The sequence below is a fragment of the Corynebacterium sp. HMSC059E07 genome (assembly GCF_001814395.1).
Taxonomy (GTDB): Bacteria; Actinomycetota; Actinomycetes; order Mycobacteriales; family Mycobacteriaceae; genus Corynebacterium; species Corynebacterium hesseae.
The window spans coordinates 1-56,861 of the sequence record NZ_KV816284.1; the positions used below are offsets into that span (position 1 = coordinate 1).

General features: G+C 59.4%; 52 protein-coding genes (1 of these 52 running past the window's edge). 13 read left to right on the forward strand and 39 right to left on the reverse strand.

The window, feature by feature from the left end; genetic code table 11:
• Window positions 1-101: 101 nt before the first annotated feature.
• Entirely contained in the window at window positions 102-1,559 is a 1,458-nt protein-coding gene (gene gndA / locus HMPREF2967_RS02810; RefSeq protein ID WP_070684912.1) for an NADP-dependent phosphogluconate dehydrogenase, read from the reverse strand.
• A gap of 43 nt (window positions 1,560-1,602) precedes the next feature.
• On the opposite strand from gndA, the gene HMPREF2967_RS02815 reads away from it, so the two are divergent.
• Entirely contained in the window at window positions 1,603-2,049 is a 447-nt protein-coding gene (locus HMPREF2967_RS02815) for a PaaI family thioesterase (protein WP_070520420.1), read from the forward strand.
• Window positions 2,050-2,053: 4 nt separating this feature from the next.
• On the opposite strand, the gene corA is transcribed toward HMPREF2967_RS02815, so the two are convergent.
• Window positions 2,054-3,127, reverse strand: coding sequence for a magnesium/cobalt transporter CorA (gene corA, locus HMPREF2967_RS02820; protein ID WP_070532752.1), 1,074 nt, complete (start codon window positions 3,125-3,127; stop codon window positions 2,054-2,056).
• An 83-nt stretch (window positions 3,128-3,210) separates the two neighbouring features.
• Between corA and HMPREF2967_RS02825 the strand changes: the two genes are divergently transcribed.
• Window positions 3,211-3,813: a class I SAM-dependent methyltransferase gene (locus HMPREF2967_RS02825; RefSeq protein ID WP_070684914.1), complete on the forward strand. Its 603-nt coding sequence runs from the start codon at window positions 3,211-3,213 to the stop codon at window positions 3,811-3,813.
• On the opposite strand, the gene thiD is transcribed toward HMPREF2967_RS02825, so the two are convergent.
• Together thiD and HMPREF2967_RS02835 are read right to left on the reverse strand one after the other, a co-directional pair.
• A complete protein-coding gene (thiD, locus tag HMPREF2967_RS02830; protein ID WP_070684916.1) occupies window positions 3,810-4,646 on the reverse strand; it encodes a bifunctional hydroxymethylpyrimidine kinase/phosphomethylpyrimidine kinase in 837 nt (278 codons plus the stop codon). The two genes, HMPREF2967_RS02825 and thiD, sit on opposite strands and share 4 nt — an antisense overlap.
• A 99-nt stretch (window positions 4,647-4,745) precedes the next feature.
• Complete coding sequence (locus tag HMPREF2967_RS02835; RefSeq protein ID WP_070564637.1) at window positions 4,746-6,089, reverse strand: NAD(P)/FAD-dependent oxidoreductase; 1,344 nt, start codon at window positions 6,087-6,089, stop codon at window positions 4,746-4,748.
• Between the two features lie 186 nt (window positions 6,090-6,275).
• Here HMPREF2967_RS02835 and HMPREF2967_RS02840 point away from each other — a divergent pair, with 186 nt between their 5' ends.
• The 6 genes from HMPREF2967_RS02840 to HMPREF2967_RS02865 all read left to right on the forward strand — a co-directional run bounded on the left by HMPREF2967_RS02840 (window position 6,276) and on the right by HMPREF2967_RS02865 (window position 13,074).
• Window positions 6,276-7,568 (forward strand): class I SAM-dependent methyltransferase, encoded by a 1,293-nt coding sequence (locus tag HMPREF2967_RS02840; RefSeq protein WP_070564634.1) that lies wholly within the window; start codon window positions 6,276-6,278, stop codon window positions 7,566-7,568.
• Between the two features lie 60 nt (window positions 7,569-7,628).
• On the forward strand, window positions 7,629-8,348 hold the full coding sequence (locus tag HMPREF2967_RS02845; RefSeq protein ID WP_070564633.1) for a glycerophosphodiester phosphodiesterase: 720 nt from the start codon (window positions 7,629-7,631) through the stop codon (window positions 8,346-8,348).
• Window positions 8,349-8,586: 238 nt separating this feature from the next.
• A complete protein-coding gene (locus HMPREF2967_RS02850; protein WP_070684917.1) occupies window positions 8,587-9,561 on the forward strand; it encodes a carbohydrate ABC transporter permease in 975 nt (324 codons plus the stop codon).
• The gene (locus HMPREF2967_RS02855) at window positions 9,562-10,533 is read left to right on the forward strand and encodes a carbohydrate ABC transporter permease (protein ID WP_070564630.1); all 972 of its coding nucleotides are present in this window, start codon (window positions 9,562-9,564) and stop codon (window positions 10,531-10,533) included.
• Window positions 10,534-10,606: 73 nt separating this feature from the next.
• Complete coding sequence (locus HMPREF2967_RS02860) at window positions 10,607-11,917, forward strand: ABC transporter substrate-binding protein (RefSeq protein WP_070684920.1); 1,311 nt, start codon at window positions 10,607-10,609, stop codon at window positions 11,915-11,917.
• Window positions 11,918-11,943: 26 nt separating this feature from the next.
• Entirely contained in the window at window positions 11,944-13,074 is a 1,131-nt protein-coding gene (locus tag HMPREF2967_RS02865) for an ABC transporter ATP-binding protein (protein ID WP_070564625.1), read from the forward strand.
• Window positions 13,075-13,142: 68 nt separating this feature from the next.
• Here the strand turns inward: HMPREF2967_RS02865 and HMPREF2967_RS02870 are convergent, their stop codons facing one another.
• Window positions 13,143-16,064, reverse strand: coding sequence for an FAD-binding and (Fe-S)-binding domain-containing protein (locus HMPREF2967_RS02870; protein ID WP_070684922.1), 2,922 nt, complete (start codon window positions 16,062-16,064; stop codon window positions 13,143-13,145).
• Window positions 16,065-16,173: 109 nt separating this feature from the next.
• On the opposite strand from HMPREF2967_RS02870, the gene HMPREF2967_RS02875 reads away from it, so the two are divergent.
• Window positions 16,174-17,151 carry a bile acid:sodium symporter family protein gene (locus HMPREF2967_RS02875; protein WP_070564620.1) on the forward strand — a complete coding sequence of 326 codons (978 nt, stop codon included), beginning with the start codon at window positions 16,174-16,176 and terminating at the stop codon, window positions 17,149-17,151.
• A gap of 338 nt (window positions 17,152-17,489) precedes the next feature.
• Here HMPREF2967_RS02875 and HMPREF2967_RS02880 read toward each other — a convergent pair whose 3' ends face one another.
• The 4 genes from HMPREF2967_RS02880 to HMPREF2967_RS02890 all read right to left on the reverse strand — a co-directional run bounded on the left by HMPREF2967_RS02880 (window position 17,490) and on the right by HMPREF2967_RS02890 (window position 20,706).
• Window positions 17,490-18,860: an MFS transporter gene (locus HMPREF2967_RS02880; protein WP_070564617.1), complete on the reverse strand. Its 1,371-nt coding sequence runs from the start codon at window positions 18,858-18,860 to the stop codon at window positions 17,490-17,492.
• Between the two features lie 604 nt (window positions 18,861-19,464).
• Entirely contained in the window at window positions 19,465-19,629 is a 165-nt protein-coding gene (locus HMPREF2967_RS13205) for a hypothetical protein (RefSeq protein ID WP_168164030.1), read from the reverse strand.
• 15 nt (window positions 19,630-19,644) lie between these two features.
• Window positions 19,645-20,343: a YceI family protein gene (locus HMPREF2967_RS02885; RefSeq protein ID WP_070564614.1), complete on the reverse strand. Its 699-nt coding sequence runs from the start codon at window positions 20,341-20,343 to the stop codon at window positions 19,645-19,647.
• Between the two features lie 3 nt (window positions 20,344-20,346).
• Window positions 20,347-20,706: a hypothetical protein gene (locus tag HMPREF2967_RS02890; RefSeq protein WP_070564611.1), complete on the reverse strand. Its 360-nt coding sequence runs from the start codon at window positions 20,704-20,706 to the stop codon at window positions 20,347-20,349.
• A gap of 135 nt (window positions 20,707-20,841) precedes the next feature.
• Between HMPREF2967_RS02890 and HMPREF2967_RS02895 the strand changes: the two genes are divergently transcribed.
• Entirely contained in the window at window positions 20,842-21,225 is a 384-nt protein-coding gene (locus HMPREF2967_RS02895) for an RNA polymerase-binding protein RbpA (RefSeq protein ID WP_010186588.1), read from the forward strand.
• A gap of 103 nt (window positions 21,226-21,328) precedes the next feature.
• On the opposite strand, the gene musI is transcribed toward HMPREF2967_RS02895, so the two are convergent.
• From musI to HMPREF2967_RS02940, 9 genes are all read right to left on the reverse strand, one after another.
• A complete protein-coding gene (gene musI, locus HMPREF2967_RS02900; RefSeq protein ID WP_070532792.1) occupies window positions 21,329-21,970 on the reverse strand; it encodes an ABC transport system MusEFGK2I component MusI in 642 nt (213 codons plus the stop codon).
• A gap of 26 nt (window positions 21,971-21,996) precedes the next feature.
• Window positions 21,997-22,911, reverse strand: a complete 915-nt coding sequence (locus HMPREF2967_RS02905) for a carbohydrate ABC transporter permease (protein WP_070532795.1) — start codon at window positions 22,909-22,911, stop codon at window positions 21,997-21,999.
• Between the two features lie 3 nt (window positions 22,912-22,914).
• Window positions 22,915-23,760, reverse strand: coding sequence for a carbohydrate ABC transporter permease (locus HMPREF2967_RS02910; RefSeq protein WP_070520471.1), 846 nt, complete (start codon window positions 23,758-23,760; stop codon window positions 22,915-22,917).
• A gap of 171 nt (window positions 23,761-23,931) precedes the next feature.
• Complete coding sequence (locus tag HMPREF2967_RS02915; protein ID WP_070564681.1) at window positions 23,932-25,263, reverse strand: ABC transporter substrate-binding protein; 1,332 nt, start codon at window positions 25,261-25,263, stop codon at window positions 23,932-23,934.
• Window positions 25,264-25,628: 365 nt separating this feature from the next.
• Window positions 25,629-26,873 (reverse strand): DUF4032 domain-containing protein, encoded by a 1,245-nt coding sequence (locus HMPREF2967_RS02920; protein WP_070564607.1) that lies wholly within the window; start codon window positions 26,871-26,873, stop codon window positions 25,629-25,631.
• A gap of 99 nt (window positions 26,874-26,972) precedes the next feature.
• The gene (locus HMPREF2967_RS02925) at window positions 26,973-28,103 is read right to left on the reverse strand and encodes an ABC transporter ATP-binding protein (RefSeq protein WP_070520478.1); all 1,131 of its coding nucleotides are present in this window, start codon (window positions 28,101-28,103) and stop codon (window positions 26,973-26,975) included.
• Between the two features lie 218 nt (window positions 28,104-28,321).
• Window positions 28,322-29,197 carry a polyprenol monophosphomannose synthase gene (locus HMPREF2967_RS02930; protein ID WP_070684923.1) on the reverse strand — a complete coding sequence of 292 codons (876 nt, stop codon included), beginning with the start codon at window positions 29,195-29,197 and terminating at the stop codon, window positions 28,322-28,324.
• A 28-nt stretch (window positions 29,198-29,225) separates the two neighbouring features.
• Complete coding sequence (gene lnt, locus HMPREF2967_RS02935; RefSeq protein ID WP_070684924.1) at window positions 29,226-30,713, reverse strand: apolipoprotein N-acyltransferase; 1,488 nt, start codon at window positions 30,711-30,713, stop codon at window positions 29,226-29,228.
• Window positions 30,713-31,285, reverse strand: coding sequence for an FxsA family protein (locus HMPREF2967_RS02940; protein WP_070684926.1), 573 nt, complete (start codon window positions 31,283-31,285; stop codon window positions 30,713-30,715). Before HMPREF2967_RS02940 ends, lnt begins: the two co-directional genes overlap by 1 nt.
• Before the next feature lie 70 nt (window positions 31,286-31,355).
• On the opposite strand from HMPREF2967_RS02940, the gene HMPREF2967_RS02945 reads away from it, so the two are divergent.
• Window positions 31,356-32,195, forward strand: a complete 840-nt coding sequence (locus tag HMPREF2967_RS02945; RefSeq protein ID WP_070684928.1) for a cobalamin biosynthesis protein — start codon at window positions 31,356-31,358, stop codon at window positions 32,193-32,195.
• Here the strand turns inward: HMPREF2967_RS02945 and HMPREF2967_RS02950 are convergent.
• The gene (locus tag HMPREF2967_RS02950; RefSeq protein ID WP_070684930.1) at window positions 32,192-32,938 is read right to left on the reverse strand and encodes an SDR family oxidoreductase; all 747 of its coding nucleotides are present in this window, start codon (window positions 32,936-32,938) and stop codon (window positions 32,192-32,194) included. The two genes, HMPREF2967_RS02945 and HMPREF2967_RS02950, sit on opposite strands and share 4 nt — an antisense overlap.
• Entirely contained in the window at window positions 32,938-34,062 is a 1,125-nt protein-coding gene (locus HMPREF2967_RS02955) for a M24 family metallopeptidase (protein WP_070684932.1), read from the reverse strand. Before HMPREF2967_RS02955 ends, HMPREF2967_RS02950 begins: the two co-directional genes overlap by 1 nt.
• A 45-nt stretch (window positions 34,063-34,107) precedes the next feature.
• Here HMPREF2967_RS02955 and HMPREF2967_RS02960 point away from each other — a divergent pair, with 45 nt between their 5' ends.
• Window positions 34,108-34,737, forward strand: coding sequence for a serine protease family protein (locus HMPREF2967_RS02960; protein WP_232770614.1), 630 nt, complete (start codon window positions 34,108-34,110; stop codon window positions 34,735-34,737).
• On the opposite strand, the gene HMPREF2967_RS02965 is transcribed toward HMPREF2967_RS02960, so the two are convergent.
• From HMPREF2967_RS02965 to HMPREF2967_RS03015, 11 genes are all read right to left on the reverse strand, one after another.
• Window positions 34,734-37,547, reverse strand: a complete 2,814-nt coding sequence (locus HMPREF2967_RS02965) for a DEAD/DEAH box helicase (protein ID WP_070684937.1) — start codon at window positions 37,545-37,547, stop codon at window positions 34,734-34,736. The two genes, HMPREF2967_RS02960 and HMPREF2967_RS02965, sit on opposite strands and share 4 nt — an antisense overlap.
• Window positions 37,548-37,643: 96 nt before the next feature.
• Window positions 37,644-38,732: a twin-arginine translocase subunit TatC gene (tatC, locus tag HMPREF2967_RS02970; RefSeq protein ID WP_232770616.1), complete on the reverse strand. Its 1,089-nt coding sequence runs from the start codon at window positions 38,730-38,732 to the stop codon at window positions 37,644-37,646.
• Window positions 38,733-38,820: 88 nt separating this feature from the next.
• Window positions 38,821-39,084: a Sec-independent protein translocase subunit TatA gene (gene tatA / locus HMPREF2967_RS02975; protein WP_070520503.1), complete on the reverse strand. Its 264-nt coding sequence runs from the start codon at window positions 39,082-39,084 to the stop codon at window positions 38,821-38,823.
• Between the two features lie 81 nt (window positions 39,085-39,165).
• Window positions 39,166-40,131, reverse strand: coding sequence for a helix-turn-helix transcriptional regulator (locus tag HMPREF2967_RS02980; protein ID WP_070684939.1), 966 nt, complete (start codon window positions 40,129-40,131; stop codon window positions 39,166-39,168).
• Complete coding sequence (locus tag HMPREF2967_RS02985; protein ID WP_070685020.1) at window positions 40,124-41,113, reverse strand: helix-turn-helix transcriptional regulator; 990 nt, start codon at window positions 41,111-41,113, stop codon at window positions 40,124-40,126. The genes HMPREF2967_RS02980 and HMPREF2967_RS02985 overlap by 8 nt, the downstream gene beginning before the upstream one ends.
• Before the next feature lie 31 nt (window positions 41,114-41,144).
• Window positions 41,145-42,527 carry a Pup--protein ligase gene (pafA, locus tag HMPREF2967_RS02990; protein ID WP_070685022.1) on the reverse strand — a complete coding sequence of 461 codons (1,383 nt, stop codon included), beginning with the start codon at window positions 42,525-42,527 and terminating at the stop codon, window positions 41,145-41,147.
• 47 nt (window positions 42,528-42,574) lie between these two features.
• Window positions 42,575-42,766, reverse strand: a complete 192-nt coding sequence (locus tag HMPREF2967_RS02995) for a ubiquitin-like protein Pup (protein ID WP_070520514.1) — start codon at window positions 42,764-42,766, stop codon at window positions 42,575-42,577.
• Window positions 42,767-42,802: 36 nt separating this feature from the next.
• The gene (gene dop / locus HMPREF2967_RS03000) at window positions 42,803-44,347 is read right to left on the reverse strand and encodes a depupylase/deamidase Dop (protein WP_070684941.1); all 1,545 of its coding nucleotides are present in this window, start codon (window positions 44,345-44,347) and stop codon (window positions 42,803-42,805) included.
• On the reverse strand, window positions 44,344-45,918 hold the full coding sequence (arc, locus tag HMPREF2967_RS03005; RefSeq protein ID WP_070684943.1) for a proteasome ATPase: 1,575 nt from the start codon (window positions 45,916-45,918) through the stop codon (window positions 44,344-44,346). The genes dop and arc overlap by 4 nt, the downstream gene beginning before the upstream one ends.
• Before the next feature lie 44 nt (window positions 45,919-45,962).
• On the reverse strand, window positions 45,963-46,799 hold the full coding sequence (locus HMPREF2967_RS03010; RefSeq protein WP_070684945.1) for a tRNA (adenine-N1)-methyltransferase: 837 nt from the start codon (window positions 46,797-46,799) through the stop codon (window positions 45,963-45,965).
• A 36-nt stretch (window positions 46,800-46,835) separates the two neighbouring features.
• Window positions 46,836-48,098, reverse strand: a complete 1,263-nt coding sequence (locus HMPREF2967_RS03015) for a M18 family aminopeptidase (protein ID WP_070685024.1) — start codon at window positions 48,096-48,098, stop codon at window positions 46,836-46,838.
• Window positions 48,099-48,174: 76 nt separating this feature from the next.
• Between HMPREF2967_RS03015 and HMPREF2967_RS03020 the strand changes: the two genes are divergently transcribed.
• A complete protein-coding gene (locus HMPREF2967_RS03020) occupies window positions 48,175-48,978 on the forward strand; it encodes a RecB family exonuclease (RefSeq protein ID WP_070684947.1) in 804 nt (267 codons plus the stop codon).
• A 27-nt stretch (window positions 48,979-49,005) separates the two neighbouring features.
• On the opposite strand, the gene HMPREF2967_RS03025 is transcribed toward HMPREF2967_RS03020, so the two are convergent.
• The 8 genes from HMPREF2967_RS03025 to mshC form a co-directional block, all read right to left on the reverse strand.
• Window positions 49,006-50,673, reverse strand: coding sequence for a formate--tetrahydrofolate ligase (locus tag HMPREF2967_RS03025; RefSeq protein ID WP_070684949.1), 1,668 nt, complete (start codon window positions 50,671-50,673; stop codon window positions 49,006-49,008).
• 72 nt (window positions 50,674-50,745) lie between these two features.
• Complete coding sequence (locus tag HMPREF2967_RS03030) at window positions 50,746-52,053, reverse strand: anaerobic C4-dicarboxylate transporter (RefSeq protein ID WP_070520532.1); 1,308 nt, start codon at window positions 52,051-52,053, stop codon at window positions 50,746-50,748.
• Window positions 52,054-52,362: 309 nt separating this feature from the next.
• Entirely contained in the window at window positions 52,363-53,895 is a 1,533-nt protein-coding gene (gene aspA, locus HMPREF2967_RS03035; RefSeq protein WP_070520535.1) for an aspartate ammonia-lyase, read from the reverse strand.
• Window positions 53,896-53,986: 91 nt separating this feature from the next.
• A complete protein-coding gene (gene hisG, locus HMPREF2967_RS03040; RefSeq protein WP_070684951.1) occupies window positions 53,987-54,832 on the reverse strand; it encodes an ATP phosphoribosyltransferase in 846 nt (281 codons plus the stop codon).
• A gap of 58 nt (window positions 54,833-54,890) precedes the next feature.
• A complete protein-coding gene (locus HMPREF2967_RS03045; RefSeq protein ID WP_070520541.1) occupies window positions 54,891-55,154 on the reverse strand; it encodes a phosphoribosyl-ATP diphosphatase in 264 nt (87 codons plus the stop codon).
• 103 nt (window positions 55,155-55,257) lie between these two features.
• A complete protein-coding gene (locus HMPREF2967_RS03050) occupies window positions 55,258-55,983 on the reverse strand; it encodes an HAD family hydrolase (RefSeq protein WP_070684953.1) in 726 nt (241 codons plus the stop codon).
• Window positions 55,984-56,367, reverse strand: coding sequence for a hypothetical protein (locus tag HMPREF2967_RS03055; RefSeq protein ID WP_070520547.1), 384 nt, complete (start codon window positions 56,365-56,367; stop codon window positions 55,984-55,986).
• 24 nt (window positions 56,368-56,391) lie between these two features.
• On the reverse strand, window positions 56,392-56,861 hold the final stretch of the coding sequence (mshC, locus tag HMPREF2967_RS03060; RefSeq protein WP_070520550.1) for a cysteine--1-D-myo-inosityl 2-amino-2-deoxy-alpha-D-glucopyranoside ligase. The gene runs 775 nt beyond the window's last position; the window shows 470 of its 1,245 coding nt (coding positions 776-1,245); its start codon lies beyond the right edge, outside the window; it ends in the stop codon at window positions 56,392-56,394.

The window sequence follows — 56,861 nt, forward strand, 5'->3', positions numbered from 1 at the left end:
AGACTAAAACAGCACCGTGGGCCCCGCAACCGGAAGAAGAAAAATTCTGGTCGCGGGTAGCGGAGGGATAAGAAAAGCCCCTCAGGGGAGGGGCTTAGCAGCTACATCTCGGTAAGCGAGCGGTCACCTGACCATTCGATATGGAACGTGCCCTCGCGGTCCACACGCTTGAAGGTGTGGGCGCCGAAGAAATCGCGCTGGCCCTGAATCAGAGCAGCTGGGAGGCGCTCGGCGCGCAAGCTGTCGTAGTAGGACAGGGAAGAGGCAAACACCGGAACCGGCAGGCCCAGCTGCGTTGCAGCAACCACGACGCGACGCCAGGGGTCGATGAGGTTCTCCAGCTCGCCCTTGAAGTACGGGTCCAGAATCAAGGCAGGCAGGTCGGCATTGTTGTCGTAGGCCTCACGGATGCGATCGAGGAACTTCGCGCGAATGATGCATCCACCGCGCCAGATGGTGGCCAAATCGCGTGGGTCCACGTTCCAGCCGAACTCCTCGGAGCCAGCCTTGATCTCATCGAAGCCCTGGGAGTAGGCAATGAGCTTCGCGGCATACAGTGCACGGCGAACGTCTTCGACGAACTCAGCCTTGTCCACATTGAGCTCGGCAATGGTTCCGGAAGGCAGCTGGCCTTCCTGGGCAGCTGCACGTTGAGCAGTGGCAGAAGAGAGCGCACGCGCGAAAACGGATTCCGCAATGCCGGTGATCGGCACGCCCAGCTCGAGACCATTAATGGCGGTCCAGCGGCCGGTGCCCTTCTGACCGGCGGCGTCCACGATGACGTCGACAAGCGGGGCACCTGTCTCCGGATCTTTCTGTGCTAGTACTTCGGCGGTGATCTCAATGAGGTAGGAGTCTAGGTCTCCGGCGTTCCATTCGCGGAAGACTTCGGCGATTTCAGCCGGTTCCATGCCCGCACCATAACGAAGCAACTGGTAAGCCTCACCGATAACCTGCATGTCGGCGTATTCGATGCCGTTATGCACCATCTTGACGAAGTGGCCAGCGCCATCGGGGCCGATGTGGGTCACGCACGGAGTACCGTCGACATTAGCGGCGATGGACTCGAGGATTGGTCCCAAGGTCTCCCAAGACTCAGCTGGGCCACCAGGCATGATGGACGGGCCATTGAGCGCGCCTTCCTCACCACCGGAAATGCCTGCGCCGACGAAGTGACGCCCCTTAGCGGCCACCTCCTTCTCGCGGCGAATGGTGTCCGTGAACAGTGCATTGCCGCCATCGATGATGATGTCACCCTCATCCATGGCCTCGGTGAGTTGCTCGATGACGGCGTCAGTAGCCGCGCCGGCCTTAACCATGATGATCGCCTTACGCGGGCGCTCGAGGGAGGCAACGAAGTCCTCGACGGTCTCGGAGGCAATGAACGCTCCTTCATCGCCGTGCTCGCTGATGAGCGCGCGAGTCTTTTCCGGGCTGCGGTTGTACACCGCGACCGTGTTGCCGTTGCGAGCAAAGTTTCGCGCAAGGTTGGAGCCCATCACAGCAAGCCCCACAACGCCAATCTGAGCGAGATCTGTCTTTTCAGCACTTTGAGTCATGTTCACCATCCTACGTCACCGAATTCCACTAACCTGTTGTGGCATGAACCACTCTGAAATCTTTGAAAAGCTCTTGGCCGTTTCCCAGTCGCGTCCGCTCAACGCGGAAGAACTCGAATTGATCAACTCCAACCCGCAGGGGCTCGCAGGGCTTATTGGCCTGCGCTACACGCACATTTCTGCAGACGAGGTTCGATCTGAGGTGGAAGTCGTCCCAGATCACCACCAGCCTTGGGGCGTTGCAAATGGGGGTCTGTACTGCACAATTACGGAATCGACTGCATCCGTCGGCAGCCTAATCCTCGCAGGCAAGCCCGTTGTCGGTGTCAACAACAACACGGATTTCCTCAAGCCGGTGGCTTCGGGCACGGTGACCGCCGTTGCTACACCGCTGTACAAGGGGCGCCGCACGCAGCTGTGGGAGGTTAAGATCAGCCAGGGGGATGTGCTCCTCGCCGCGTCCACGCTGCGCACGATGGTGGTGCAGTAGCCTCTTACAACCAGTTGTTGCGGCGGAACCACCACCACATTCCGGCCACAACTAACACCATGAGGCCGATTGCGCCGTAATAGCCCCAAGGAAAATGTAGCTCCGGCATGACATCGAAGTTCATGCCGTAGATACCCGCGACGAGCGTTGGTGCGGCCCACATGCCAACCACCGCGGAAATCGTGCGCATGTCAGAGTTTTGCTGCATGCTGATCTTGGCCACGGAGGCGTCGATAAGCGAGGTCAAGCGCTCATCGAACCCCGACACGTGGTCTTGGACCACCAGCTGGTGATCGTTGACGTCCCTGATGTAGGAGCGAATCGCCTTCGGAATGAGGTCCTTGTGGTCAGAGACCATCGAGCGCAAAGCAGGCGAAAGCGGCACGATGGCGTGCTTCATCTCCAGAATCTCGCGCTTGAACATATAGATGCGATCGATGTTCGGCAGCGAATTCGGAGTGAAGATTTCTTCCTCGAGCTCGTCGACCTCGATGGCGATGAGGCGGCAGATCTCCGAATAGCGGTCCACCATCATGTCTAGGATCTTCCACGCTAGGGACACGGGGCCCTGTTCGACGAGGTCCTGCTCATCCTCGATCACGTAGGCCAAGTTGGGTAGCTTAGCCGAGTGACGCACCGTGATGATGAATGTGTCACCGATGATCATTTGCATCTCACCAGTGGAAATAATCTGGCGCTTATCGGCTACCTCGTCGTGATCCCGGTAGTTCACCGACCGCGCCACCACGAACAGCTGGTCATCGTAGCGTTCCAGCTTCGGGCGCTGGTGTGCTTGGACGACGTCCTCGACGATGAGCTCGTGGATACGAAACTCAGCCGCCACCTTCGTCATCTGTGATTCGAGCGGCTCGTAGAGGCCTACCCACACGAAGCCGCGGCCGTACTCTTCTACGGTTTGCAGCGCGCTGTGCGGCGAAAACTCGCCGGGAAGAGCCTCGCCATCGACGAACACGCGGCAGTGTTCAATGGCACGTTCGACGGGAACGGAAAAACTCGGAGCACTGTCGTCAGAAGTATTTTTCTTGCGTGGCTTGAATGGTGACGGTACAGATGGCATCGTGTCTCAGCCTCCTTCGTTTCGTATAGGCGTTTTGTAATGGCGGCTAAAGCTTACACCTGTAAGGGCATATAATCGTTGTCATGCCTACCTGGAAAGAAGTTACTGTAGCGAATCCCGCCCATTCCCATAACTTTGCGCGGAAGTGGAAGACACTTCGGGCCCAGGGCAAGGACATCGATGGGGAAGCCCGGCTTATCGACGCCATGAGTGAACGCCACTCCCGCGTCCTCGACGCCGGCTGCGGTTCCGGGCGCCTCGGCGGTGAATTGGCAAAGCGCGGCCACACGGTGTTGGGCGTGGACGTCGATCCCATCCTGATCGAGCATGCGGTCAATGATTATCCGGAGGCCCGTTGGGAAGTGGGGGACCTTTCGGAAGAGGAAATCCCGGAGGGCAACTTTGACATCGCTGTGGCTGCGGGCAACGTGATGACCTTCATTGCCATCGAAGGACGTGAGGCCGCACTGTGCAACATCTTTAACGCTTTGCGCCCGGGTGGTCGGTTCGTCGTTGGTTTTGGTGAAGGTCGTGGTTGGGGCTTCGATGAATTCCTCGACCTCGCCCGCGCGGTGGGCTACCGAGTCGACTTCATCTTCGCATCCTGGGACATGAAGGTCTTCAAGGAGAACTCCACCTTCATGGTGGCCGTGCTTACCCGCCCCGGCGCCGACCTATTGGGTTAGCGCTGCGCTCCTGCGGCGAGGCGCCGCAGTCGGTGACCATGGTCAACGGGGCCGCGCCCGCGACCGACGTGAAGTGCATCAGCATTCTCTATCGCTTCGTGGAGCCATTCGGTGGCCCATACCAATGCCTCGTCGAGTGTTTCCCCCGCTCCTAAACGTGCTGCGAGCGCGGAGGAGAGCGAGCAGCCGGTGCCGTGGGTGTTCTTCGTGTTAATCCGCGGGCAGGGCACGCGGGTTACCGCGCCGGACGGGCTTACTGTTGCATTATCGGCTTGGGCGCCGTCGAGGTGTCCGCCCTTGACCACGACCCAGGTCCCGTTGTCGTGAGCCCACTGAGTGGCGATATCGATTGCTTCCTCGAGGGTGCGCGGCTGTGCGACGTCCGCGAGGACAGCGAGCTCCGGCAAGTTCGGCGTGACCACGGTGGAGTGGCGGGCGAGCTCGCGCACAGCGCGCTCTGCCTCCCGTTCGAGTAGACGGTCGCCGCTGGAGGCGACCATGACCGGATCGCAGACTATGGGAACCCCCTCGGGCAGGGTAGAGACGAACTCGCTCACCGTTTCGGTGATGGACACCGAGCCGAGCATGCCGATCTTGAGGGCGTCGATAGTCACGTCCTCCTTCACACTTGCCAGTTGCTCGCGCAGGAATTCCACCGGTGGAGTGTGGATGGCGCGCACCCCTTGCGTGTTTTGCGCGACGAGGGCCGTCACTACTGCCATGCCATAGGCGCCGGCCGCCTCAAAGGACTTAAGGTCAGCGTGAATTCCTGCCCCTCCCGTGGGATCGGTGCCAGCAATGCTGAGGACGCGAGGAAGGGCAGGACGGTTCACGGTTTTCTCCTTTACGCTAGGGACTTCTTCCGTTCTACCGTATGTGGCCAAAGAAAAAGGAGAGAGGATGACTCCTCTCTCCCTTAAAGAGCGTAGAACCTAGTGAAGGTCGCGGTCAATGACGTTGCGAGCGACGCGCTGCTGCTGGGTGATTTCCAGGTTGCCGCGGTCGCGCGAGAAGGCGTTGAGGATCCAGTGCAGCGCCACGAGGGTACGGCTGCGGAAGCCAACGATGTAGAAGATGTGCAGGCCGAGCCAGGAGATCCACGCCGGGAAGCCTGCGAACTCGGTCTTGCCCAGCTTGACGACGGCGTTGAAGCGGGAAATAACGGCCATGGAGCCCTTGTCAAAGTACTCGAACGGCTCGGCTTCGTTCGCGGTGGACTCTTCATCGATCTTGGCTTCGATGAGCTTGCCCACGTGGTTGCCGCCCTGGATGGCCACCTGGGCCACGCCCGGAAGGCGGTTGAGGGAAATCATGTCGCCGACGATGTAGACGTTCTTGTACTCGCCAACCGTGAGATCCTCGTTGACGGAGACGCGGCCGGCACGGTCGGATTCCACGCCAGCCTGGTCAGCGATGACCTTGCCCAACGGGGAAGCAGCGACACCTGCGGACCAGATCTTGGTCGCGGCCTCGATGGTGACCTCTTCCTCGGTCTTCATGTTCTTGTAGGTGACGGCGTCAGCGGTGACGTCGGTAACCATGGCGTTGAGGCGCACGTCAACACCCAGCTTCTCCAGCGTGCGTTGAGCCTTGCGGCCGAGGCGCTTGCCAAACGGCGGAAGGACCTGCGGAGCGCCGTCCAAGAGGTAAATCTTGGCGGAGGAGGAACCGAAGTTGGAGTATTCGCCAGCAAAGGTGCGCTGTGCCAGCTCGGCAATCTGGCCGGTCAGCTCAACGCCGGTCGGGCCAGCGCCCACGATGACGAAGGTCAGCAGCTTCTCGCGCTTTGTAGGATCCTCTTCCAGCTCCGCCTTCTCAAAAGCGGAGATAATGCGGGAGCGGATCTCTAGGGCATCATCCAGCGTCTTCATGCCCGGGGCATACTCGGCGAAGTGGTCGTTGCCGAAGTAAGACTGGCCAGCGCCGGCTGCCACAATGAGGGAGTCGTAGCCGTAGGTACGAACAGCGCCATCGAGTTCCGCGGTGACAGTCTGATCCTTGATATTGACGTCGGTGACCTCACCGTTGACAAAGTTAACGTTGTCCTGGTGACGCAAGATCTGACGGGTAGACGGGGCGATCTCGCCGGCGGAAATGACGCCGGTGGCTACCTGGTAGAGCATCGGCTGGAAGAGGTGGTGGTTCTTCTTGTCGATGAGGGTGATCTCAACATCCGCGTCCTTGAGCTTCTTGACGGCGTTGATACCGCCGAAGCCGGCACCGATAACAACGACGTGGTGGCGGCCGTTACTAGGACGGTGGGGAGTTTGCGCCATGGTGTTTGATTACCTTCCTTAAGAAAGCCAGATTATTTTACCCGAGTCAGTCTAAACCTTTCTAGCGGTACATGCATACTTTATGGGTTATTAACTGGCTTTTTGGGCCGCGCCTCCACCCGTGCGGGCCCCGTTGGCTTTAGTCTGGGAGGACACATGCGTGCGATGAGGAAGGCTGACTTGAGCGTGTATCCCCACTTGGCTTCGATCGATGCTGCGGTGTGGCCCGGTGTGGCTACTGTCCCTTCACCGCGCCTACTGCGTATGAAAGCTGGCCGGGCTGAGGCGGAGTTCGCGCAGGCCTGTTCCAAGGCTGGGGTAGAGCTGGAAGGCGAAGACCCAGATGTCACCGTGCTTCACGACGCCCTTTTCTCCCGCACCGCCGATTCGGGCTGGCTGGGCCTGGCCGAGTCTTATATGGCAGGCGAGTGGACAACTCCCGATTCTGAGCGCCTTGTCAAAGTCCTCACGCGGCTGGTGGAGGTGGGTTATCGGCCGAAGGCCAAGGAGCTTGCCGTGGAGACATCGAGCCCTGGTGAACTACCACTTGACGTTGTGAAACTGTACGCAGGTGACTCGCTGAGCCATTCGGGCGGCATTTTTGCAAGTGGCGTACCCACTACGGTGCGCGAGGCGGTGCGTAGCTATAGCGCGCGTGCGGGCAGAAAAGAACCCAAAGAACACTTCGTCGATGTAACCACGGTGACCGAGCCGGCATCAACGGACCGTGAAGACTTGGGCGACGCACAGCGTCGCGCTGCGCAGTGGCTTCTCGACGCCACCCGCACCGGCGCCGGAACCCACCTCTTAGTCTACCCAGCCACTGGGCTGCAAGTAGCGGTTCAGGCGGTGTCCCGGCGCGCCACGGTGGACGTGCTTACGGGCGACACGGAGCAGAAGGCGCTTTTCGACGAGCAACTGCTTCTCGAAGGCGCCGCTGATTCGGTTCACGTGCAGGGCATAGAGACGGCCTTGCCCAACCCAAAGAAGTGGCGCGGGCGGTATGACGCGATAGTGAGCGTCGAAAAGTTGGAGACGCTTTCGCCGCCGGAACGCCGCCGATATGTCGAGATGCTGGACCGCTCGCTGGTCAGTGGCGGGCGTCTGGTTTTAGCTTCGCTTTTTGCCACGGATACGATGACTCCGGCGGCTCGTTCGGCGATTCAGGTTCTGCGTGCCTATATCTGGCCTGGCTTGGAATACCCGTCGTTGGAAGAAACCCATAGGCTCTTCGATAAGCGCTCCAACCTGCGAATCATCGCGCAAACCCACACCGGAAGCCACTACCTCGAAACGCTTCGCTACCAGCGCAGCTTTTTCGATGGCCGCCACCGCGAAGCCGGGGCAGCCGGGTTCGATCAGGTCTTTCGACGCCTGTGGACCTTCCAATTTGCCCTGCGCGAGGCGTTGCTCAGCCTGGGCATGCTGGATGCCGTGCACGTGGTGGCGACCCACCGCCACCGCGGCGGCCGGCGTTAGCGGTCTACACTGGGGTGGCGCCAACGTCACAATCCACTTTGCCGACCGGAGGATAAGAGTATGTCAGAGCGCCCAGGAATTATCGCGCACCGAGGTTATAACGGTTGGTACCCCGAAAACACATTTCGGTCCTTCGATGAAGCCCTCAAGCTCGACGTGGCTGGTGTGGAGTGCGACGTCAACCTAACCAAAGACGGAGAAGTCGTAGTTATCCACGATCAGACGGTGGACAGGACGTCGGATGGCGCCGGCGCTGTTGGCGACATGACCCTAGAGGAGCTGCGCACACTCAATTTCGGTACCCACGGGGATCCGCAACGCATCATGCTTCTCGACGAACTCGTGGAGCTCGTCATGTCATACCCTGGAAAGCAGCTGCTCATAGAGACGAAGCATCCGTCTCCTTTTGGTGCACGCCTTGAGGAATCGGTAGCGGAAGTCCTGCGCGGCCGACAGCTCGATGCCGACCCACGGTTCAGCCTGATCTCCTTCAACCCCGAAGCAATTGCTCGGTTTCGACACTTATTACCGTCCTTGCGGTCATTCCTTCTCCTTGGACCTGATGAGGGAGTCCCGGAAATGCTCGAGGGTGCGACAGGATTTGGGCCTTCCATTTACCAAGCGCGGAGGGACGCCGGCTTCTTTGCCGATGTTGATGCCCCGTCCTACGTGTGGACGGTGAACCTACCGAAGGACATGGAGTGGTGCTGCGAAAACGGAGTATCGCTCATGGCAACCGACCTGCCAGAGCTGGCAATCGACGTGCTTTCGCGCAGTTAGCCAGCGTTAGGCTACATCCTCATCTGATCCGTCATGGACCGAAATGGTCTATCTAAAGAGACGGCGGAGTTTTCTCATTAACGCGACGTGATGTGAGGTCTTCCATCGTGATGCTTGTGATGTTCCCCACGCGCAGCATGGGTTTTCGAGTGCTCGGCTCCGGAAATTTTCCTGCTGTTTATCAAGTCAATACTTTCAATAAACTTTTTGTTTACTGCCTTGGTCTAGTTTCTTCTGCATGGCAATTTCCACCCCGGCAAGCGGGCTAACGGCTGCGATCCCTGCAGTCACTGAGAAGCCGGTCGTCTCCGAGGACTTCGCGCGTCATCCACGCAAACGGAAGCTCGATTGGAAACAGATCGGTCTTGCGGCATTGCTCGTTGGCCCGAACCTTCTCCTTCTCGTTCTTTTCACTTATCGGCCGTTGGTCGATAACATTCGCATCTCTTTCTTTAACTGGAATATTTCATCGCCGACGATGACCTTTGTCGGTCTTCAGAACTACATCGACTGGTTCCAAGCACCGGATACCGGACGCGTGGTGTTCAACACTGTCGTTTTTACTTTCTTCGCGGTGGCCGGTTCGATGGTTTTGGGACTGGCTCTGGCATTGCTGCTGGACCAAAAGCTTTTTGGTCGCGCTGCGGTGCGTTCGATGGTCTTCGCTCCCTACGTCATCGCAGGTGCGGCGATTGGCGTGGCCTTCCAGTTTGTCTTCGATCCCAACTACGGCCTCATCCAATACTTCTTGGGGATCATCGGGGTCGATGCGCCGAACTTTTACCAACAACAGAACTGGGCGCTGTTCATGATTACGGTGACCTACATTTGGAAAAACGTAGGCTACGTCTTCGTTATCTATCTGGCTGCTTTGCAAGGACGGCGCCGTGATCTTGACGAAGCATCGGAGATTGACGGCACCCCGGCCGCGCGACACTTCTTCCGTGTGGTCCTGCCGCAGCTTCGCGGCACCACCTTCTTCTTGTTGATTACCGTGCTGCTCAATTCCTTCCAGGTCTTCGACATCATCAATGCGATGACCGGTGGTGGACCGTTCGGCTATGGAACTTCCACGATGGTCTTCCAGGTGTACCAGGAAACCTTCATCAACAACCGTGCCGGCTATGGCGCAGCAGTAGCTACCATCATGTTCCTCGTAGTGCTTGTCATTACGGTGCTGCAGATTAAGTTGCAGGAAAGGATGGATAAGTAAATGTCCGAAAGCCACGCAATTCCGGCTTCCGTCCAAGTGGGGCTACCGCAAGCAAAGGGCGAGCTGCCACCGGTTCCTGGCTCACAGTCCCTCGCAGCTCCAGTCATCACCGAGGCCCAGCGCAAGCGCAAAGGCGAGCCAGTTGATCACAGTCATCCAGCAACGAAGGTTATAGGCTATATCGCCTTGGTACTGACGGTACTCATGATTATGGTGCCCTTGTACTTCATCTTCATCACCAGCTTCAAGTCTTTCCAGGACGTGTACTCGGACCCGATTTCTTTCTGGCCTAATCCGCTCGAGGCGGAAAACTACTCCTACGTCTGGCAGACCTCTGGCTTCTCGAGCTACCTGAAAAACTCCGTCATCATCACTCTGATCCTGACGGTGGTAGAGGTAGTCCTCGGCGTTCTGACTGCCTATGCCTTCGCATTCATTCGTTTCCCCGGCCGAAACCTACTGTTCCTGCTTATCATCGCCTCGCTGATGGTTCCCAACCAGATCACCATTATTTCGAACTACTCGCTGGTCGCGTCGTGGGGTTGGAGAGATACCTACGCTGGCGTCATCATCCCACTGGCGGGCGTGGCGTTCGGTGCCTTCCTCATGCGCAATCACTTCCAGTCATTGCCCCCGGAAATACTCGAGGCCGCTCGCATGGACGGAGCAGGTTTCTTTACCACCTTGTTCCGAGTGGTCCTGCCGATGTCATGGCCAACGCTGTCCGCGTTCGTCCTCATCACCGTGGTCAATGAATGGAACCAATACCTGTGGCCCTTCCTGATTACGGATACACCGGCTGCAGCCACACTGCCGGTGGGCCTGACCCGCTTGCAGGACGCGGAAGGCGTTACAAACTGGGCACCAGTGATGGCCGGCACCGTGCTGACAACCCTGCCCATGATCATTATCTTCCTCATTCTTCAGAAGCCGATGATCAAGGGCCTGACTGCGGGCGCAGTCAAGGGTTAGTCTGACCGCCTGCTTTCTCTATGCCCAACTCAATCAAGTCCCCAACTCTTCACCTCCAAAGGAGAACCTCCCCATGTCTCGTAAGACCACTACTCGCATCGTCGCTGCCTGCGCGGCACTACTGACCACCGTGTCCTTGACCGCTTGTGCAGGCGGATCGACCACCGCAAGCAACGGCTCGAATGATGACGGCGATGCCAACACCATCACTTTCTGGTCCAATCACCCGGGATCCTCGCGCGACTTAGAGCAAGAGCTCATTGATGAGTTTGAGAAGGAAAACCCGGATCTCAAGGTTGAGCTGGTCACCGCGGGATCCAACTATGAGGAAGTTGCGCAGCGCTTCAATGCTGCCCTCGCAGGCGGCGATCTGCCTGACGTCCTCGTTGCCTCCGACGTCACCTGGTTCAACTTCGCACTGAATGAGGCCACCACGCCGCTCGATGACCTCTGGGAGATGAACGACATTGACTCGGAGAGCTACGTCGATACCCTGCGTGAAGACTACAAGTACAAGGACAAGCACTACGGCGTGCCGTACTCCCGATCCACGAACCTGATGTACTGGAACACCGATGACCTCAAGGCAGCGGGGCTTCCTACCGACCGTGGTCCGAAGGACTGGGAAGAGTTCGACGAGTGGGCCACCAAGATCAAGGACAAGCTCGACAAGCCCGCCGTAACCGTTCCGGATGGCTCCAACTACCTCGACTGGTACTTCCAGGGCATGATTTGGGCCTTCGGTGGTTCTTACTCTGATGAATGGGAACCGAACTTCACGTCAAAGGAATCCATCGAGGCAGGTAAGTTCCTGCAGGAGCAAGTCAAGGCTGGGCATATCGAAATCTCCACTGACCCGACCGTCGCATTCGGCTCCGGCAAGGCCTCCGGTCTGTTGGAGTCCACCGGTTCCTTGGGTGGCCTGAAGGAGACGGCAACGATTCCGTTCATCACCACCTACCTGCCGGGCCCTGGTCCTTCGGCAGCGACTGGCGGTGCCGGACTGGCCGTGCCGGCTGGCATTTCTGACGAGCGCAAGGCTAACGCGGTTAAGTTCATTGACTTCCTGACTAATACCGAGAACACCATCAAGTTCTCCCAGAAGACGGGCTACATGCCGGTGCGCAAGGACGCCTTGGACGATCCGGAAGAGAAGAAGTTCTTGGAGGAGAACCCGAACGCGCAGACCGCTATCGAGCAGCTCAACGAGAACACCAAGCCGCAGGACTATGCTCGCGTCTTCGTACCAGGCGGCGGCCAGCGTATCGGTGGCGTTCTTGATCGCATCACCGTAGGTAATGAGGACGTGGAGACCGCATTCGGTGACCTGCAGAAGGAGACCCAGAGCGTTATCGACCGCGACATCACCCCGAAGCTCAAGTAACGCTTCGGATACTTTGAAAGGACACCATGGCTACAGTTGAATTCCGTCAAGCTTCCAGGATTTATGATCCGAAGAAGCCTCCGGCGGTTAGCCGCATAAACCTAGATATCAAGGACGGCGAGTTCCTCGTACTCGTCGGGCCTTCGGGCTGCGGCAAATCTACGACATTGCGCATGCTCGCTGGCCTTGAGCCAATCGACGAAGGGCAGATCTTCATCGACGGGGCTGACGTTACTGAAGCCCGCTCGCGGGATCGCGATGTAGCCATGGTGTTCCAATCCTATGCGCTGTACCCCAACATGACAGCGCGCCAGAACATGGCCTTTGCCTTGCAGAACGCCAAGGTGGATAAGGCAACCATCGAAAAGCGCGTGAATAATGCCGCGAAGATGTTGGAACTGGAAGACCTCATTGATCGCAAGCCTTCCGCGATGTCGGGCGGCCAGCGCCAGCGCGTGGCTATGGGACGCGCTATAGTTCGCCAGCCTAAGGTCTTTCTCATGGATGAGCCGTTGTCCAACTTGGATGCGAAGCTGCGCGTATCGACGCGTGCGCAAATCTTGCAGCTGCAGCGCGAGCTTAATACCACCACGGTCTACGTCACCCACGACCAGACTGAGGCCATGACCATGGGGGACCGCGTGTGCGTTCTCAAACAAGGCATCATTCAGCAGGTCGACGCGCCGAACACGTTGTATGAGAATCCGGGTAACTCGTTCGTGGCGACGTTTATCGGTTCGCCGGCTATGACTCTCATCGACAACGTCCCCTTCGTCGACGGTCGCGTTGTCGGCGGCAAGGACCATGCTTTGGACTACTACATGCCGCCGGAGCAGGCCGCGAAGGTGGCATCGGATCGCGTCATCGTCGGCGTGCGCCCAGAGAACTGGGAAATCGTTGGCGTGAACCAACCCGGTGAGCAATATGGTCTACCAGTTCGGGTCGACATTGTGGAGCACCTTGGCTCCGAGTTGTACGTCTACGGCGGCCGGGAGGAATCGGCGGACGACGTCATCGCAGTCCGCGGTGACCGGATCACTGTGAAGGTGCCGCGCGGCATTGCCGTGCACCAGGGAGACACGATCTACCTCCGCCCGATTAAGGGAGGTTGCGTGTTCTTCGCCCCAGACACCGAAATCAATTACGACTATCTCTAAGCTGCTTCCACCACGACTGACGTGCCGGTGGCGGGGCTCCCACGAGGGGTGCCGCCACCGGCATGGTGCTATGGAGTGACGACCGGACGGGAAGCCCTCTCCAACAGCACTGCAATCGAGTCATAGGTCTTGCCCGCAATCATTTCTAGACCCATCTCGCAGGTGCGGTTATCGGAGACGTACGCGTCGAAGTGCTCGGCGTCGAGAGAAGCGCGCTCCTCGCGGGTAGCGGACTCAACAAGCTCCGGGTGAAGCATGACGCGGTCGCCGGCGGAGCCACAGCACTGTGCCCCCTCAGGGATCTTGGCGTCACCGCAGAGGTTGGCCAAGTCAAGGAGGTCCTGGCTAATCCCCATGTGATCTGTCGAGCACGTCGGGTGGACGGCGATGCTGCCCATGCTCTTCACGATTGGCAGGTGTGGTGCAATTTCATCACGCAACCACTCCACGACATCGAGGATCTTTAAGTCCTCCCAGAGCTCACGGTCGGCGGGGGAGAGCGCCTCCGGAACCGAGTCGAGCAGCCCGTGGGTGCAGCTTGCCGCGTCAACCACGATGGGCAGGCGGCCGTGCTCCGACCAGTGCCAAAGATCGCGAACTATCTTTTGAGCCTGATATTCAAAGCCCTCTTTGTAGCCCTTGGATGACCACGGGGTGCCGCAGCAATCGCCCGCGACGTCTTCTGGGATCCACACTGGCTGGCCAGCGCGGCGACCAAGCTCGACAATGGCGCGCGGCAGGTCCACCGAATCCTTAGCGGCCCCTGCTGGGCGGCCGAAGATACGGTTAATGCACGCGGGGAAGTAAAGTGCACCAGCACCCTCGCGCGGAGTTTCCGGCAGACGCGATGCAGCCTTCGGAAGTGGGCCCGGGACGGTCGGCAGCAAGTCGGGGGCCACTACGTTACGCGCCATGTTGGCCCCCAGTTCCAGAGGCTTGTGAGGAACTTTGTTGGCGGAGACGATGCCAGCGCGGGCAAGCTTCTCTACCAGCTCCCAGCGCTGCGCCGTCGTGAGCGCCACTTTCTCGCGGGCAGGGGTTGCCTGCTGAGAACGTAGCTGCTTCATGACCGCTCCGGTATCGATGCTGATCGGGCAGGGGATAGAGCACGTGCCGTCGGCCGCGCACATGTCGACGGCGTCGTACTGATACTCCTTCTGCAGCTGCGCCAGGACTTCTGAGCCTTCTTCCTGCCGAGCCATCTCGCGGCGCAAGACGATGCGCTGGCGTGGGGTCACCGTGGCGTGGCGGGAGGGGCAGACAGGCTCACAGAAGCCACACTCCACGCAGGGATTGATCTCACTTTCGGCCTTGGGGAAGGACTTGAAGTTGCGCAGGTGAATGGTCTGGTCGCGCGTGAGTTTTACGTTCGGTGCGAGGATGCCCTTGGGATCGATCATGTTCTTGACTTCCCAGAAGAGCTCGAAGGCCTCCGTGCCCCACTCGTGCTCCAGGAAGGGCGCCATGTTGACGCCAGTGCCGTGCTCGGCCTTCATCGAGCCCTGGTATTTATCAATGACCAGCTCAGCCAAATCATCCAAGAACGCGGCATAAGACTCACGCTCCTCCTCAACGTCGAAGCGCGGGGTGAAGAAGAAATGCAGGTTGCCAAAGGCAGCGTGCCCCATAACCGATTCCGGGTAGCCATACTTGGCCTGCAAGTCCAACAGGTCCGCTGCAGCTTCGCCGACCTGCGACGGTGGGAAGCAGACATCCTCGGTGATATAGGCCGTGCCATTCGGGCGATCCGCACCCAGCAGCCCGTACAGGCCATTGCGTAGCTCCCAGGCGCCGCGCATTCCTTCTGCGGTGGTGAGGAATTCGAGGGGGCGCAGTAGTGGGGCGTCGGCAAGCACTGCGCGCAGGCGTTCCATGGCCTTGTCCAGGTCTGCCTCGTCGCTGCCGCCGACCTCCACGAGGAGTGCTGCGGCATCGTCATCGAGGTTGCGCCAGGACTCCGGGGCGTGCGCATAGTGCTCGGCGGAGCGGCGCATCACCGGGGCCACTAGGAGCTCGCAGGCCTCCGCGCCGGTCTCCATGATGGGGTGCACGTAGTTGGCGGCATCGCGGAGATTGGGCAGCTCGACCCATGTCGTGGCCTTCACGCGCGGTAGCTTCACCGTGCGGATGACGGATTCGGTGATGGCACCGAAGATGCCCTCGGAGCCAATGAGGAGGCGCTTGAGGATGTGCACGGGCTCGTCCTCGTCGAGGAAAGCATCGATGCGCAGGCCGTTGGTGTTGCGAATGGAGAACTTGGTGCGCAGGAACTCCACCATCTCGGTGTTGGCGCGTAGCTTGTCGCGGAAGGCTAGCAGATCGGCGTGGAGCTTTGGCTCCTGCCTGCGGAAGACCTCATCGCCCCGCGAGGTATCCATGATGGTGCCGGAGGGCAGGACGAAGATGAGCTCTTCAATGCTGTGGTAGCTGTCGCGCTCCAAAGAACAGCGCATGCCGCCGGAGTTATCCGCCAACACGCCGCCGATGGTGCATACGGACGTGGAACCCGGGTCCGGCCCCAGCATGAAGCCATGGCGGGAAAGCACGGCCTGGGCATCGCCCAAAATGACGCCGGGGCGCGACCACAGCTTGCGGCCTTCCTCGCGTACTTCCATGCCGCCGAAGTGGGTTTTGACATCGACGAGGATGTCGTCGCCCATAGCTTGTCCGTTGAGCGAGGTTCCTGCCGCGCGGAAGGTCATGTGACGATCGTGGCTATCGCAATATTTCATCAAGGCAGACAGGTCCGCTGCGTTGCGCGGAGAGACCACGATGTTGGGGATGGAGCGGTAGGGGCCGGCATCGGAGGAGAAGCGCACGAGGTCACTGAGGCGTCCATGCACGTTTTCTGCGCCGACGATGGCTTTCATATCCGCGAGGAGTTCGGCGGGGGAGCCCTTCTTGAAGCGTGCGGGGACGGCGTCGGCCTGGCTTGTGGTGCCGGCTGGACGTGAGAAACGAGAGGAATCGGGGCTTAGTAGCTTGGACATGTTTCTAATCTATCGCTTGATAGTAAATCTCGACCAAACCGGGTACGTGAGGTTCATCATATGGGATACTCAATTCATCTAGTGAGACACCTTCTGGAAAGGAGACACCGTGACGAACCCACACGCAGAAGGGGAGACCGGCGAGAAACTCGCCGTGTATATCTTCCCAATCGTCATCATTGCCTGCGCTTTTGTCGCTTTCATGAGCCCCAACACCTTTGAACCGATAGGGCAGTACACCTCGCAATTGCTCATGGTCATCATGTTCTCGATGGGCCTGACCTTGACCATTCCGGACCTGGCCCTCGTGGCGAAGCGGCCGTTGCCTATCTTCTTGGGTGTTATCTGCCAATTTGCCATCATGCCGACCAGCGCCGTACTCGTGGCAAAACTGCTGGGGCTTTCCGACGCCGCCACCGTCGGCCTCATCCTCCTCGGCTCTGTGCCCGGCGGTACCGCATCCAACGTCATGGCTTACCTAGCCAAGGGTGATGTGGCACTGTCGGTGGCGATGACCTCGGTATCGACTCTCGTCTCACCGATAATGACGCCTTTGCTCATGCTGTGGCTGGCGGGGGAGACCGCTGAGGTCGACGGCGCCGGCATGATGTGGTCGCTGGTTCAGACAGTGCTCATTCCTGTAGGGCTCGGGCTTCTCTTGCGCGTTATTGCCAGCAAGGCAGTGGACAAGGTCCTGCCGGCGTTGCCATGGGTAGCTATTGCCGGCATCGGCGGTGTGGTTATGGCTGTGGTTTCAAAATCACAGGACAAGCTCGTCACTGTTGGCCTGGTCGTCTTCGCAGGTGTGGCCATTCAGAACCTCATCGGCTTCCTTTTTGGCTATTACTCGGCGAAGCTTGCCCGTCAACGCGAGGCGGCGGCGCGTACTACGGCAATCGAGGTGGCAACGCAGAACTCCGGATTGGCTTCGGCCTTGGCGCTGCAGTTCTTTACCCCGGAGGCGGCGCTGCCGGGTGTCGTGGCCGCGGTGTGGGCCAATGTCACCGGAGCGATCTTCGCCGCCATCGTGCGCCGCAAGCCCATTGTCAACGAACCCCAGACCAAGCGGGCGACCGTTGCTGCATAGTTAGCAGGCGTCTCTCTCACAAAGCAGCATCTCATGGGCGGCTAGCAAATACTGTGCTAGCCGCCCTTTCCATTTGTCCAGACCTGAAAGTGCAGGAACGCTGGTCGTCGCCAAGCACTGCCCGGATGCTTGGCGACGGCCACCTGCAGGTATGCACTTTCTAGTCTGCGCTTTTGGAAGCAGAGGCAGAGTGCTCCCACGATTGGATCCCCCAATCGGTGTCTTTCGGGACGGCGCTGCCGGGGCCAAGCCGCCGACGGAACCGAAACCAAAATCTCCCCGACCTTTGGTGCGTAACACCAGAAGAAGTCGGGGAGAAGTATGTGTGTTAAGACCGGCTAAACCTGCGAGAGGTCATGGTCCTTCAGCTCCTGCATCATGATGATTGCGATGAGGGAGATGAAACAGACGATGATGAGATAGTATCCAACAAAATTCACGTTATAGGAGCTGACCAGCCACGTTGCGATGAAAGGCGCTACTGCAGCACCGAGGATGGATGAGACGTTGTACGCGATGCCGGAACCGGTGTAGCGCACGTTGGTGGGGAAGAGCTCTGGGAGGACAGCGGACATAGGGCCGAAGATGAGTCCCATGATGAACATGCCGACGACGAGGAATCCGAGGACCGAGTTTCGGTCAGCGTTGTCGATGCCGAGGAAGAAGGGGAAGCTAAAGCCGAAGGCAATCATGATGAGTGAGGTTACGGTCAAGATTGGCTTGCGCCCGTACTTGTCCGAAAGCATCGAGGATACGGGAATGCCGATCATGAACATGAAGATCGAGATCAATTGGATCTCCAAGAACTCCAGGTAAGGGATTCCCAGGCCCAGTTCCTTGGTCTTATCACCAATGCCGTAGGAGAGAATCCAGGTGGTGACCAGGTAGAACAACGTGTAGCAAGAGACCATGACGAAGGTGCCGATGATCATTGGCTTCCAGGCGATGCGGAATGCTTCCACCATAGGGGTCTTGACCTTCTTGCCTTCGTCAACGGCCTGCTGGAAAACGGGAGTTTCTTCCAGGCGCAGGCGGACATAGAGGCCGATGAGAACCATGACCGCAGACGCGAGGAAGGGCAGGCGCCAGCCCCATTCCATGAAGGTGCCGGTGGTGTCACCGCGTGAGTAATCCATGGTGGCAACCAAGGTCAGGAAAAAGCCGTTAGCTAAGAAGAAGCCGAAAGGTGCGCCAAATTGTGGCCACATGGCAGCAGAAGCGCGCTTGCCTTCCTCAGCGGTTTCGGAGGCCAACAGTGCTGCGCCGGACCATTCGCCCCCCAAGCCTAAGCCTTGGCAGAAACGCATCAGGGCCAGCAAGGCCGGGGCAATGATACCTGCGGTCTGGTACGTGGGCAGGATACCGATGATGAAGGTGGCGATGCCCATTGTCAGGAGCGCACCGACGAGCGTGGCTTTGCGGCCGACGCGATCGCCGAAGTGCCCGAAGAGCAACGAGCCCAGCGGACGTGCGATGAAGGCCAGGCCGAAGGTGGCGAAGGACTGGAGCAGGGCGACGGTGGGATCCTCGGTCTTCGGGAAGAAGAGAAAAGGAAAGACGGCTACGGCTGCCGTGGCATAGATATAAAAGTCGTAGAACTCGATGGTCGTGCCAATGGTCGAAGCCACGGCAATACGAACACGATCACGTTTGGTGAGTCGCTGTGTTGCGCCCGCTGACTTCGGCAGCGTGGTGTTGACGGCGGTCATGTGAGAGGCGCCCTCCTTGAAAATTTCAATAGCTTGATTGGTTATGGAGGAAACACTACCGTCTCACCGGGTGAAATGAAAGTCTCATTGAGTGAAAAATTCAAAGCGAGCGACTAGCGGTTGAAAGCTGGGGAGTGGAAGCGTCGTTAAAATGACATAATGTACATTATCGGACAATCACTTATGCACTGGGTGGAGGGGGATCTTTCCTTCAGGGCCGCCCGGTTCCGAGTTTGTTCCTTGACTGTACTGTCTCGACTTTCTCGTGGACGCTCATGGTTTCACCCTGGTCGCAGCGCGTGCTGTTGGCGGCTGGCTGGCGATTGGTTTCTGGGCTGCGTGTCGTATCGGCGTTGCCGATTCTGTGTTGGGAAATCCTTCGGGGCTGCAAGGTTCCTTTGCTTGCTACCTTCCGGATGTCCCTTTTTGCGCGCCACTCCTTGTTTTGTGGATAAGGTCTCGTGCGCGGGGTTGCTATAGTTGGCGGCCGCTTACCTTCATCTGTGCCTCCCTGTTGGCTGCTTAGCGGGCGGCCCAAATTGCCATTAAATAGTCACAGTTACGTAATTGGGGTATGTTTCTGTGCATGCGTCAAGCATCATTTTTAGCGCTGACGGTAGGCGATCACCAGCTGCACGATGGTAAGAGCTACGAGTACCGCCGAGAAGGCAGCGAGGAGCTTCATCTCCTGCAACCAAATAAAGATGCCGAATCCTGCAAGCACGATGAGCCGTATCCACAGGACTGGAATGAGGCGTTGGGAATTCATGATGAACAGTGAATCTTACTTCTCAAAGGTGACGCGGACGTTGATCTCGCCAGTTTCGGAGATCCGCGCGGCGATCATTTCAGGAGTCTCAATACCGAAATCGAGGCGGTTAATCGGGATGTCGCCACCCAAGATGATGGTGTCGCCATCGCGGACCACCTGAAAATCCTGGCTCACGCTCTTGGTCTGGCCGTGGATGGTGAGATCACCTGTGAGTGGGACGGTGACTACTGAGCCGTCGTCAGGCACGGCGGAGACGTCTGCGGGCTCAGTCAATGTGAAGGTAGACTCTGGATACTTTGTGACCTCAAAGAGCTTTGTTTTCATGTTCTGGTCGCGCACCTTCTTGTCCGTGGTCAGGCTCGCCATGTCCACGGCGATGTGCGCCTTCTCAACGGTGCCGTCCTTGATGATGGCCTGGCCGGTGACATGCTTGGTTGAGCCCGATGTCGTGCGCTTATCGGCTGGGAGGATCTCATCGATAGTAAAACCTGCCGAGGTGTGGTTATATGCCGTACCTTGCGCCACGTGCCATTCGCCATCGACGTTGGTAGTAGCGGCCTGGACCTTATCCGCATTGATGGGCTCGGTTTTGACACCGCGGCCCATGATCAAAGAAAACACTAGTGGTCCTAGGGCCAGCGCTGTCGAGGCCACAATCAGGATCACGAAGATACTAACGATCAGTTTGCGGTTGCCTAATAAGGATTTCATGTACTATCTCAATTCCTCAAGCTTTCGAGCCAGTGCGACCAGTTCAGCACACAGCTGTTCCATCTCTTCAGCGCTGGCGCTTTCCGACGCTGCCGTAGCAACATCCTCAGCGCAACACCGCAGCTCAAAGAGGCCGTCGCGGAGACGATCAGCCTTCTCTGGAGTTAGGATGACGGCATCCGCAGGAATAGGCGTTCCAACCACGTTGTGGCGCTGCTCGTAGGCTCGCTGCTTGCAGGATGGCGAGCAGAACTTGCGTGGCCTACCCCGGCCGCCCTGCGCGATTTCCTTGCCACACCACTGGCAGGTTGCCGGGCTGCGCCTTGGCGGCGTGCCGGGCTGCGGATCCTGTGTACCAATCACCTCAATCACCTTAGCCCATTAACCCGAGGGTGGGAACAAAGGCAAGGGGCCATTCGTTATAATGATAGATCTTTGGGTGATATAGGTCGACCCTGATCCCTTTCCTACCTCAACACTTGAAAAGGATGATGTTGCATGGCAGATCGCGTACTCCGTGGCAGCCGCATGGGCGCAGTGAGCTACGAAACCGACCGCGACCACGACTTGGCCCCGCGCCAGATGGTGAAGTACCGCACCGAAGACGGCGACATCTACGAGGTGCCCTTCGCTGACGATGCGGAGATTCCCGAGGAGTGGATGTGCAAGAACGGTAAGCTCGGCACTCTGGTTGAGGGCGAAGGCGTAGAGTCCAAGCCCGTGAAGCCGCCGCGGACCCACTGGGACATGCTGCGTGAGCGTCGCTCCATTGAGGAGCTGGATGAACTCTTGACGGAGCGCATTGAGAATCTGCGTTCGCGACGTCGCGCGGCGGCACGCCTCCTCAAGGAGCAGAAGGCGCAGGAAGAAGGAGAGGCCTAGCAGCCTTTGCGCGCCGCATAGAATTCTCAAGGGTAGTGAATCCACGAAGAAGTGGATACCACTACCCTATTTTTCGTTTTGGGCCCAGCCTGCCCGCAGCGCCTTATGCGGCGCTGCTATCGGGTGAATCGGAATTGAGTTCGGGCCATTGTAGCGCCAACTCAGCGAGATAGACTGCGAGGGCCGGACCGAGCACAACGAGAAAGAACAGGTAGCCTCCCCACTGCGCAGGGAAAAAGAGTGGGTACAGCACCAGCAGTGCCCAAGGGCACACTGCTAGAAGCGTACGCGGAAGGTGCGCTACCGCCTTCATCATGGCCGTTGTGCACCGTTGGCTAAACCTCAACCCCGGCGCATCGAGGTGGAAGAACCACACGCTAATGCAGCTTATGACAATGAGGCCTGAGACCAGCGCAGCGCGAAGCACTACGCCCATCGTCCCGAGCTCAGCCTTTGCGATAATGGCGAATTCATAGGCGGCCAAGGCGCCTACGGCGAGGCAAATGAGCCACCATGCAGTGTTTACCCCGGGACGCGTCAAAAGGCCCCGAACGAAGGCCGAGCCGCGGCGAGAACCTTCTTCGCGAACCATCTGACCAGTCACCGCGTGAGCGGTGCGTAGGGACATTCCCCCAGTGAATACGGGAAAGCACGTGATAACCAGGAGAACGTTAACGATGACGAGGTCAGCGAAGAGGCTCAGAGCAGCATAGAACTTCGATTCGGGGCCCAGCATGCGGTTCATGGTTTTCTAACCTACCGCACTGCGGATTAGCCCTTGACAGCGCCAGCGGCAACACCCTCGATGATGTGCTTCTGCGTGGAGAAGTAGAAGATGACGATAGGAATAATGGCCAGAACCAGCATCGCCATCATGGCGCCCATATCGCGGTTACCGTTGGAGCCAACGAAGGACTGGATGACTACCGGGATGGTCTTGTAGCGGGTGGACAGGCCGATGACCAGGTACGGCAGCAGGTAGTCGTTCCATACCCACATGGCGTTGAGAATGGCCACGGTGATGGCAGTCGGCTTAAGCATAGGCCACACCACGCGGAAGTAGTTCTGGAGCGGGCCGCAACCGTCGATCATCGCGGCTTCCTCGACGTCCAAGGGGATGGACTTGACGAATCCGGCAAACATGAACACCGATAGACCGGAACCGAAACCGAGGTAGAGCACCACGATGCCGATCGGGTTGTTGAGGTGAAGCATGTCTGCAATCTTGACCGTCGGGAACATGACCATCTGGAAGGGGATAATCATGGACACCACGAAGAGGTAGTACAGAAGGTTCGTCCACCAGGTCTTAACGCGCGTGATGTAGTAAGCAGTCATCGCAGAGAAGAACACGATGACGATGACGGACAAGATCGTAATGACGAAGGACCACAAGGTCGCTTCAAGGAAGCCCTGCTTGGTCAAGCCCACCATGAAGTTCTCGAAACCGACCCAGGTTTCACCGATGGGTAGGGAGAAAGGATCGGATGAGATAGCGAACTTGGACTTAAAGGAGTTGATGAAGATGAAAAGGATCGGGCCAAGGAACACGATGGTAAAGAACACCAGGATGGCGTAGACCACGAACTTGGCGCCGCCGGACATCCTGGTCTGGTTGTCCGTGGGAAGCTGGTGATCCTTCTTCTTCGGGGCCGGTGCGGCCTGCGCTGAAGTACTGGTAGTCATGACTTAAGCCTCGATTTCCTTGGAGCGGGTCGCGCGCAACTGGAAGTACGCGATGACGACCACGACGACGACGAAGATGACGGCCTTGGCCTGCCCCACGCCCTCGACGTTCATACGGTTGAACAGCGTATTGACGATGTTGAGGGCGACCATCTCAGTTTGTCCGCCAGGTGCACCGTTGGTCAGTGCAAGGTTTTGGTCGAAGAGTTTGAAGGAATTCGACAAGGTCAGGAAGAGACAAATGGTGATTGACGGCATGACCATCGGAATGGTGACGTGGCGCAGCATTTCCCACTTGTTGACACCATCGAGCTCAGCGGCCTCGAGAAGCTCCGGCGGGACGTTTTGTAGACCGGCGATGTAGATAATCATCATGTAGCCGATCAGCTGCCAGTTCAGCAGCATGATGAGGCCGGCGTAGCCGAATTTCCAGTCCGCGCTAATAGTCGTGGAATAGTGCGAAAGCACGGCGTTGATCATGGTCTGCCAGGTATATCCCAGGACGATGCCGCCGATGAGGTTCGGCATAAAGAAGACCGTGCGGAAGAAATTTGTGCCGCGAAGCTTGCGGGTCAGCATCCACGCCAAGAGGAAGGCGAAGACGTTGACGGTGATCACGGAGACAATGACCACGAGGACGGTGAAACCGAAGGCTGAGATGAATCCTTCGCGTTGGGAGAAAGCTTTGACGTAGTTGTCGATGCCAACCCACTTGGCGTTAGTGATGGTGGTGAATTTCGTAAAGGAGAGGAAGAAACCCACGATAAACGGCACCAAGAAGGCAATCATGAATGCCAGAAGGGTGGGCAAGACAAAGACTGGGAAGTATTTCTTCAGCGTTGCTTGCATGGTGGTGAAACCTTAAATTCAGGTGGTGCCACGCGTTTCCCAAAGGATGGCGGCGAGGAGAGGGGGCTGAGGGCGTGGAACAAACTGACGAGTACGTGCCATGCCTCTCACCTACTCCCCTCCCCGCCCTCCGTTTGGGAAGGCGGATGGCGAGGGGATGGGACTAAAGGTTTAGCCCCAGTTGGATTCCTTTTCAGCAGCCCAGTTGTCCTTGAACTGCTTGACGACGTCATCCCACTTCAGGGTGCCGGAGGCATACTGAGACAGGGCTTGGCCGAAGTCATCCTTGAACTGCTGTGACGGGAAGTACTGGAAGTTCCACGGGTAGGTGGTGAGGTCTTCGTTGTCGATAGCTTCCGCGACCTGCTTTGCCAGCGGGTCATTCGGAGTGTCTTCTGCGGAGTAGTTCTTGAACGGGGCAATGAAGCCAAGGTCCTTAACCACGTGCTCCTTGCCGGCATCGGAGGTGAAGAGCCAGTCCACGAAGTCCTTGGTAGCCTTCTGGTCTACCTCGGAAGCCTCCGAGTTCACACCCAAGTAGTTTTCGGTACCGACGTTGATGCCGTGCTTCTCCTCATCCGGCAGGCCCATGTACATCGGCAGGAACTTGATCTTGTCTTCCTTGACTACGTTGCCGGAGGTCTCGGAAATCTGGGACCATGCCCAGTTACCGTTTTGGACCATGGCGGCCTTGCCCTGAGCGAACTCAGCCATGGAGTCAGAGACCGTCTTAGACGGGGCAAGAGACTTCTCGACGGTGGAGTTGTCCAGGTAGAGATCGAAGAGGTTCTTGTACTCCTTGTTATAGGAGAAGTCGATTTCGTTGGTGTCCTCGACGCCCTTGTCTTGGTACTCCTGCCAAATCGGAGCGTTGGCCAGGTGAGTCTGCCAGCGCCAGTCCTCGCCGGAGGTCAGTGAGGTGGAGGCAAAGGCGCCCTCAATGCCGAGCTCGTCCTTCTTCGCCTGCATGTCCTCGGCGACTTCCTTGAGCTTCTGGTAGCTCTTGATCTCATCGGTGGACTTGATCTTTGCCCCGGAGGTGGCGATGTACTTGTCGAAGATCTCGTCGTTGTAGATGATGCCGAAGCCCTCGACAGCGAACGGGACGCCGCGTACCTCTCCATCTTCAGTGGTCAGTGGCGGGATGTCATCGGTGAGCTGCTTAGCTACCTCGGTATCCGACATGTCTGCCATGTAGTCTTGCCAGGTGATGAAACCAGCCGGGCCGTTGACCTGGAAGAGGGTCGGTGCTTCATCTTTGCCGATCTCAGCCTTGAGGGTCTGCTCATAGGAGCCGGAGGCTGCGGTGACGACCTTGACCTTGACGCCGGTCTCTTCGGTGTAAGCCTTTGCGATCTCCTGGTAAGCGGCATCCTGTTCTGGCTTGAAGTTCAGGAAGTAGACATCGCCTTCGTCGTCAGTAGAGCCTGAGCAGGCGACGAGACTTGCGGCGGCCAGCATGGAAGCCATGCTGATGGATGCGATGCGAGTAAGACGCTTCATGTGGTCCTCATCTTTCTTGATGAAAAGCGGGATGTTGAGCCGTAGATAGACAACCGGCTCGTATGCGGTTATGTCTGGGCGATCCTCCATGACAAAGGCTCTTGCCCAGTGCTACCAGTTGGCCCATAGCTGGTCACTATCCGACTATGAACTGGTTAGCCTGTCTCCTACCTTAGTGAGGTATTCCACACGATCAAAAGAAATCGGGCCTAAAACGCCCGATTGTGACTATATCCATATTCGGGCATGAGATCGCTCCCCATTTAAGGGGCAATCGGGCCTAAAACATACAAAACGATATAAGAAACGGCTGAGAGCGGCTCGATAGACTTGAGCTATTGAGCGGTGCTGGGGCATACGGGCGGTTATGACAAGTCGTCATCCGAGGCCGAGATCTGAAGCAGCCGAGCCTCGTCGCGGCGGGCGGGCAATACGGAAGAAAGATAGGACGCCGTGGCCTCTGGGAGGGTTACGGCCTCTCCCCTTTCTTGGGCGAGGAACCAACGGTGGTCAACGATCTCATGGAAGATCTGTGCCGGTTCCAGCTTGTGGAGCATCTCGACGGGAACCGCAGCGATGGTCGGCTCATACTCATGCGTCATCCACAAGTGCGCAGCCTGGGTCAGCCCAACATGAGGGCCGCACTCGATGGCCTGATAGGCCTGGATAGAGCCCAATAGGCGTTGCGCCTGGTGCTCCTCGACGCTCAGCCCTGTCAAGCTCAACAGCTCCGAACGATAGTGGCCGGGATCGACTACCACAGGGCGAATGCGCACGACCTGTTTCGACTCGTCCTTGGTGACCTTGAGCTCCCCCACGTCGAAACCCAGCTGGTTGAGGCGGTCGATCCTCTCGGAAACGCGCCAGTATTCGCTGGCATCTACGGATTCTTCGGCAGTTAGCTCTGTCCACAATTCAAGGTAGGAACTCTCGACCAAGCTTCCGAGGGCGATAACATCGATATCTTGATCTAGGCATTCACCTGCCTGCAAGTCCATGAGCTCACCGATGATGTTGACGCGGGCGATGTCGACGTCGTAAAGCCTGCGTGACTCGGAGAGATTGGGCTGGAACTCCCCTGTTTCGGCGTCGACAAGATAGGCTGAATAAGTCTCGGCATCACGCCGGAAAAGGGTATTCGACAGCGACACATCACCCCAGTAGAAATTGAGCAAGTGCATCCGCACCAAAAGCACCGACAAGGCACGGATGAGCTTCTCCGCTTCGACGACTGTCAGGTGCCGCGAGAAGATCTCGCGGTACGGAAGAGAAAACTCTAGGTGATCAGTGACCAGAGCTGCGGTGAGCGCTCCGTAGCTTTCTACAGCCGGCTGGCGTCCCGTGATGACTGCAACGGGACGCACGCTGGGAGCGCCGAGGCGCTGCAGCTCACGCAGCATCTTGTACTCGTGGTGAGCGGTACGCGCACCAATCTCCTTGACTGCGACGATGCCGCGATTGATCCCCACGAAACGCACGATATGCCGGGAAATGCCCCTGGGCAGTGCGGCGATGAGATCATCGGGCCACTGTTCCAGGGGCGTATCCCAAGGCAGCGTCAGCAATGCCGACGCGTACGTCGATGAGGTGATGCTCATGGACTCTTTCATGTCGAGTCACTCCACCTTCTTTGCTGATTTTGGCCTAGAGCTGTGCCACAGCCGTGCTGACATTCGCGACATGTGTCGCGGGTCAGCCGGCATATGGGCTTAAGGGAGGCGCTTGCCAGTCGACGCCGAGAAGTTGTGCTGGCCGCCTTCCACGATGCGTGCGTGGAAAATGCTGCCCGGGGCAGGCGCAGTGTTCGGGGCTGCACGAACGACGATCTGGCCCGACTCGGGGACGTCTTCGCTCGAGGAACCGAGATCACCTTCGCCCACCAATTTTCCGTAGAGGAAGGAGTCGGAACCAAGCTCTTCCACGAAGTCAAGCTTGATCGGGATGGAGAGATCGGTGGACTCGCCCTCGGGGATGATTTCGAGGGCCTCTGGGCGGAAGCCGATGGTGATGCGACCGTTATCCTCCGGCGTCATCGCAGCGACAGTTTCCGGGGAAAGCTTGATACGAGCATGGCCGGAGGTTGCGTTACCGTCCTTGACAGAGAAGGTGCCCAGGTTCATTGCCGGGGAGCCGATGAAGCCGGCGACGAAGACGTTGGCGGGGCGGTCGTAGAGCTCGCGGGGTGCGCCAACCTGCTGAAGGTAACCGTCCTTCAGTACAGCGATGCGGTCACCCATGGTCAAGGCCTCAGTCTGGTCGTGGGTGACGTAGACGGTGGTAACCCCAAGCTTGCGCTGCAGGGCTGCGATCTGGGTACGGGTCTGCACACGTAGCTTGGCATCGAGGTTGGACAGCGGCTCATCCATGAGGAAGACCTGCGGGTTACGCACGATTGCGCGGCCCATTGCAACACGCTGACGCTGACCGCCGGACAAGGCCTTCGGCTTGCGCTCAAGGAATTCGGTAAGACCCAGGGTGGCGGCGGCTTCGTCGACACGCTTGTTAATTTCGTCCTGGGACTTGCCGGCGATTTTCAGGGCGAAGCCCATGTTCTCGCGCACGGTCATGTGCGGGTAGAGAGCATAGTTCTGGAAGACCATGGCGATGTCTCGGTCGCGCGGGGCAACGTGGGTGACGTCTTTGTCGCCGATGTAGATGGCACCGTCGGTAACGTTTTCCAAGCCGGCCAGCATGCGCAGCGTCGTGGACTTACCACAGCCGGAGGGGCCGACGAGGACGAGGAATTCGCCATCGGCGATTTCCAGGTTGAACTTCTTGACGGTGGGTTCCTTAGCTCCTGGGTAGGTCAGGGACGCATCTTTGAATGTTACGGTTGCCATAGCAAACTCTCCTCCATCGGCAGGTACGTGCCGAACGATCCGTAGTGTGAGAATGAAGTGAAGCAAGTCACTGCGCACCAGATAAAGTGCCACCTACGACATTAGCACTGGTGGTGGTTATTACCGCAAAAGCCCGAAAACCATGACAGGTTTTCGGGCTTGTTTGCCTTATGCGAGGCTCGAAAGATCAGCGTGCCTTGCCTCGGAGAGGCTGGATTTTAACGGCTGAGCATTCCTTTAACCAGGCTGGATACCTCGGATACAAAGTCGGACACGGCATTCTTAGCCGTGGAGGCCTTGGAACCAAGCTCCATATCCTTCACTGTGCGGGAAGTGATCTTGGATACTTCCGAGGTGAAGTCGCTGACCTGCTCGGAGCGGTGAGCGACACCCCACTTGGTCACCTCGAGCAGGGAATCCTTGACGAAGGAGCCGTCCAGCTTTGATTCGCCTAGCTCGCGCTCGGTGAAGGTAATCGGAACTTCGCGGACATCGAAGCCATCCTTGATGGCGCGGAAGGCAACATCTACCTGGAAGATGTAGCCGGCGTTGGATAGTTCCTCAAAGTCGAGGTGCTCTAGCAGTTCGCGACGGAAGGCGCGGTATCCAGCGGTCATGTCATTGATGCCAGCACCCAGCGCCACCGAAATGTACTTGTTGCCCAAGCGGGACAGTAGCTCGCGGTTGGCCGGCCAGTTCACAGTCTCTCCACCCGGCACATAGCGAGAACCAATCACCAAGTCGGCACCCTTGTCGATCTCCTCGAGCAAGAGGTGGAGCTGCTCCGGGGCGTGGGAGCCGTCCGCGTCCATCTCACAGAGCACCTGGTAGTCCTTCTCTAGGCCCCACTCGAAGCCGGCGATGTAGGCGCCGAGGAGGCCGCCCTTACCCTCGCGGTGAAGGACGTGCAGGTGAGAATCCTCGGCGGCCAGCTTGTCCGCGGCCTCTCCGGTGCCGTCCGGGGAGTTATCGTCCACGATCAGGATGTGAACCTCCGGGGTGGCCTTGCGCACGCGGCCGGTAATCAGCGGCAGGTTCTCAATCTCGTTGTAGGTGGGGATGATGACCAGAGTAGATTCGTGGGTCGAGCTCACTAGTTCCTTGCTCCTTTAGGTTTCTGCTTTAAGGCGCGCTGCGCCGTCCGGACAAGCGGGTGGAATAGATCGCGTACAGCGCGCAGACCGTTCCAATAATAGTCATGAGCCACTGCAGGAGCGAACCATAACGCACCGCAAATGTACGTCCCTCTCGGAGCGGAAGCTCTTCTTCGAGATAAGCCGGTTCAAAGATGCCGCTGTCCTGGCTCACGGAACCATCTGGGTGCACGATGGCGGAGACCCCTGACGTGGCCGCCACAACGACGGCGCGATCTGCTTCCATGGCGCGCAGACGGCTCATGGCCAACTGCTGGTAGGTCATATCGGAATCACTGAACGTGGCGTTATTTGTTGGCGTCGTGAGAATCTGCGCCCCGTTGTTAATCGCGGTTCGAAAGGCCTGGTCAAAGCTCACCTCGTAGCAGGTGGCTACGCCGACCGCAGTCCCTGCCATGGTCACCACTCCTGGCCCATCACCGGGTTTCATGTCGCCTGCAAGATCCACCAAATCGGTAATCCGCGCAAAGAAGTCACGCATCGGCATCGTTTCGCCGAAAGGCTGCAGGTACTTCTTGTAGTGATGCTCCCCCACCGATCCATCCGGGTTGAATACCTGCATGGTGTTGCGCGCACCGACCTCATCGCGCGTTAACGTGCCGACGAGGATGGGGGCGTCGATGTCGTGGGCGGCGGCGTCGATAAGCGCCCGTGCGTCGTCGTTGGCAAAAGGATTGATATCGGAGGAGTTCTCCGGCCAGATGACGATGTCAGGCCGTGCACCATCCTTGGCTGCCTGTTCGGTGACGCGGACGTGGTTATCCAGCACCGCGCGGCGCTGCGCGGCGAAGTCGAGCCCAAGCCGCGGAACGTTTCCCTGGACAGCGGCTACCGTCACAGTACCCGTGGTATGGCTAGGGCGATTCACGCCCTGCGCAGCTACAAGTCCGGCAAGCAACGGCACCGCTAAGAAGGCACAGGCCAACCGTGGCGCGCGCGCAAGCCCCACCAGACCCGCGCCCACGCAGACGACCGCACAAGTAATGAGCGCGGGACCACCCCACGGTGCGAGGTTGGCCAACGGTCCTTCGATCTGACCCCACGCCAGGCGCACCCAGGAAAAGCCTCCAAAAGGCACGGAGGAGCGCAGCATTTCCACCGCCACGTAGAAAAAGGGGAAGAGCGCGAACCCATAGCGCAACCGCAGTAGTGCTGCCCCGCCGACGCCGAGGAGGATGCTGTACAGCGAGAGGAAGATAGCGAGCGCAATATAAGGCATGTTGCCCACGAGCTCACCAATCCACGGCAGCGTAAAGAGGTACAAGACAGCGCTATGGACAAAGGCGATGAGTGCTGCCCACCCTAGATGCAGGGGCTTTCTCCAGGGAGCCAGCGCTGCCACCAGCATGGCCATCCCAATGATCCCCGCGGCCCACCAGCCGCGTGGTTCCACCGAAAGATACGTGACCGCGCCCGACAGAGCGGCAAGAACAAGCCGCGCGAATATGGGGAGCACTACTTGCTTCCGTCCTCGAAGTCCTCAGGCTTAACGTGTTGGGTCCACGTGCGGATTTCTTCTTCATCCAAGACTTCGTGCGATTGGCCTGACTGATCCATTCCGCTGCCGGCTTTACCGCCACCAACAGTGCCGAAGGAACCATAGGAATCGCGGTGCTGCGCCATGGGCGAGGCCTCGTACACGCGCACGCCCATGTCCTCGATCTTTTTGAACATCGAAGCGGCAAGGAGCGTGCGGATTATGGATCGCGTGGGCGCAAAGATGAGCAGAGCGCCAAAAACAGTGGAGACGAACCCAGGCAGCGAAAGCAGGATGCCGCCCACCATGGTCAGACCAACATTGCCGGCCGTTTTGCCTGGGGTGGGATCCTCCATCACATAGACGCCATCTCCGGTCTGCCGGATGCGGCTGGCCATCATGCGGCGCACTTCCCAGGTGGCAATCGTCATACCGAACAGCATGGTCAACGCCAAAGCAAGCAGCGCCCACAGCACACCGATCCACTCGGCGACTGCCCAAAACGCCAGGGTTTCGAGGAGAATGTACGCGATGAACAGAAGAAACGGCATGCAGCCCACCATACTTGCTGGACCTGCCGGTTCGCTGGTGACCCTCCCGTAACGATTAAACTTGCGCACCATGTCCCTCACCGAGTCGAAGCATCCTGAATCCGAGACCATGCGCTTCCACCCCGCCGGCGGCGTCGTCACGCCCGAGCAGTGGTTAGCACTGGGCCAGGCCGCCCGTGAACATGGCGATGGCTATGTGTACCTAGAGCAGCACAGTGTTATCAGTGTGCGCGGCGTGAGTAACGAGCAGGCGCTTGGCGACGTCCCCCTCCCCACCGCCGCTGTCCACGTCTTGGCCTCTCCCCTCTCCCTTCAGGCGCGCCGGGTAGCGCAGCGCGTTGCTGATGCCTTATCTGAAGAGGAAGGAACCTCCCCGGCTATCACCCGCGCTGCGGTCTTCGGCGTCGATGGCGGAGCTGGCGATCTCCTCGCACACGGCGTGGCGGCGGGACTCCAACTATCCGGCGCTAGCGCAGGACAGGATGAGGAAGCCGATTCCGCTCGTCTCATCCTTGAGGGGGCAGTAACTGGGCCGGCGCTGGGATTAAGCGACGCGATTTCGCAGCTCGTGGACTACGTGGTCGAGGCCTCCGCTGAGAATCTAGAGGCCATTGACCGTTTGTCCTTGGCTACACCTGCCGGACTCGTGCAATCGGATGTGCCCATCGGTTGGTTAACCGAACACACTGCGCCCGGCCGCGTCGATCTCGGCGCGGGCCTCCAAGATGGCGTGTTGCCCGCAGAGTACGCAGGGCTCATTGCCCAGCTGGGAGCAGCGATCACCGTTACTCCGTGGCAGGGCTTGGTCATCCACGATTTGGCGGAGGGCGATGCGGACGTCGTGCTCCGAGTCCTTGCTCCGCGCGGCTTCATCTTCGATGCCAATTCCCCCGCGCTCGGACATCGCTAGCGCGGCATGTGCCGCCAGATGGGGCGCGGGACAAGCTTCATGACCCAGGCCAACAGCTGAAGCGTTCGTGGGATCCACAGCGTGCGGGACACCGGCCGCGAACCCGACGAGGATTCGACGGCCTTGACCATAGCTTGTGCGACTACGTCAGGTGTCACCGACAGGGGCGCGGGTTTCATCCCTTGTGTCATGGACCCGATAACGAAACCGGGGCGCGCGGTGATCAGCGCTAGGTCGCTGCCCTGCAGGCGATCCGCCAGACCTTGGCAGAAGGCATCGAGGCCAGCCTTGGTTGAGCCATAGACATAGTTGGCCCGCCGTGCACGCCAGCCCGCAATGGAGGAAAAGGCCACGATGTGGCCTCTTTTCATGACGTCGGCCAGCACGGTGAGCATAGATACCTGCGCGGCATAATCAACCAGAGCGATGTCGAAGGCATGGGCTTCGTCGTGCTCAGCTTGCTCCTGGTCACCCAAGATTCCGAAGGCGACAACCGCCGTCGTGATGTCCTCACCCGCGAGCGCTGCAGCTTGCTCGATAACTGCGCGGTGGGAGGAAACATCCGCGGCATCGAAGGAAAGCGTGTGAACGGACGTTGCTCCGTTGCGCAGAAGCTCTGAGGTGAGCTCATCCATGCCGTGCTCACCCCGCGCGGCAAGTACTACCGGGCGGCCTGCGCACAACCGGCGTGCAAGCTCGCCGCCAATATCGCTGCGCCCACCAAGAATCAATAGTGCGCCCATTAACGCAACCCCCTCGGAGCTTGGTTCAAAGACTCGTAGCCGGACTCGGTGGTCACCACGATGTCCTCGAGACGCATGCCCCATTTTCCGGGTACATAGATACCAGGTTCAATCGAGAAGGCCATGGACTCTGCAAGCTCCAGCTCGTTTCCTTCCATGATGAAGGGCTCCTCGTGCGTCGACAAGCCGATGCCATGTCCGGTGCGGTGCGTGAAGTACTCACCCCAGCCGGCGCTTTCGATCACACTGCGTGTCGCACGGTCGATCTCCTGGGCAGTCGCCCCGGGCCGTGCAGCAGCTCGCCCGGCAGCTTGGGCCTCTTCCAACACCGCATAGGCTTCCTGGAAATCAGCAGGCGCCGCAGAAGGATCCGCGCCTACCACGTAGGTGCGTGTGCAATCAGAGTGATAGCCGGAGGGCAACGTGCCCCCGATATCCACCACCACGGGATCACCAGCGCTGAGTTCGCGCTCCCCATAGTCATAGTGCGGGTTCGCACCATTCGGGCCGGAACCAACGATGATGAAGTCCACCTCTTTGTGCTCGCGCAAGATAAGCTCGCGCAAATCTGCCGCTACGTCGGCCTCAGTGCGGCCAGGCTGCAGGAGACGTGGCACCTCTGCATGGACGGCATCGATAGCCACTGCCGCAGCGCGCAGCTCCGCTACTTCATCTGGGTCCTTGCGGCTAAAGAGCTCAGCCAGCGCCTCGGTAGCAAGCACATACTCCACATGTGGAGCATCCGTCGAAGTGAGCGAAGACGGCTCGACTTGGCGTCGAATCGTGGACTGGAAACGCAATACGTGGTCCGCAGTTAGCGAAGAGCCCACAGCCACGGTGGTGGGATGCGTACCGTCTAAGGCCAGTGCATAAGGGTCCTGCCCATCGCTCCATCCCACCAGCCGGGCAGCAACGCCTTGAAGCGATTCGATGTCGGTGCTGGGTGCGACGATGATCGGTTCGGCATCGGGACGGATGACCAGACAGGTCAAACGCTCATGGGAAGAGACCCAGGAGCCCGTAAGATAGGCGAACTCTGCGCCGGTACCCACGAGCAACACATCGATATTCTTGGCAGCGGCAATCGCGCGGGCGCGGCTCAAGCGGGAAGCATAATCAGTCATGGCAGTTAGCCTACCGCTCGCCTTCGTCCAGTTAAGCTGGGCGCCGTGAATTCCTATCCCGCAGCCGTCAAGATCCGTACCCGCGGTAGCTATTGCTCGGGTGTGCTCATCGATGCATCCTTAAACCCCCGCTCCCAGCAGTCAACCCGGCTAGTTCTGACCTGTGCGCACTTCTTTCGCGATGGCGTGGGCGGTGGTGAACACTACAAAGTCAGTGGCGGGTTCAACCGGCGGATCACCGCCGTGCGCACGATTGACGGGACCGATATAGCTGTGTGCCTGCTTGATATACCAGCACCGCCCCGGGACCTTCCGGGGCTCGCTAAAAGCACACCGCATTTTCGCGCGCCAGTCAACACCTGGGGATATGGCGGAAAGTCCCGTCGCGCACAGAAGCGAACGGGGTTGTTTCTACTGCCCTTCTTTCGTACGTGGTCCATCGACTTCCGCACCACTGTCTCCCCCGCCGGATTTGTCTTCAACACGATTCCGGCAGTCAAGGGTGACTCGGGTGGGCCAGCGCTTGTCGACGCCGCCATCATCGGCACACAAGCCCTCATCCTCAACCCATTGGGGAGAAACCTGAAGCTAGCCACGGTGGCGCTGGTCGCGCCCCACCGCAAGGCCATCGCGGCGGCAGCCACCGCGATGCTGGACTTGGTCGAAGGAAATTAAGCGCCGATGGCGACAACGCCTCGTTGAATCGCGTCAATGGCGCGCCGGGCATTGCGGCGAATCTCTTCTTCGTAGCCTGTCTTGGCTACCTGCTGGAGCAGGTCGATGACCTGGCGGCACCAACGGACGAAGTCGCCTGGAGTCAGCTCTGCGCCGGACTCGTTGGCAGCGGCCATGCAATAGGCCAAGGGTGCGCCCGCCGTCCACTGGTGGATCGCCAGCGCGAAGGCGGGCTCCGGTTCACGGGTCTGTGGCAGATTATGGCGCTTCTCATCGCTGACAAGCTCCGTGTAGATGCGCCACGTTGCGTTCATGGCATCCGCCATGTCGTCGCTAGCCGCACCTGGTTCGCCGCGGGTGGCCTTGCGGTTCTCGAAGACGCACAGGGAGGCAATGCCGGCCAGCTCTGCCGGGTCAAGGTCATTCCAGATACCCCGCTTGAGGCATTGTGCCACCAGTAGGTCGGACTCGGAATGGATCTTGGCCAAACGCTCGCCTTCGTCCGTGATGACCGGCTCGCGGTCCTCGCCATAGCCTTCAAACTCCACGTAATCCATCTCCGCCAGCAGGTCCACGATGCGCTCGAAAGTGCGGCCGAGGGTATCCGTGGCGCGCTCCACCTTGGCTTCCAACTTGTGGAGCTCGCGCTCGCGTCGGGCGAGCTTTTGGGCCACACCAGCTAGCTGCTCGCGGTCGGTCGCCGGCCAATTGTGCACCGGGTGCTCGCGGAGGGCATCGCGCAGCTGCGCGATCTTCTTGTTGGGGCGATTGCGAGGCTCAGTGCGCATCTTCTTAGGCCGCTTGTAGTAGTCGCGCTTGAAGGCATCCTGAACATACTTGGTATGCCGACGCGGATTCTTCTGGGCCGCTCGCGGCAGCTTCATGTGGCCGACCACAATTGGCGGATTATCTATACCGGCTGCATCGATGCGGCCTGACCATCCGGTCTCCGTGGTGACCCAGGGGCGTGGATCGGCGGTCTGGTTTGCCGGGGTGATGACAACTGCCAGGGTTGGTCGCTTCTTCGTTGCGATAGCGATGACCTCACCCACCTGCAAGCGGGCAAGGACCGCCGCGACCTCCTTGCTCCTCTCTTCCCTCTTGGAGGCACGCGCTGACTTTTCTTCCTCAGTCAGTGCGCGGCGCAGCCTCATATAGTCCATGAGGATCTCCGCCGGGTCTTCACCATCAATTGTCGGCGGAGCCAAGTTATCTACGGCCTGATCCAACTGTGCCCGTAGCTCACGGACGCGGTGCTCAGCGCGCTCAATCTCGCGCGTTTCTTCCACGACGGAACCATCCGCCTGGAACTGCGCAAAGGACTTCTCCAGCAGGCGCAGAGAGTCATCGAAGCCGAGCATGCCCAGCAGGTTGATGGCCATGTTGTAGCCGGGTTCGAAGGTAGAGATGAGCGGATAAGTGCGGGTCGATGCGAGCCCCGCCACCGCGGTGGGATCCATGGCGGGTGCCCACTGCACGACGGCATTGCCCAAGGTATCGATGCCACGCCTGCCCGCGCGGCCGGTGAGCTGCGTGTACTGACCCGGTGTCAGGTCCACGTGTGCCTCGCCGTTAAACTTCACGAGCTTCTCAAGGACCACCGTGCGCGCGGGCATATTGATGCCCAGGGCAAGGGTTTCGGTGGCAAAGACCGCACGAACCAGGCCTTTGACGAAGAGCTCCTCCACGATGTGCCTAAAAGCTGGCAGCATACCCGCATGGTGGGCAGCAAAGCCACGTGAGAGTGCTTCGCGCCAACGCTTGAAATCAAGAACCTTGAGGTCTTCTTCCGGAATGCCTTCCACGCCCTTATCGACGATGGCCTTAATCTCAGCTGCCTCCTCTTGGGAGGTCAACACCATGCGGGAGCGCAGGCACTGGTACAAAGCGCCATCGCAGCCCGCACGGGAGAAGATGAAGGTAATCGCCGGCAGCATCTCCATTGCCTGCAGTTCTTTGAGCACCTCTGGACGGCCCAGCGGTCGGTAGCGGTCCTGCGCACGGGGTGCGCCGCTGCGCCGATCCTTGTTTCGGTCGTTGCGTCCTCCGCCTTTGTGTCGGGCACGTGCACGGAAGCTCGCGCGGTTTTGTGAATAGTCTGCGCGGCCGTTATCGCTGTCTCCTGCTTCTAGGCGCTGGATACGCCGCGCCAACTCAGTATTGACCTGGCCGCCTGAATCAGGCTCGAAAAGTGGGTAGATCTTACGGCCCACCATCATCCACTGGTCCAGCGGTACGGGGCGCTTGTCGGTGACGATGACCTTGGTATCTCCGCGCACGGTGGTTAGCCACCGGCCGAACTCCTCTGAGTTGGACACCGTTGCCGACAGACCGATGATGGAGACGTGCTCCTCCAGGTTAAGGATGACCTCTTCCCATACCGCGCCGCGCGAGGCATCCGCCAAGAAGTGGATCTCATCCATCACCACGTGGGTCAAGCGATCCAATGCGCCTGAGCCCGCATAAATCATGTTGCGCAGGACCTCGGTGGTCATCACGAGGATGTCCGCGGAAGAATTGATGGAGACATCACCCGTCAGCAGCCCCACGGCATCCTCGCCGTGTGCCTCAACCAGGTCGTGGTACTTCTGGTTACTCAGCGCTTTGATAGGGGTGGTGTAGAAACAGCGGGTCCCCTGGCGCAGCGCCAGGGACACGGCGAACTCACCAACGACCGTTTTGCCCGCGCCGGTGGGAGCACAGACCAAGACTCCGTGGCCCGCTTCAACTGCTTGGCATCCTTCAATCTGGAAGTCATCCAGTGAGTACGGCAGTGCTTGAGTGAACTCGTCCAGATGCGTCAGTGTCATAAGTCCCCAGGGTACCTGTCAGGGACGGCGTACTAGCGCCCCGGTCCCCAGCGCCAAGGAAACGTTTGAACAAGTTCCCTAAAAAGGCTGACCAGCTTACAGAACGTCGTCGAAAAAGCCGCTCTGCGGGGGCTGAGTATTCCTCTGTTGAGGCTGCGGTGCCGGAGCTTCACCCGTTGAGGCCGGGGGAACAGGCCTGGAAGATACCGGCCGCGAAGACGCAGAAACGCTCATGGATGCGGACACCGGAGTCGGTGCGCCAATGGCACCCGGACCTTCGTCCAAGGACGAGGCTGTTTCATCATCCAGATCCATCCAGTCTGGGCGCTGACGCTTCTGGCGCTTGTCATTGATTCGACAGAACTGGAAGGCCAATTCCACGAGGAGTACGAGGGCACCGGCCAAGACCAACATCGAAAAAGGTTCTTGGCCGGGTGTAACCACCGCAGCGAAGATCATGATGGCGACAATGATGATGCGGCGCTTGTCCTTGACGTCATCGTATTCCAAGACACCTATCACATTGAGGCATACCACGAGTAGTGGGATCTCAAAGCTCACGCCGAAGATGAGGAGCAACGTTAGCAGGAAGTAGAAATAGCGCTCACCGGTTAGTGCCGCGGTCTGGTACTCCGAGCCCATGCCCATAAGGAACTCCAAACCCACGGAAAGGATGAAGTAGGCAAGAAGCGCGCCAAGCACGAAGAGAACTACCGCCGTGGAGACAAAAAAGAAGGTGAAACGGCGCTCGTTCTTATGCAGACCGGGCACAATGAATGCCCATATTTGATAGAGCCACACCGGTGAGGACATTACTGCGCCAGCCAACGCGCCCACTTTGAGGCGCAGCAGCAGCATTTCGAAGGGGCTGGTGGCGAGCAAGCGGCATTCGCCATCCGCGGTGAAAGAGATGCGCTTTTCCTCAGGCAGCGAACAATAGGGCCCACGCAAGATCTCGCCCAGCGGCGCCATATTAAACGGAGCGTTTTGATACCAAATGAATCCGATGATGGTGCCTACCACGAGAGCAAGCAAGGAAATCACGATGCGCCGACGCAGTTCTTGGAGATGTTGGACTAGGGTCATCTCCCCCGTAGGATTCTTGGGCTTGCGGCGCAGCTTTGAGGTCCACTTTTGCTTGCGTGCGCTAGACGCGGGATTCGGCGGTGTACTCGCGGTACTCATGCAATGCCTCCCTAGAAAGCCCACAGCGGCACACACGCCCTTGGAGTTCCAAGTCCCTTGAGCGTGGTGTGCCTACCGAGAAAGATGATTAGTTCTGATTTCCATCAACCGGCTTGGATGCGCGCGGCTGCATTTCCGGGCTGTTCCAGAAGTCCTCATCGTTCTTCTTCGATGCAGCAATTTGGGCTTGCTGCTCGGGAGTGTTGTTCTCCTCCTTCATCTCCTTGACTTCGGACTTAAAAATGCGCATGGAGCGGCCCATCGAACGAGCTAGCTCCGGCAGCTTCTTGGCGCCGAACAACAGCACGATGACGAGAACGACAAGGCCGATTTCCAAAGGTCCCACGGTCATTGAGGGTGCCCCTTCTTTCTAGGTTGATGAAGCGTACGGTTCCATGCAGCAGCGCTGTACGGGACGCACGCAGGAGAGCTCTTAGTCTGGCAGTTGAGTATAACGCTCTAGCGCCCGATTTCTATGCTCCGAAATGGCGTCGACAAGCTTCTGCGGCCCCACAACCCGCAATCGGTCGGCTTGGCCGAGGGCGAAACGGCTAAACCATGCTTCAGAGCCGACGGGCATTGTTGCAGCTATCAGCCCATTTTCCAGTGTGTCGCCGAGCGTGATGTCGTAGTGCTCTGCCAGCCAGGTGAATTCTTGGTGAATCTCCAGCTGCGCAACGACAGTGTGATCTAGACCAAAGGGGGAATCGGGGTTGAAATCCAGCTTGCGCACGTGCGGGGTCGCGCTGGCGTCGAGTACCTCAACATCACTCATGCGGTCCAAGCGGAACGTGCGGTGCTCCCCCACCGAATCATCCCAGGCCACCAAATAGGGTTCGCCATCCACGATGAAGATTCGTGCCGGGTGCACGGTGCGCTCGCTGGTGCGGTTGGAGGACATGCTCCAATAGGTGAAACGGACCTGCCGCCGCTTGTCGACGGCCCCCGCCAACGCCGCTTGCACCTGAGATTCCTCCGGATCCGTTGTGGCCAGGGAATCGTAGATGGCGGCGGTCTTTTCATCCATAATCGCGCGCAGTTTCGCGGCGGCAGAGTGGACCGCGGAGACGTCGACAAGCCCCGGCATTGCCTCAAGAGACTCGAGCGTCAGCAACAATGCGCCGGCCTCCGTTGGGGTCAGACGCAGGGCCTGGGTTAGGCCCTGGTCGTTGTAGATCTCGATGCCGTCGCGGTAGCTGAAGCTTAAGTCAATGAGGTCTTCAGTATTGCGGCCCACCCCGGAGCAGAAGAGCCTATCGACGGCATCCTTAAGCTCAGCGGGGGTCATTCCCAAATCCTCGGCCGCCTCCATCGGGGTCAACCCTGGGTGGTTGCGCAGGTATGGGATGAGGTTGAGGGAGCGAACAAGAGACTGCAGTTTGCGTGGCTGATCAGCCATGGTGTGATTCCTCCCCACTCAAGAGCGCGACGATGTCTGAACGAACTTCTGTCGGTTCAATCACCACGACATCTGGTGCATATCCCGCGGCGGTGCGCACTAGCCAATCGCGGCGCACGCCCGTCAGCGCAAGGAGGCCATCCGCGCGTCTGCGTCCGGCATCGACAAGCTCCGCGGCCTGGCCATCTGGTACCTCAAGGAGGGCATCGACGGTGTCTCCCCGGTCAAGCGCTTCCACGACGAGATCTTGCAGCGGCGCGGTGGGCTCGAGGTGGGTGGCCGCAGCGCGCGAGCGCCTGACGTTGTCCACGCGGGTAGCGCGGAAAGTACGAGGTGCCTCGCGGTCCACATCCCACCCGACGAGGTAAACGCGATCACGGTGGTTGACTAGGCCCCAGGGATCCATGTGGCGGCGAACCGGCTTGGCTGAGGGCGTGGCGTAGTAATCAAAGGAAATGCGCAGCCCCGCGCGCACGGCGGTAATCACCCCGGTGACGAGCTCTGGGCTCAGCCTGGTCATGTCGTTGACGGCGGTGTAGACGGGCGCACCGCGCAAGTCGCGGGAGGCTCCCGAGGCTGCGAGTTTGGTCCACGCGGACAAGCTGAAATCACTCAAGCCCCCCGGGGTGCCAATCCCGCCGGCAACGCCCAACACCATGGCTTCCTCGGGTGTGAAGTCCACGGGAGGTAGCTGGTAGCTTTCGGGATCGAGGCGATACACCGACCCTTCCGCGCCACTGCTGTGTGCTACTGGCACACCGGCGCGCTGCAGGGTCAGGATGTCGCGGGAAAGCTGCTTGTGAAAGGCCTCGTCGCTGCGAGATTGATAGCCCTCGACGTTGCTGCGAATCCAGGCAGCGCTGCGGTCGGGAACGCCGCCTTGGTGCGCTGCGCCATGCAGCGCAAAGGTGAGGTTGGTGAGCCTTTCGATGGCTCGATCTCGGACTGGTGTCCGAGCCGCAGTGCGATCTGCTGACGGCATGATGGCAGGTTCCTTGTTGAGGTTCGGGGCCTTAAGCACCTTGGTGCGAACGCATGTAGTCTAACAACCCGTCTAAGCGCGGGTCCTCGGACACGAAGGGGTCGGAGAACTCTTCGGTCATGGGTTCTGGGCGGTTGACTTTCATCCGGGTCCAATCCACCGTCACAGCGGCATTGAGCTCGCGGGCAACGGCGAGGAACTCGCCGCGCAGCTTGGCGCGGGTGGTCTGCGGGGCGGTATCGACGGCGGCATTGATAGATGCATCATTGATCCACTGTTCCACCATGCCGCGCTGTTTCAGCACGCTGTAGAGACCGCGGCCAGGGCGGATGTCGTGGTAGGTCAGGTCAATCTGGGCCAGCTTGGGGTGCGCCCAATCTCCGCCCAGGCGCTCGCGGTAGCGGTTCAGCAGGCCGCGCTTAATCACCCAATCGATCTCACGGTCGACCGCGGAAAAGTCTTGTATGTCAATGGCCTGGAGGGTGCGCTTCCAGAGATCGACGACGCGTGCGAGTTCCGCCGTTGGCGTGCCAGTATCCTCGCGGTGCTCCAGCCAACGCTCTGCGGCGGTACACAGTTCTTGCTGGATTGCGAGCGCGGTGGTGTTGCCGCCTCCCTCGAGCGGAAGCTCGGTGCGGCCGGTGGAATCGAGCGCGATGGTGCGGATGTGCTGAATTGGATCAAGCACCGAAAGCTCCGGTACCTCAAAGCCAGCCTCTAGCATCTCCAGCATGAGCAGCGTGGAGCCTACTTTGAGCGCCATCGTGGGCTCCGCCATGTTGGAGTCGCCGACGATAACGTGCATGCGGCGGAAACGCTTCGAATCACCATGCGGTTCATCGCGGGTGTTGATGATGGGGCGTGAGCGAGTCGTCGCAGAGGACACGCCCTCCCACACTTGGTCGGCGCGCTGTGAAAGCACGAAACGCGCAGGCTCGTCGCCCTTGGCAGGTTTAATCATCCCGGCGCCGCAAATGAGCTGGCGGGTGATCATGAACGGCAGGAGGGCCTTGCCGAGGTCTTTGAGCACCACGTGGCGGCCAATGAGGTAGTTCTCGTGGCAGCCGTAGGAATTTCCCGCAGAATCGACGTTATTCTTGAACAAGTAGACGGCGCGCTCCTCCCCCTCCGCCGCCAAGGTCTCCTCTGCTTGCACGGCCATGCGGCTGACCATGGCATCGCCAGCGCGCTCGTACGCGATGAGCTGGCTCAGGCTATCGCATTCAGCGGTGGCGACCTCCGGGTGGGAGCCGACATCGAGGTAGAGGCGCGAGGCGTTGGGGCTAAAGATGTTCGAGGAGGAGTACTTCGACACGATGGGCCGGAAAAGCACGCGGGCTATCTCATCCGGGGACATGACCCGCTGGCCATGGGAAGCACTCGCCGTGATTCCGTATTCGGTCTCGATTCCCATGATCCGCCGTGCGTACACAGGGGCGCTACCGGAGGGGCGTTCCACCTTTATTCGCCGCCCTTTTGGACGTAGGAGCGCACGAACTCCTCGGCATTGGACTCCAAGAGCCCATCGATCTCATCGAGGAGATCATCGGTTCCGGCGCTGTTGATGCTGACTTGTCCAGCGTCGAACTCTTGAGAGTCTCCTCCCTCACCGTTGCCGCCGCCGGCATTGATCTGAGACTGCTGTCCGCTCATTGTCAGAGCTCCTTTCGCGAGTGGAGGTTTGCTGCGCTAATACAGTGTAGGGTACTCGATTCGCACCCCGAGCTGGCGCAAACCGTCGACGAAATCGGCGGCGCTGTCTGCAGATTCCAGCAAGGTTCCCACTTCGTCCTGTCCGAGCCGCGTGGTGTCATCGAGGGCCACGCAGGCGGCTCCCGAGTTGGCGCCCTCGGCTTCACCAATTCGGAAGGTTAGTGACTGCCACGATGCGGCCAGGACGTCTTCGCCGAACTTCCGGGTGGCGTGCCCGCGCAGGTAGGCGCGGGTATCCGCGGGCGGAGTATCGGCGGCCGCAGCAATCTCCTCCTCACTGACCAAGGTGCGCATCTGGCCCTTGCGCACGAGCGCGTGGTAGAGGGACTTGGCCGGATCGATATCGGTGTACTGCAGATCGATGAGCGCCAGCTTCGGGTCATCTGCAGCCACGCCGCGGTCAAGGTAGCCCTTAATCAAGCGGTACTTGGCTACCCAATCCAGGAGGTGGGCCGCCTTCAACGGGTTGTCCGCCAAGAGCGACACGACCTCGTCCCAGGCGGCAAGAACCTTCTCATCTGACTCTGAGGTCGCAGTAACCCGCTCCCGGTAGACAGCGAGGATCTCGAGGGCGGTGAGGCGGCGGCCGTCGTGAAGCTCCAGCTGATGAGTCAGGGTGAGGTCGCGGCTTACTCGCTGGACCTCTGCCACGGGGTCCTTCAGGCGCAGGTCACTAAAGTCAACGCCTTCCTCTATGGCGTCCAACACCAGTGACGTCATGCCCAGCTTGAGCAGCGTCGAGGTATGGGCCATCGTGGCATCACCGATGATGACGTGCAGGCGGCCAAAGTCCTCTGCCACCGCATGCGGTTCATCACGGGTGTTAATGATGCCGCGGTTGAGGGTGGTTTCCAGGGAAATCTCTTGCTCGATATAGTCGGCGCGCTGCGAAATCTGGAAACCCGGCTCCTCTCCGTCAGCGCCCAGGCCCATGCGGCCAGCACCGGTGACCACTTGGCGGGTGACGAAGAACGGGATCAGACCTTGGGCGATGTCGTCGAAGTCAGTCTCCCGGGAGTACTGGTAGTTTTCGTGGCTGCCATAGGAAGCTCCCTTGCCGTCCACGTTGTTCTTGTAGAACTTCAGCGGCGGGCAGGGATCGTGCGTGGCCAGTACGGACGTGCCCTGGGCGGTCAGAGTTGCCACGGCATCTGCTGCGCGTCGCAGGATGAGGTCGCCGGCGGCGTCGTAAAGCATCGCATCCCAGGCATTGGTGCACTCCGGAGAGGAATACTCAGGGTGGGCGTGATCGACGTAGAAGCGGGCTCCGTTGGCCGTGACCACGTTGGCCACACCTAGCGCGTTTGGGTCCACCACGGGCACGGTGTGGTAGCGCTTGAGATCGAAGCCGCGGCTATCGCGCAGCGGGTGCTCCTCCCGAAAGTCCCAGCGGGAGCGCGCACCGGTATGTAGGGCAGCATAGGCCACCACCGCGTGCGTGGACGTCACGATTGGTGACAACGCAGGGTTCGACGGCGTGGAGATTCCATACTCGGTTTCGGTTCCTAGGACACGGCTCAAGGTTTTACTCCCATCAATTCGACCCCGGTGACATGCGCGCCGGCGGAGGTCCCGGCGACGATCTTGGCCCACTCCTCCGGGTTGGCGGATGTCGGTACATACTCTGATTCTGCTTGTTCCGCAGCAATGGCCTGGTGCAGGTGCGCGGCGGTGATGCCGGCAGGCTGTGTATCCCCCGCAGCGTTGGTTTCGTTCAAAGCTTCCTTGATAGCCAGCTTCTTTGCGCGGGAGACGATGTTGGCAATCATCGCGCCGGAGACGAAGTCCCGGTAGTGCAGCACGCGGGGATCAGCGTTGGAGAAGTGCAGCGTGACGAAGGGGCGCTCCGCGTAGAGATCCTCCACTGCGGTATCGATGAGCTGGGAAAGCTCGCCCTCGTGCGGGACTGATTCCGGGAAGTGGCGCGCAAAGATTTCCCGCGCGCCCTGCTTGGTGGGCCGGTTGACGCGAATCTTGATGTCGAGGCGCCCCGGGCGCATGATGGCGGGGTCGATGAGCTCCTCGCGGTTGGTGGCACCGATGACGATGACATTGCTGAGCTTCTCGACGCCATCCAATTCCGTCAGCAGCTGTGGGACGACGGTGGTTTCCATATCGGAGGACACACCGGAGCCGCGCGTGCGGAAGATGGATTCCATCTCATCGAAGAAGATGATGACCGGCCGTTGGCTGCCATCAGCAGTGGGCTCGGAGGCAAGCTCGCGGGCGCGTTCAAAGATGAGGCGGATACGGCGCTCAGTCTCACCCACGAACTTGTTGAGCAGTTCTGGGCCCTTCACGTTGAGGAAGTAGCTGGGGGCAGTAGCGCCCAGGGACGCCGACAGAGAATGCGCGACCGCCTTGGCGATGAGCGTCTTGCCACAGCCAGGTGGGCCATAGAGCAGCACGCCCTTCGGCGGCTGGAGATCGTATTGGCGGTAGAGCTCTGGGTGGAGGAAAGGCAGCTCGACCGAATCGCGGATGAGTGAAATCTGCTCGTCCAGACCACCGATGTCCTCGTAGGATACGTCCGGGACTTCCTCCAGCGTGAGCTGCGCTACCTCGGTCTTATGCACGCGCTCGGTGGCCACGCCTGATTTCGGCTCGACCAGGAGGGTATCGCCGGCACGGACGGTATCGCGCAGCATCGTGCTGAGCAGCACCACCCGCTCTTCGCCCGCGGAATTGATAACCACCGCGCGGTCGGTGCCTAGGCGCTCCTGGAGCGTCGCCAGCGCTCCGGTATTCACCGGGGCACAGCCCTCCACCACCACGAAACCTTCGCCTAAGCGGACCTGCTGCCCGACTTGCAAGGAGCCCGGTTCAAGGTTGGGAGAAATCTTCACCCGCATGGCGCGGCCGTTGGTGTATACCTCAGCGTCGCGGCGCGAATCGTGTGCGCGCCCGGAATAGCCAAGAAAGACGCCGTACGTGGAGGCAGGCTCTGCAAGAGCGTCCACCTCGGCGAGCATCTGCTGAAGCTTCGTGCGCGCATCCTTCAACAGGGCAGCAAGCTTGGCATTGCGCTCAGCCAGTTGTTCTATCTGGCGACGCTGCTGGCCAAGTTCCTGGGCATGAGTGGCATCGTTCATAGAGTCCACCCTAGCGCGCAGTGCGCCACGTTTAGTGTGAGGGCTTATTTTCGGGCGCGGCGCTGCGGGCGGGGCGGGGTGACGCCGTCGGCAAGCCGGCGCGTCCAGATCAGGAACGCGGTGTGCGCGTTCATGCGGTGCTCCGGGCGGGTGGCCAAGCCCTCCACCTTCCATTCACGCACGAGGGACTCCCAGGCGCGCGGCTCCGTAAAGCACTTCAGCTCGCGGATTCCCTCCATCACCTTCATCAGCTGCGGCACGGTGGCCACATAAGTCATGAAGACGCCGCCCGGGATGAGGATATCGCGCACCTTCTCGAGGTGCTCCCAGGGTTCGAGCATGTCCAAGATGACGCGATCCACGGGGCCGCCGAGCTCCTCGACGGTCACATCGGCCAAATCGCCAAGCCGCGGGCTCCACCACTCGGGCTGCTCACCGAAGTATTCGGCGACGTTATCCACGGCGTATTCCAAGTGATCATCGCGTACCTCATAGGAGAAAACGTGGCCTTCTGGCCCCACGGCGCGCAAGAGGGTCATTGAGAGTGCTCCGGAACCGGCGCCGGCTTCCAGCACGCGCGCACCCATGAAGATATCGCCCTCGACCAGGATCTGCGCGGAGTCCTTGGGGTAAATCACCGCGGCGCCGCGCGGCATCGACAAGACATGGTCCACCATGAGGTGGCGGAACAAGAGGAAGGAGCTGCCCAGCGTCGAATCGATGACGGAGCCCTCATCCATGCCGACGATGTCATCGTGGTTGATGATGCCCTTGTGCGAATGGAACTGGCCTCCCTCCTCGAGGACGATGGTGTAATGACGCCGCTTGGCATCCGTGAGCTGCACGCGGTCGCCGTAGCGGAAGGGGCCAGAATAAGCCATAGCGTGAAAAACCTTTCACAAAGTTAGGGGCAAGGATTAACCAACCAAGTATGCCTCAAGGGCATCACCAAGCCATAGTTGGTCGCGCTCGCCTACCAGCTCACGGATCGAGTGCATCGAGAGCATCGGCACTCCCACATCAACGGTGGGGATGCCCAGACGGGTGGCAGAAATCGGCCCGATGGTGGAGCCACACGGGACATCGTTATTTCCCACGAAGCGCTGGAACGGAACACCCGCACGGCGGCAGGCAGATTCCCACAGGGCCACGGTATTAGCGTCGGAAGCATAGCGCTGGTTGCCGTTGATCTTGGTCACCGGGCCGTGGCCGATGATTGGGTGATGCGTGGGATCGTGCTTTTCGGCGTAGTTGGGGTGCACGGAGTGCGCGGCGTCGGCCGAGACACAGCTGGAGCGCGCAAACATCTGGAAACGCTGCTCCTCGTTCGCGCCGAGGGCACGGGCGGTGCGGGTCAGGATATCCCCCAGGATCGGGCCACCTGCGCCGTAGCGCGAAGACGAGCCCACCTCTTCGTGATCAAAGGCCGCCATGACGAGGACGTCCTTGTGCTCGATGGAGTCGGCGTACTTTGCAGCAGCGAGCAGGGCACGCAGCGAAGCATGAACGGAAGAAAGGTTGTCCATGCGCCCGGCAGCGATGAGCTTTTCGCCGGCGCCAAAGACCTCACCGCGCTGGGCATCCGCGGTAATCAGGTTGAAGGAAGCGATATCCTCTGGGTCTACGCCAAGCTGCTTGCCGACGACCCCCATCACCGACGTCTCCGGAGTACCTACGGAGAGCACCGGCTGCATGTGGCGTTGGCGATCCGGCTTGAACTCATCCTTGCGGTAGAGGTGGATCGCCAAGGAAGGCAAGCGCAGCAAGGGGCCGGTATTGACCAAGTGGCGGCTGCCATCCTTCGTGATGACCTGGCCGCCGACGGTGAGCTCGCGGTCGAACCAGCTGTGGAGAAGCACCCCGCCATAGACCTCGACGGCTACCTGCTGCCACCCTGCGGAATCGAAATCCGGGGTGGGCTTGAGAGCCAGGCCGGGCGAATCGGTGTGAGAGCCGATAATGCGGAAGCCGGAATCCGGGCCGGCGCCTCCGGGGACATACCATGCCATGACCGCTCCGCCGCGCACCATGACATGACCGCCTGGTGCAGCTGACCATTCGGCAGACTCATCTTGGCGGCTAAAACCGGCGGCGACGAGCGTGCGCGCCACCTCTTCAGCTGCGTGATAGGACGAGGGGCTCGCGGCGATGAAATCAAGAAAATCTTGCGTAGTGCTCATGCCATCTAGCTTGCCACGGACGGTCGGGAGATGCGGGAAGGTTCGCGGTGGGCTATGCGCTAGGCTGAGAAACACTATGCCGAAACGACTAGCCCTCTCCCCTTCCCGTGCCTCCGACTACAAACAATGCCCGCTGCTCTATCGCTTCCGGGCTATTGACAAGTTGCCCGAGCCCAAGACGAAGGCCCAGGTGAAGGGAACGCTGGTCCACGCTGTGCTGGAGAAGATGCATCAGCTGCCCCGCGAGCAACGCGAGTACCCAGCCGCGGTGAAGATGATTAAGCCCGAATGGGCGGTGATGCTGGGCAAAGACCCCGAGCTGCGTGATTTGGTGCCGGAGCCCGAAGAGCTGGCCTTCTTCGTCGAGGCGCGCGAACTGGTCAAGGGCTACTTCCAGATGGAAAACCCCCAAGGCTTCGACGCCCACAAGTGCGAGATGTACGTCGATACAGTTCTGCCCAACGGCGTGCCCGTCCGTGGGTTCATCGACCGCGTTGATGTTGCTCCCACCGGCGAGGTACGCGTGGTGGACTATAAAACCGGTAAGAAGCCGCTCCCCCGCTACTCCCAGGACGCGCAGTTCCAGATGAACTTCTACGCGCTGGTGTACTGGCGGCTGCTCGGCACCATCCCCACGCAGTTGCGGCTGATGTACCTCAAGGTCCTGGATTCGATGTTCCTCACGCCGGGGCCGGAGGAGCTCGAGTACTTCGAGCGCGACCTGGGTGAGCTCTGGGCCAAGATCGAAGGCGATGGCAAGTCCGGTGACTTCAGGCCCAAGACCTCGAAGCTCTGTGGCTGGTGTTCTTTCCAACACCTATGCCCCGCCTTCGGCGGCACGCCACCCGAGTACCCCGGGTGGCCGGACCGGGCCTCGTAGACGGCGCCCCGAAGAGCGCGCCGCGGCTTAGAACAGGCCAGAGATAGAACCATCCGCAGCAACATCGATGTTGTTGGCCGCGGGCTTCTTCGGCAGACCCGGCATGGTCATGACGTCGCCGGTCAGCGCCACGATGAAGCCAGCGCCTGTGCGGGGCTGCAGCTCGCGGACATGAAGGACGTGGCCTTCCGGGGCGCCGAGCTGGCTCGTATCATCCGAGAAGGAATATTGAGTCTTCGAGATCACGACTGGGAACTCCTCCCAACCGTTGTCCTTGATGTACTTCAAATCCTTCAGCGCCTTAGACGAGTACTCCACCCGCTCGGCGCGGTAGATTTCCCTCGCAATGGTGTCGATGGAGGCCTCGATGCCCTCAGCGGGATCATAGAGCTGGTGGGAGTTACCCTCGGAAAGATTCTCCAGAAGGCGCTCAGCCAGCGCTGTTGCTCCCGCTCCGCCCTTGGCCCACACTTCTGCTTCTTCGAGCGCGACGTCGAAATCGGCGGCCCACTGGCGCATGAACTCGCGCTCGGCCTCGGTATCGCTCCAGAAGAGGTTGAGTGCGACCACTGGCTTGAGGCCAAATTTGCGCACGTTCTCAACGTGGCGCTCGAGGTTCACCACGCCCTTCTTTAGTGCCTCCAGGTTCTCGGTGGTGAGTTCCTCGCGGGGCTGTCCGCCGTTGTACTTCTGGGAGCGGATAGTCGCAACAACGACGGCGCCGGCGACGTCAAGGTCACCGAAGCGGGACTTGATATCCATGAACTTTTCGCCGCCGAGATCTGCACCGAAACCTGCCTCCGTGAGGACAATGTCACCGAAGCGCATGGCCGTTTGGGTCGCCAGCAGAGTATTGCAGCCGTGAGCGATATTGGCGAAGGGGCCGCCATGGACGAAGGCAGGGGTGCCGCCCAGGGTCTGGACCAGGTTAGGGTTCAGGGCATCACGCATGAGCGCCGTCAGCGCGCCTTCTGCTCCCAACTCGCGGGCGGTTACTGGCTTTTGGTCGTAGGTGTAGCCCACAGTGATGTCACCGAGACGCTTCTTTAGGTCTGCCAAGTCGGTTGCGAGGCCGAGGATGGCCATGATTTCCGACGCCGCCGTAATGGTGAAGCCAGTCTCCCCCGGCACGCCATGGGCGGGGCCACCGAGCCCGGTAACGACGTGGCGCAGGGCACGGTCATTGACGTCAACGCAGCGCTGCCAGGTAATGCGGCGCGGATCGATGTTGAGCGCATTGCCCTGGTGGATGTGGTTATCGATGATGGCGGCCAAGGTGTTGGTGGCCGCGGCGATAGCGTGGAAGTCACCGGTGAAGTGGAGATTGATGTCCTCCATTGGGACAACCTGAGAGTAGCCGCCACCCGCGGCGCCGCCCTTGATGCCCATGACAGGGCCCTGGGAAGGCTCGCGAAGGGCGACGATAGCCTTCTTGCCCAGCTGCGTGAGGGCGTCGGTCAAACCGATAAGAACAGTGGATTTACCCTCGCCAGCTGGCGTCGGTGAGACGCCGGTGACGAGGACCAACTTGCCATCTGCGGGAGTATCCCCAACTTGAGTGATATCCACTTTGGCTTTGCTTTGCCCATAAGGAATAAGGGCCGTCTCCGGAATGCCTGCACGTGCAGCAATATCCGAAATCGGTTCGAGCTGGTGAGCTTGAGCAATATCAACATCAGAAGGTTGCGTAGTCATGCTCACCAGCTTAGCGCGCTAAAGAAGCGCGCTAAGCAACATCAAATTATTTCTAAATGATGCTAGGTGATGCTAGATAAGGACTGCGCCAAAGGCGTAGCACAGGAGGACCGACAAGACGATGCTCACAGTGCCTGGGATGATGAACGGGTGGTTGAAGACAGCCTTGCCAATGCGAGTCGAGCCAGTGTCATCCATTTCGACGGCCGCCAACAAGGTCGGGTACGTCGGCAGGATGAACAGCGCGGACACTGCTGGGAAGGCAGCCACTGCGGTAAGCGGGTTGACGCCGAGGGCCAGGGCTGCCGGCATGAGAGCCTTGGTGGTTGCGGCCTGCGAGTACAGGAGCGCCGCAGCGAAGAAGAGCACGATGGCCAGCAGCCACGGGGCGGACTCAATGATGGACCCGGAGATGGCCTGGATGTCCTCCATGTAGTGGTTGATCAGCGTGGTACCCAACCATGCGACACCGAGCACGCAGATACAGGCGGACATACCCGACTTAAAGACAGGCGTGTTGAGAACGTCGCCGGCGGGGACCTTGGTGACCATGACGATGAGTGTTGCGGCGGTGAGCATCACTGTCATGATGGCTTCGTTTCGCGGCAGCGTCGGTTCCTCGATGAGCCCGACCTGGGATGAGGTCAGGGTGGCCCACAGCATCACGATGACGATGGCGACGAGGAAGATGATGACCGAGGTCTTTGCACCTTGTGCCGGAGCGTAGTTCTGGGAACCTTGCGGCAGCTTCACCAAGCCCTGTGCCTTGCGCTCTTGGTAAACGGGGTCATCTTCGAGTTCTGCGCCCGAGCGGTTTGCTACCCAAGCGGCAGGGAAAATGGAGAGGAACGTAGCCGGAATGAGGACCGCGAGGATCTGCAAATAGCCCACGCCCATCGGCTCCAGCAGCGAAGCCAACAGAACGACGGCTGCGGAAATAGGTGAGGCACAGATTGCCATCTGCGAGGCTACGACGGAAATCGAAAGCGGACGGGAAGGACGGACCTTGCCTTCCTTCGCTACCTCAACGATAACCGGGAGCGTGGAGAACGCCGTGTGGCCGGTACCTGCCAGAACGGTCATCAACCACGTAACGATAGGTGCGTAGAACGTGATCCTCTTTGGGTTCTTGCGAAGAAACTTTTCGGCAAGGTAGACCAGATAGTCCATACCGCCAGCGCGCTGCATGGCAGCAATGGCGGCGATCACGGTCATAATGATGCCAATGACATCAAAGGGGATGTCTTCACGCGTTACGGGGACACCGGTGAGGCCGAGTAGTAGAACGCCCAAGCCGCCGGCCATACCAATACCGATCGAACCAATTCGGGCACCGAGATAAATCGCCGCAAGGACGATAATGATGTGCACAACAACCATTATGTAACTCCAATATGTGCAGGTGAACTGCAGTATGGGTGGTAATTCGCGCTGTGGTCAGTACACGACCTGGGCGCGACAACTGACAGTTCTAATTCTGCCCTATTTATGTGGCTTTGGCGAGAATCCAGGCCCGATTGTGTCCGTTTACACACCGATGCCAACCACCGCTCCCCCATCGGGGTGTCCACGGTGTCGGTAGCATCAGTTGGATTGAAAACAGTCAAACGCCCGTACCACCTTCAGCGAGGCAGTACGGGCGTGGACGAAACAGCAGAGCGTATTTACAACACTGGTGCTGTCGACGGTTTATTCATCGATGTAGAGCTGACCGCGGAACTCCGGGTGCATGAGGTTCTCAACGGACAGAACCTTGTTAAGGGTCTCCTCATCGAGCAGGCCCTTCTCCAGAACGAGCTCCTTGACGCCCTTGCCGGTCTTGAGGGACTCCTTAGCAATCATGTCACCGTTGTGGTGACCAATGAACGGGTTCAGGTAGGTGACGATACCGATGGAGTTCTCAACGTACGCGCGGCAAACATCAGCGTTAGCCGTGATGTCCACGACGCACTTCTCACGCAGGGTGTCGACGGCGTTGCCCATGATGCGGATGGACTGGAAAAGTGCCTCACCGATAACCGGCTCCATGACGTTGAGCTGCAGCTGACCAGCTTCGGCAGCCATGGTGACTACGTGATCATTACCGAAGATCTTGAAGCAGACCTGGTTGACAACCTCCGGGATAACCGGGTTGACCTTACCCGGCATGATGGAGGAACCGGCCTGACGCGGTGGCAGGTTGATCTCTGCCAGGCCGGCGCGCGGGCCAGAGGCCAGCAGGCGCAGGTCGTTACAGATCTTGGCCAGCTTCATCGCTGCGCGCTTAATGGTGGAGTGCAGAAGCACGTAGGCGCCACAGTCGGAGGTTGCTTCAATGAGGTCGCGGGCGGTCTTGATCTCAAGGCCCGTCACCTCAGACAGTGCTGCGGTGACCTGGTGGCGGTAGCCGGCCGGGGTGTTCACGCCGGTACCGATGGCGGTTGCGCCGAGGTTGATCTCCAGCAGGCGCTTCTGGGCGTCACGCAGGATGGCCTGCTCTTCGGCCAAGTTGTGAGCGAAGGCCTTGAACTCGTCACCCAGGGTCATCGGCACTGCGTCCTGCAGCTGGGTGCGGCCCATCTTCAGGATGTCAACGAACTCATTGCCCTTGGCGTGGAACGCAGCCTGCAGCGCGTCGATACGCTCAATGAGGTCCTCCATCGCGTAGTAGATGCCGAGACGGAAGCCGGTCGGGTACGCGTCGTTGGTGGACTGGGACATGTTGACATCATCGTTCGGGTTGATGATGTCGTAGGCACCCTTTTCCTCACCGAGGTGCTCGAGCGCCAGGTTGGCCACAACCTCGTTGGTGTTCATGTTGAGCGAGGTGCCAGCGCCACCCTGGAAGACATCCAGCGGGAACTGGTCCATGCAGCGGCCTTCTTCCAGAATCTGGTCACATGCCCAGATAATTGCTTCTGCCTTCTTCTTCGGAAGAACGTGCAGGCGGCGGTTGGCCATAGCGGTGGCCTTCTTGACCTGGACCATGCCGCGGATGAAGTCCGGGATGGTGTTGATGGTCACGTAGGAAATCTGGAAGTTTTCGATAGCGCGTAGCGTGTGAACGCCGTAGTACGCATCGTTCGGAACTTCCAGGGAGCCGAGAAGGTCAGTCTCAGTACGCGTCTTCTTGCTAGAGGCGGACTTCGAAGACTTGTTGGTGGCCTTTTCTTCGACCTGGGACTTTACATCCTTGGTCTCCTTGGCCTCTGCTTGTGCATCCTTCTTAGTTGTCTTTGCCATCGGGGCTGACTCCTTGCATAAAAATCGAAGAACGATGATGGTCAGTCCCCATCGTAGCTAGGAGCCCGAATAAAATGTTTGGAATCTCCCCCTAAAAGCGGGCAATCCGAAGATCCGAGGCAAGAATTGCCTCTGCCCCAAGTTCTTCGAGGCTGTCCATAACTTGGTTGGCCAGTTTGCGGGGAACCATGACGCGCACGGCCACCCACCCTTCACGGGCCAAGGGAGAGATGGTCGGTCCTGTAAGCCCAGGGGTCACTGCCTCGACGTCTGGCAGCTTTTCTTCTGCCACGTTGTAGTCCAGCATGACGTAGTGGCGCGCATTGAGGATTCCTCGAATGCGGCTAAGCACCACGTTTTCATCAGCGGTGACGTCTTCTCCCTCACGCTTTATCACCACGGCCTCCGAGGAGACGATGGGGTCGCCAAAGGGTTCAAGCCCCTGCTGGCGGAGCGTGGCTCCTGTGGAGACAACGTCGGCAATGACGTCCGCGACTCCAAGGTGAATCGAAATCTCTACTGCACCGTCAAGGCGGATAACCTCGGCATCGATTCCATTGGCAGCGAGGTGATCACGCACCACGTTGGGATAGGACGTGGCGATACGCTTGCCTTGCAGCTTGGCGACGTCCCACTGCTCCCCTGCTGGTGCGGCGTAACGGAAGGTCGAGCCGCCAAAATTGAGTGCTAGAACTTCATTGAATTTCGCGCGGGAATCGAGCGCCAAGTCTCGACCAGTAATTCCCAAATCCAGGACGCCTTGTGCCACGTAGATAGCGATATCCTTTGGGCGCAGAAAGAAGAACTCGACTCCGTTCTCCGCGTCCACGACGTTGAGCGATTTACTGTGTCCGCGGCCCTTGTAACCGGCTTCCTTGAGGATCTCAAGGGCTGCCTCGGACAGTGATCCCTTGTTGGGGACGGCGATTTTGATCATCAGTGTGTGGTGCTTTCTACGCTGAATACGGTGAATGCTGGGACGGCTTTATGGCCGATTAAAGGTAGGTGTAAATGTCTTCGAGCTTGAGGCCACGCTTATGGGCCATAACCTGGAGCCAATACAGCAGCTGTGACATCTCCTCAGCGAGCTCTTCATCAGACTGGTATTCCGCGGCGATCCACACTTCGCCAGCCTCTTCGATGATCTTCTTGCCCAGATGGTGGATCCCTTTGTCAAAAGACTCCACGGTGCCGGAGCCCTCAGGGCGTTCGGCGATCTTCTGGGACAGTTCCTCAAATAGGCTCTCAAAATTCTTCACGGTGGTTTATTCTTCCACACCGCTGCATAAAATGCTGCTAGTCGGCCGAAATTCTCAGTTACGCAAAGCCGGCTGACATGATGCGCAACTGAAATCGGTACGTCTAGTCGGCGCGCAACCGGCTAAACCACTCGTGAACATCGGCCGCCGTCGCCCCCTCCAGATGACGGTGAGCAGAGCCCCGGAGGTCAGTAATTTCGGTGGCTTGCTCGGGCACCGCGACGTGGTCTCCCTCCGGTAGTCCGATGACGGTGCATCCGGCGTCGACAGCCGCGCGCATACCTGCCGCAGAGTCTTCGAATACAAGGCAGTCCCGTGGATCGGCACCCACTCGACGCGCCGCCTCGATATACATATCGGGGGCAGGTTTGCCTTGGGGTACTTCGTCACCGCAAATCGTGTCGACGAAGTACTCGCGGCCTAAGGCCGCAATCGCGGAATCAGCCACATATCGTTCCGTGTTTGTGGTCACGATCATCGGCATTCCCAGGCCCTTGAGTTCGTCGAGCAGCTCGGGAATCCCCGGGAAAACCTTCAGGTGTTGGGCAAAAAGGGACCTGACGTAATCAAACATGAGCGCACGGTAGCGTTCGTTATCTCCTGGCTGAAGCGTAACGCCTGCTTTGTGCGCACAGATGCTGAGAGTGTCCTCGAAGGTAGCGCCAACCGTGGCTAAGCGCTCCGTGGGTGTTAAGCGGCGCCCCAGTGTTTCAGAGAGATAAAAAGTGGCCTCTTCCCACAGGGGCTCGGAGTTGGTCAGTGTGCCGTCCATATCCCAAAAGATTGCTGCTGGACGGGTAGTGAAAGCGGAATTTGCGTGGTCAGTCAATTAGAAGTCCAGCTCCGGAAGCTGCGCGAGTGCCTCATCGTCCGCACCGGTTGCCGCAGAGGCGGAGTGAATAAGCTCCGTGAGCTCTTCCTTCTCTTCCGGTTCCAGTACTGCATCTGCGTTTTCTTGGTTGAAGGCCGCAAGCTTGTCCACGGTGGGGCGTACCGCGGCGCTCAGGAGTGACCCTTCAGGGTCATCCGGGAGCTTATCCATATCGTCAAGGAAGGACTCCAAGATAGTGCGAAGGCGTGGGAGTACCGCGGCATCAAACGGGGCCTCCCAGAATTCCTTTTCTTCTTCCTTGAGGTAATCCCCGGTAGCGAAGGACTGTAGGTTGGACATGAACTCATCAACGGTGGGCTGGAATTCTGCACGAATCGTCATGAGCTAAATCATGCCTGAAGTTACCTAGAGGCGCACGCCCAGCAAGGAATTAACTGCGGTGCGCAGCAAATCGGATGCCTCTTCTGTTGCTTCCCCGGATTCTGGAGCCTTCTTCGCCCATTCATCGAGAACCGCAATGGCGCGCGGAGTATCGAGATCATCAGCCAACGCCAACCGCAGGTGCTGAATGACCTCCTTGACTTCCTCCACCGTGCCCGGATGGCTTAAAGCTTCGCGCCATCGCTGGAGTCGCTCCTGCGCAGTGCGCAAAACGTCATCTGACCAGTCGCGGTCGGCACGGTAGTGGCCGGCGAAGACGCCCAAGCGAATCGCTGAGGGATCGACGCCCGCCTCCACGAGCTTGTGGACGAACACGAGGTTGCCCAAAGACTTGGACATCTTGGTTCCGTCCAAGCCGATCATGCCGGTGTGTACATAGGACTGCGCCATGCGCTCCACGCCGAGCGCTGCTTCCGCATGCGCTGCGGAGAATT

What these genes read in the sequence shown, in the direction of transcription:
- gndA (WP_070684912.1), bottom strand. Translation starts at nt 1,559, where the DNA reads ATGACTCAAAGTGCTGAAAAGACAGATCTCGCTCAGATTGGCGTTGTG.
- HMPREF2967_RS02815 (WP_070520420.1), top strand. Translation starts at nt 1,603, where the DNA reads ATGAACCACTCTGAAATCTTTGAAAAGCTCTTGGCCGTTTCCCAGTCG.
- corA (WP_070532752.1), bottom strand. Translation starts at nt 3,127, where the DNA reads ATGCCATCTGTACCGTCACCATTCAAGCCACGCAAGAAAAATACTTCT.
- HMPREF2967_RS02825 (WP_070684914.1), top strand. Translation starts at nt 3,211, where the DNA reads ATGCCTACCTGGAAAGAAGTTACTGTAGCGAATCCCGCCCATTCCCAT.
- HMPREF2967_RS02835 (WP_070564637.1), bottom strand. Translation starts at nt 6,089, where the DNA reads ATGGCGCAAACTCCCCACCGTCCTAGTAACGGCCGCCACCACGTCGTT.
- HMPREF2967_RS02845 (WP_070564633.1), top strand. Translation starts at nt 7,629, where the DNA reads ATGTCAGAGCGCCCAGGAATTATCGCGCACCGAGGTTATAACGGTTGG.
- HMPREF2967_RS02850 (WP_070684917.1), top strand. Translation starts at nt 8,587, where the DNA reads ATGGCAATTTCCACCCCGGCAAGCGGGCTAACGGCTGCGATCCCTGCA.
- HMPREF2967_RS02855 (WP_070564630.1), top strand. Translation starts at nt 9,562, where the DNA reads ATGTCCGAAAGCCACGCAATTCCGGCTTCCGTCCAAGTGGGGCTACCG.
- HMPREF2967_RS02860 (WP_070684920.1), top strand. Translation starts at nt 10,607, where the DNA reads ATGTCTCGTAAGACCACTACTCGCATCGTCGCTGCCTGCGCGGCACTA.
- HMPREF2967_RS02865 (WP_070564625.1), top strand. Translation starts at nt 11,944, where the DNA reads ATGGCTACAGTTGAATTCCGTCAAGCTTCCAGGATTTATGATCCGAAG.
- HMPREF2967_RS02870 (WP_070684922.1), bottom strand. Translation starts at nt 16,064, where the DNA reads ATGTCCAAGCTACTAAGCCCCGATTCCTCTCGTTTCTCACGTCCAGCC.
- HMPREF2967_RS02880 (WP_070564617.1), bottom strand. Translation starts at nt 18,860, where the DNA reads ATGACCGCCGTCAACACCACGCTGCCGAAGTCAGCGGGCGCAACACAG.
- HMPREF2967_RS13205 (WP_168164030.1), bottom strand. Translation starts at nt 19,629, where the DNA reads ATGAATTCCCAACGCCTCATTCCAGTCCTGTGGATACGGCTCATCGTG.
- HMPREF2967_RS02885 (WP_070564614.1), bottom strand. Translation starts at nt 20,343, where the DNA reads ATGAAATCCTTATTAGGCAACCGCAAACTGATCGTTAGTATCTTCGTG.
- HMPREF2967_RS02895 (WP_010186588.1), top strand. Translation starts at nt 20,842, where the DNA reads ATGGCAGATCGCGTACTCCGTGGCAGCCGCATGGGCGCAGTGAGCTAC.
- musI (WP_070532792.1), bottom strand. Translation starts at nt 21,970, where the DNA reads ATGAACCGCATGCTGGGCCCCGAATCGAAGTTCTATGCTGCTCTGAGC.
- HMPREF2967_RS02905 (WP_070532795.1), bottom strand. Translation starts at nt 22,911, where the DNA reads ATGACTACCAGTACTTCAGCGCAGGCCGCACCGGCCCCGAAGAAGAAG.
- HMPREF2967_RS02910 (WP_070520471.1), bottom strand. Translation starts at nt 23,760, where the DNA reads ATGCAAGCAACGCTGAAGAAATACTTCCCAGTCTTTGTCTTGCCCACC.
- HMPREF2967_RS02915 (WP_070564681.1), bottom strand. Translation starts at nt 25,263, where the DNA reads ATGAAGCGTCTTACTCGCATCGCATCCATCAGCATGGCTTCCATGCTG.
- HMPREF2967_RS02920 (WP_070564607.1), bottom strand. Translation starts at nt 26,873, where the DNA reads ATGAAAGAGTCCATGAGCATCACCTCATCGACGTACGCGTCGGCATTG.
- HMPREF2967_RS02925 (WP_070520478.1), bottom strand. Translation starts at nt 28,103, where the DNA reads ATGGCAACCGTAACATTCAAAGATGCGTCCCTGACCTACCCAGGAGCT.
- HMPREF2967_RS02940 (WP_070684926.1), bottom strand. Translation starts at nt 31,285, where the DNA reads ATGCCGTTTCTTCTGTTCATCGCGTACATTCTCCTCGAAACCCTGGCG.
- HMPREF2967_RS02945 (WP_070684928.1), top strand. Translation starts at nt 31,356, where the DNA reads ATGTCCCTCACCGAGTCGAAGCATCCTGAATCCGAGACCATGCGCTTC.
- HMPREF2967_RS02950 (WP_070684930.1), bottom strand. Translation starts at nt 32,938, where the DNA reads ATGGGCGCACTATTGATTCTTGGTGGGCGCAGCGATATTGGCGGCGAG.
- HMPREF2967_RS02955 (WP_070684932.1), bottom strand. Translation starts at nt 34,062, where the DNA reads ATGACTGATTATGCTTCCCGCTTGAGCCGCGCCCGCGCGATTGCCGCT.
- HMPREF2967_RS02965 (WP_070684937.1), bottom strand. Translation starts at nt 37,547, where the DNA reads ATGACACTGACGCATCTGGACGAGTTCACTCAAGCACTGCCGTACTCA.
- tatC (WP_232770616.1), bottom strand. Translation starts at nt 38,732, where the DNA reads ATGAGTACCGCGAGTACACCGCCGAATCCCGCGTCTAGCGCACGCAAG.
- tatA (WP_070520503.1), bottom strand. Translation starts at nt 39,084, where the DNA reads ATGACCGTGGGACCTTTGGAAATCGGCCTTGTCGTTCTCGTCATCGTG.
- HMPREF2967_RS02980 (WP_070684939.1), bottom strand. Translation starts at nt 40,131, where the DNA reads ATGGCTGATCAGCCACGCAAACTGCAGTCTCTTGTTCGCTCCCTCAAC.
- HMPREF2967_RS02985 (WP_070685020.1), bottom strand. Translation starts at nt 41,113, where the DNA reads ATGCCGTCAGCAGATCGCACTGCGGCTCGGACACCAGTCCGAGATCGA.
- pafA (WP_070685022.1), bottom strand. Translation starts at nt 42,527, where the DNA reads ATGGGAATCGAGACCGAATACGGAATCACGGCGAGTGCTTCCCATGGC.
- HMPREF2967_RS02995 (WP_070520514.1), bottom strand. Translation starts at nt 42,766, where the DNA reads ATGAGCGGACAGCAGTCTCAGATCAATGCCGGCGGCGGCAACGGTGAG.
- arc (WP_070684943.1), bottom strand. Translation starts at nt 45,918, where the DNA reads ATGAACGATGCCACTCATGCCCAGGAACTTGGCCAGCAGCGTCGCCAG.
- HMPREF2967_RS03010 (WP_070684945.1), bottom strand. Translation starts at nt 46,799, where the DNA reads ATGGCTTATTCTGGCCCCTTCCGCTACGGCGACCGCGTGCAGCTCACG.
- HMPREF2967_RS03015 (WP_070685024.1), bottom strand. Translation starts at nt 48,098, where the DNA reads ATGAGCACTACGCAAGATTTTCTTGATTTCATCGCCGCGAGCCCCTCG.
- HMPREF2967_RS03020 (WP_070684947.1), top strand. Translation starts at nt 48,175, where the DNA reads ATGCCGAAACGACTAGCCCTCTCCCCTTCCCGTGCCTCCGACTACAAA.
- HMPREF2967_RS03025 (WP_070684949.1), bottom strand. Translation starts at nt 50,673, where the DNA reads ATGACTACGCAACCTTCTGATGTTGATATTGCTCAAGCTCACCAGCTC.
- HMPREF2967_RS03030 (WP_070520532.1), bottom strand. Translation starts at nt 52,053, where the DNA reads ATGGTTGTTGTGCACATCATTATCGTCCTTGCGGCGATTTATCTCGGT.
- aspA (WP_070520535.1), bottom strand. Translation starts at nt 53,895, where the DNA reads ATGGCAAAGACAACTAAGAAGGATGCACAAGCAGAGGCCAAGGAGACC.
- hisG (WP_070684951.1), bottom strand. Translation starts at nt 54,832, where the DNA reads ATGATCAAAATCGCCGTCCCCAACAAGGGATCACTGTCCGAGGCAGCC.
- HMPREF2967_RS03055 (WP_070520547.1), bottom strand. Translation starts at nt 56,367, where the DNA reads ATGACGATTCGTGCAGAATTCCAGCCCACCGTTGATGAGTTCATGTCC.